Origin of the sequence: Trinickia caryophylli, from assembly GCF_034424545.1 — a bacterium.
In the GTDB taxonomy this organism is placed as follows: Bacteria; Pseudomonadota; Gammaproteobacteria; order Burkholderiales; family Burkholderiaceae; genus Trinickia; species Trinickia caryophylli.
Window position 1 is genome coordinate 2,746,175 of record NZ_CP139970.1, and the last position, 57,472, is coordinate 2,803,646.

Sequence of the window (57,472 nt, forward strand, 5' to 3'; positions counted from 1 at the left end):
CCGGTCTTGTACGCGGCCGGGTTGCCCGGCCCGTAGTCGATATAGGTGGGCAAATTCGCCTGAAGATCGGGCGACACTGCCATATCGACGAACCGTACGGCGTTTGCGAGATTCGGTGCGTTCTTGAGAATGCACAGTTGCGTGTTCTGAAGAATGCCGTCGTTATAGGTGAACGCGATATCCGGATTGTCCTTTGCGACCGCGCTCGCGCGACCGTTCCAGATCATTTCCATATCCACTTCGCCGTCGTGCAGCAACTGCGCGGACTGGCCGCCCGACGTCCACCACACGGCTATGTCAGGCTTTATTTGCGCGAGCTTTCTGAACGCACGATCGACGTCGAGCGGATAGAGCTTGTTGCGCGGCACGCCGTCGGCGAGCAGCGCGGCCTCCAGTACAGTCTGCGGATCGTTGCGCAGCGCGCGCGTGCCCGGGAAGCCCTTTACGTTCCAGAAGTCCGCCCAGCTTTGCGGAACCTTCTTCACGGTCTTCTTGTTGTAGCCGATCACCGTGGAGTAGAACTCGTACGCGACCGAGTAGGGGGTGCGGTACTTTTCGGGGACCGCCGCAGCGTTCGGCATCTTCGAGAAGTCGAGCTTCTCGAGCAGCCCCTCGCGCCCCCCGCGCAGGCAGTTCGACGTAGGGGTGTCGACCACATCCCAAATCGGCTTGCCCGTTGTGCCTTGAGCCTTGATTTGCGGCCATGCGTCGGGAATGCTGTCTTGCTTGATTGCGATGCCGAGTTGTTTGGCGGCCGGGTCGAGAATCGCCTTCGTCTGCGCTTCCTGATACGCCCCGCCTTGCGATACGAACGTTATTTCGCCGGCGGCAAACGCGGGCGCGTAACCGAACGCGAGTGTTATGGCGACCGGGCACAAGCTCTTCAGTTTCATAACGTTGCTTCCTCGACTCGAATGAGAGGTCAATGTTGCCCCAGCGGGAACACGGCCGTATCGGCGCTACCGCGAGGTCGATCGCCCTCGCGGAGTGCTTCGAATATAGTGAGCCAATTTAGCGGGTACAACGCCGAAATTGTTGGAGTCGGCATGACCTGATGTAATGCCGCGTTAACCCCGATGAGGGAGCGGCGATCGGCGGATCTCGCGCCGCCTACTCCATGCGCGACAGGTCTTTGTCCGCGGCAGGCAATGGCTGCGGTGAACGCTTTTCTTCGGGAAGGGCGGGGCGGTCGGCGTCCTGTCTGTACCGGTGCACATCGTGGGTCACGAAGCCCACGTCCCGGCTCGGAATGTCGAACCACTCCGGATGCGCGAACGATCGGCGGATGTCTTCCAGGCCGCTCGCCCAGTGCTCGCGCATCGTCGCTTTGCTGAACTCGTAGTCCTTGTAATGCCCCTCGAACCACTTGTCCTTATAGATCAGGTGTACGACGTTCACCGCGTTGCCGTTGGCCGTTTTCTGAGCCTCTCGCAGCAGCGGGTGCGCAAGCCGCACCTCTTCGGGAATATATTCGAGCAGCGCCTTGATCATCTGGGCGTGCTTCTGGTTTTGCGACATGAAGGCGGTGATGGCGCGCGTACGGCTCGAATACTGGATGTCTTTCATGCGCTCGCTGACATCGAGCAGATCGCTGGGCAGCTTGCCTCGCGCACTCCATAGATCCACCTGAAACACGATCGTGTCTTTGTGCTGGCACTCCCTGATGATTTCCGTCAGTGGCGTATTGGACACCAGTCCGCCATCCCAGTAGAACTCGCCGTCGATCTCGACCGCCGGGAAACCGGGCGGCAATGCGCCGGATGCAATGAAATGTTCCGGAGCGAGCCGCATCGCGGCATTGTCGAAGTAGACGAGATTGCCGGTTCGCACGTTGACCGCGCCCACGGATACGCGGATCCTGCCGTCGTTGATGCGATCGAAGTCGGCGTACTGGAGCAGCGTCTCGCGTAACGCCGCGGTGTCGTAATAGCTCAACTGATCGGGGCGTTTCTTGAGGTGCGCGCCGAACGGCGCATGCAAGCGCGGCAAGAAGAAGCCCGCCTGTCCCTCCAGCAGTGTGCGCGTAGCCGCCCATGCGCCCGACCACTTGCGCCCGAAGTGTTCGAGCCCGGGCCAGGCGGGCATGCGTGCGCCCAGGTGCGCGAGAAAATCCGCCGGCTGGCTGATCGTGTTCCAGAAGCCGCGCAGGGCCGCAACCCGATCCTCCGGCGCGTTGCCGGCGATGATGGCGGTGTTCAGCGCACCGATGGAAATGCCCGAGATCGTGGTCGGCTCGATGCCCGCTTCGGCGAGCCCTTCATATACGCCGGCTTGATACGAGCCGAGCGCACCGCCGCCTTGGAGCACGAGACCGATTTCGTCGTAAGGCGGCAGATTGAGGGGAGGGGCGGCCTGCAGCTTGTTGCGCTGACTAGCGGACATACCGGCCTCCTTGCTGCATGAACCGGCCCGCGAGCGCGGGGATTCCCGCTGGCGGGGCCTCCTCCGGTGCCCGCGAGGCGCTGGGCAGTGTGCGGACGGATCCGGAGCATATGACTTTCGCGCGCACGAGGGCAGCCTTGTCGTTCAGTGTCATGCTTGCTCCGGATTGCTCATTGATTGACTGCGAGTTTGATCGGCGGCGCGGCAGAGAGGTAATCGTACGCCACTTCGCCTATGTCGAGCGTCAGATGTGTCATGAGGTGCCGTGCGCCGATCACTTTGCGCACGGGCAGCCCGGCCACCGGCGCGAGCGCGTGGGGCTTCAATTCGAGGGCTGCGGGACCTTCCCAGGCGCCGATCACTTCGACGTCGCGCAGAAAGAAGCGCACGAGCTCGCAAACGCGCGCGGAGCCGTCGACGTGCGGAATGATCTTGAGCAGGTAGTTCGGTGTTTCGGCGAGCTTGCGGCACTCCGCGGCGGCATCGACCGACTGGTACTTATAGCCCATCGTGCCCGTGGCGATACGCTGGCTGCCGTAATCGAGCGTGCCCAGCAACGTGTCCTTGCCGTCGACGAATAGCCGTGGCGAGGCGAGCTTTTTCGGAAACCCCCAGATCTCGCGGCCGCCGGCAATCGGGCCTTCGTCATCGAGGTACATGGAATGCGTGAAATTCGCGCGGTTGCCGTGCGGATCCAGTACCGAGATGACCTGACCGCTTTCCGTATAGTCGCCGAAGCCCGACGAATCGGGCATGCGAATAAACTCATAATGCACGATGGCGTTATCGACCGTCAGCGGCGCGGGAACGACAGCGCGAATCGCCTCGATATCCGATTCGTAGGAAATGATGAAGTATTCGCGATTGACGAAACGGAAAGGCGGGCGTGGATACGCCGGATTGGCGAAAGGCATCGCGAATGCGTTTTGGCGGATATCGTCTTCGGTCACGGTTCGGTTCTCCGTAGGCGGGCAAAGTAAGGCGCGGCTAAAGCGCGTGCGCAGCGACGCATGACCGGGGTTCGAATCACATTGTGAGACGCGCCGCTTTTCGGGCGGGAACGTTTGCGTGGCCATCGTCGGAACACATCGTAAGCGCGGCGCACGACGATAGTGACGCCAGGAAGCGACTTACTGTGTTGTTGCGTTAGCAACAATCGGGATCGGCGCCGCACGGAGGCGGCGATGGTCGCCGGCTATTCCACTTCGCCGCTATCGGTATCGCCGCTGCTGGCCGCGTGCTCGTGATTCATGGCAGCGGCGGCGAGCGCGGTCGCATTCGCGGGCGCCGCTTCCTTGCGTTCGCTATAACGATCGGTCAGATAATCGCTGCGATCGCGCACGAGCAGCGTGAACTTGTAGAGTTCCTCCATCACGTCGACGAGGCGGTCATAGTAGGACGACGGTTTCATTCGACCGTTGGCGTCGAATTCCTGGTACGCCTTGGCGACCGACGACTGGTTCGGGATGGTGACCATTCGCATCCACCGCCCGAGCACACGCAGCGCGTTGACCGCATTGAACGATTGGGAGCCGCCGCACACTTGCATGACGGCGAGCGTGCGGCCCTGCGTTGGTCGAATCCCGCCTATCTCGAGCGGCAGCCAGTCGATCTGGTTCTTGAACACGGCCGTCAGTGTGCCGTGACGCTCGGGACTGCACCATACCTGGCCTTCCGACCATTGCGAGAGCTGGCGCAGTTCGACGACTTTCGCATGATTCGCGGGAACGCTGTCGCACATGGGCAGGCCATGCGGATCGAACACACGCGTCTCGGCGCCGAAATGCCGCAGGATCCGTTCGGCTTCGAGCACGAGCAGCCGGCTGTACGACGTCTCGCGCAGCGAGCCGTAGAGCAGCGCAATGCGAGGCGGATGCGTGCTGATGCGCGCGGGCTCGAGCTTCCGAATATCGGGCTTATCGAGCACCGCCGGCACGACATGGGGGAGATCCGTGCTCACTTGATCCTCCGCCCTTGTGCGTCGATGACGGCTTCGCCGTCTTCCTTCGCGAACGGGCCCGATTGCGGCGAGGGCAGAATGTCGAGCACGGTCTCGGACGGGCGGCATAGCCGTGCTCCAAGCTCCGTCACGACAAACGGGCGGTTGATGAGGATGGGATGCGCGAGCATGGCGTCGAGCAACTGTGCGTCAGTGAGCGCCGGGTCGCCGAGCCCGAGTTCGGCGAACGGCGTTCCTTTTTCGCGGATGGCCTGCCTGACCGTCAGGCCCGCATCGCGGATCATCTGCTGCAATGCCTGTTTGCTCGGGGGCGTTTTCAGGTACTCGACGACGATCGGCTCGATGCCTGCATTGCGGATCATCGCGAGCGTATTGCGCGACGTACCGCATGCCGGGTTGTGATAGATGGTGACGGACATGACGGTTCCTCAGTGTGATTCGTACCAGCGCCGCGAACGATTGACCACGGCCACGACGAACAGCATCACGGGCACCTCGATCAGCACGCCGACGACGGTGGCCAATGCCGCGCCGGATCGAAAGCCGAAGAGGCTGATGGCGGTGGCCACGGCCAGCTCGAAGAAGTTGCTCGCGCCGATCAGTGCCGAAGGGCCGGCCACGCAATGGGCCACGCCGAGGCGGCGGTTCAGGGCGTAAGCCAGCCCCGCGTTCAGAAGCACCTGGATCAGAATTGGCGTGGCAAGCAGCGCGATGACGAGGGGCTGCTCGACGATTGCTTTGCCCTGGAATCCGAACAGCAGCACGAGCGTGGCGAGCAGTGCCGTGATCGAGCACGGGCCCAACGCGGCCACGGCGCGCCGGTACGTCGCTTCGCCGCGTGCGAGCAGGATCCGCCGGGCGGCCTGCGCAATGGCGACCGGGATGACGATGTAAAGCACGACCGAGGTGACCAGGGTGGCCCACGGCACGGAAATCGAGGACAGCCCGAGAAGCAGACCGACGACCGGCGCGAAGGCCACGACCATGATCGTATCGTTGAGCGCCACCTGCGACAGCGTGAAATACGGATCGCCCTTGCACAACTGCGACCAGACGAAAACCATGGCGGTACACGGCGCGGCGGCCAGCAGAATCAATCCGGCCACGTAGCTGTCGAGTTGATCGGCCGGCAGCCACCTCGCAAAGAGATGGCGCACGAACAGCCAGCCGAGCAGCGCCATCGAGAACGGCTTGATCAGCCAGTTCACGAAGAGGGTGACGCCGATGCCGCGCCACTGAGCGGCCACCTGCCCCATGGCGCCGAAGTCGATCTTGATCAGCATCGGCACGATCATGATCCAGATCAGCACGCCGACGGGAAGGTTCACTTGTGCCACTTCCATGGCGCCGACGGTGAGGAACAGCCCGGGCAGCCATTGGCCGAGCAGGATTCCCGCAACGATGCAAAGGGTTACCCAGACGGTCAGATAGCGCTCGAAGAAGCCGATGGCGCTGTCTTGCGTTTCAGCCGCGCGGTGCTGCATCGAACTCATGGTCGTGCTCCCGCATGAGGGAAGGTTTGGTCGGGCATGTCGAATTCAAAGCGAGCGAGTCATCAGCACGGCGGACGCGGGACACAACGACGAGAACTCGGTCGAGGCCCGAATGGCTGCTGGCGCGGTTTCGCGCGGGATTGCCCGGTAGCCGTGACGGGCGAAGAACGCCGATGCCGTGGTGGTCAGCAGGTAGAGCTGGCTCATACCCGTGCGGCGCGCGTGCGCGTGCAGGGCCTCGAGCAACTGCGCACCGATACCGCGGTTGCGATGGTCGGGCGAGACGACGAAAGAGCGAACGAGGCCGACTTCACCGACATGCTGGAGGCCGATGCATCCGGCCAGCCGGCTTTCGACCGGGTCTTCGGCAACGAAAAAGCGCAACTCGACCGGCGGCTCGGGCAGGCAATCGGCTACGGGAAGGCCATCGCGCTCGAGCAGCGAGACGATTGCTTCGTAATCTCCAGAATGGCCGGGACGGATCGCATTCATCTCGCCTCGCTGAATGGGTGGCTGCGTGGATGAGCAACGTTTTTCACGATGGCTCAGGACGGTGCGGCAACGGAACATCGGGACACGGGCGAACAGGGATTGCCGCCGCAGCAGTTTTCGGTCAAGTAGCCGAGCAATGCGTTCATGGTTTCGAACTGCGCCATGTAAATGATCGAGCGGCCTTGCTGACGGCTGACGAGCAGACCGGCGCGGTGCAGTTCCTTCAAATGGAACGACAGCGACGAGGCCGGCGTCTCCATCAATTCGGCGATGCGGCCGGCGGGCAGGCCTTCCGGGCCCGCCTGCACGAGCAGACGAAACACAGCGAGGCGAATGCCGTGGGCGAGGGCGGCCAGTGCTTCGAGCGCATTTTCTGTTTCCATTATTCAAATATAGTCGAATAATGGAAATCGAGCAACGGGCGGATGCGGGCGGGGGCGCGCAATGGGCGTCGCCCGCCCGCATCGCCTAATGCAGGTGCCGCAGCTTGTCGGGATTGCGCACGACGTAAATGGCGGCGACCTTGCCCTCCTCGATCTCGAGCGCGGTCGTTTGCAATTCGCCGTCCGCCTCCAGCGTGACGAAGCCGGGCAGCCCGTTGATGAATGCCGCCCGCACGAACGTCGAGCCGTTTTGCCTGAGGACGGCCGATAGCCTGGCATGCAGTTTCATCACTTCGTCGAAGCCGAACACCGGCTCGGCAAGCGCCGGCCGCTTGCCGCCGCCATCCGCATGCAGGCTGACGTCGGCGGCGAGCATTGCGCCGAGCCCGCTCATGTCGCCGCTGCGAGACGCCGCAAAAAACGCTTTCGCGAGCTCGAGCCCGCGCGCTTTCTCGATGCGAAAGCGCGGACGCGATTCGCGCACGTGAGTGCGTGCCCGCACCGCCAACTGGCGGCATGCGGCGGGGTCGCGCTGGATCGTTGCGGCCACTTCGTCGAAATCGAGCCCGAATACGTCGTGCAGCAAAAACGCGGCACGCTCGAGCGGAGACAGGCGTTCGAGCGCGAGCATCAGCGGCAGCGTGACGTCTTCCTGCTCGTTGTCCTCGACGACGGGCTCGGGCAGCCAGGGGCCCAGATAGGTTTCGCGCTGATGACGTGCGGACTTGAGTTCGTCGAGGCACATCCGCATGACCATGCGCCGAAGGAACGCTTCGGGCACTCGCACTTCGCCGCGATCGAGGCTCATCCAGCGCAGGAACGCGTCCTGCACGATATCTTCGGCGCTTGCGACCGAGCCGAGCATCCGGTACGCGACGCGGATCAGCTTGGGCCGCAGCGGGCCGAAGCTCGCCGCGGCATCCGCTATTTCCGGCCCCGTCATTACGCGGCCACCGGGGCAGCCGTTGCCTTGGCCTCCTCCGGCTCGACCCAAAGGTGAAAACCGACGGCAAGGCGATTCCAGCCGTTGATGACGTTGATCATCAGCGTGAGCTTCACCTGCTCCTCCTCGGTAAAGTGTTGTCCGAGCGCGGCGCGCGGGCCATCGAGCGGCGCGCCTTCGCACAGCCGCGTGAGCGCGTCGGTCCAACCCAGGGCCGCGCGTTCGCGGTCGGTAAAGCAAGGCGCCTCGCGCCACGCCGAGAGCAGGTAGATCCGCTGCTCGGTCTCGCCGTTCTGGCGAGCTTCGGCCGTGTGCATGTTAATGCAGTTCGCGCACCCGTTGATCTGCGAGGCGCGGATTTTCACGAGCGCAACGAGGCTTGCCTCGAGGCTCGCGGCCGCGGCGAGCGACGTGCTCATCCAGGACTTCATCAGCGAGGGGGCGGTGGCGAACAGGTCGAGTCTGGCAGTCATGGTTCATCTCCTTTCGAATGGATTGCACTGACAAGACGAGTTGCCGACGCCGAGCGTGACATCCGAAACGACAATTTCGATCGGTGCACCGAAAGTGCCCCGGGAGGCGCGGGTTCCGGCAGCGATCGGCTGCCGTATAGACCTCGAAAGTCCGTGTAGCCGTCATCCGGACGCAGGCCGACTTATGCGGGGAAGAAACGAGACCGACGCGATACCTGCAACCCGGCCCTGGCGCACGGCATGCCGCGCCTGGGGCCGACGATGGCGAGGCTCGCTAGCGCGCGGCAGCAGGTGCCCTTTCCTCGAGCGCGATCGCCGCACAGGCGCCGAGCATGCAGCAGAGGATCGCGTTCCACGCCATCGACATGGGCGTCGCGGTCCATTTCATCAGCGCGGTGACGATGAACCCTGCCGTGCTCCCGAACAACGCGCTGCCGAGCGCATAGGCGGCTCCGTAGCCGCAGGCTCGCAACTCGCGTGGCAGCGCCTCGAGTACGAGAACCGTCGCGGCACAACTGCCGAGCGCGCTCAATGCGGTGATGAGGCCGATGCTCGCGAACAACCAGGCGGTTGGGTCCGCGCCCGGCATCCAACGAAAGAGCGCATAAACGCCGAGGGCGGCACCGGCGATCGACGCGAGGAGCAGGGGCTTGCGCCGGGGTAATGCATCGACGGCGAGGCCTGAAAGCGGTCCGAGCACGATCAGCAGCGATCCCGAAAGTGCCGATGCGGCGAGGCTCGTCATCGAGCCGAGCCCTCGAGCCGGCGCGGCAATGTAGGCCGGCATGATATGGACTAACGTGTAAAGCGGCACGGCCGGGAAGCCCATGAGCAGCGCGCCTTTGAATACGGTGCCGCGATGCGCGCGCCACATCGGCGCAAGCGGGTTCGCGACCTGTCCGGGGCTGCCCGGCGTTGGCTGGCGGCGCCCCAGATAGCAGGCCGCGCCGATGAGCGGCAGGCCCGCGGCAAAGGCGGCGCGCCATCCCCATGCGAACAATTGCGCGGGCGTGAGCAGATGGGTCATCAGCAGGCTGAGCGAAGCGCCGAGCAACGGCGCCAGCCCGTTGCCGGCCAGTCGGCAGCCGAGCAGCAGCGCGCGCCGGCGCTGCGGCGCGGCTTCCATCAAGAGCGCGGCGACGGGGCCGCCGACGCCCCCCAGACCGATGCCTTGGAGCAGGCGTGCAACGACGGCGATCGCCGGCGCGGCGAGCCCCACCTGCGCATGGGACGGACTGAGCACGAGCATGGCGGTGCCCGCGGTTGCGAGCCCGCCACCGAGCAGCACGGCGCGTTGTCTGCCGCGACGCTCGGCGTAGGCCCCGACGAAGATGCCGCCGAGCGGCTGGGCGAGCAGACCGGCGCCGAGCGTTGCGGCCACGAGCAGCGGTGCGCTCATTGGGGCGGTAAACGGAAAGAGCCGATCGCCCAGCATGGCGGCGAAGAAGCCGAAGACGATGAAATCGAAGAGCGCAAGACCGTTGACCAGCGAAGCCGCCAGCACGTCCTTCATGAGCGCCGCGTCGAGCCGCCCTTCAGTGGGCGCAGCCGGGGGAGCCTCGAATCGTGTAGCGGAGAGAGGCTGGCCGGCGGCGGTGGAGCGATCGTCGTTCATGGCAATCCAGGGCGCTGACGGGGTTCGATGGTGCGTGAGCGGGCACGATGAATCGGGGGGCGCAAGGAGCAGGGCGCGCGTGATACCCCGGAACGAATGGCGAAACGAATGGCGAAACGTTTCGCGTCGGCCTGTTCCGCGGCTTTCCCTGCTCCAGCGGCGAGTGCGCGTGAGACACACGTGCCGGCCCGGAGTTCGGTATCCTTCGGCTGGCGCCCCCCTGCGACGACTCGCCGCGGGCTGGAGGCGACAGCGGACTACCGCAGACCCCGGCGGACTACAGCGAACGATAGCGAACGATAGCGAACCGTAGCGAACGATAGCGAACCACTTGAAATGACGCTCCTGCAACCCGATGAAGCATTGACCGTAGAGGGCTCGCTGCTTTCCGAGGGCGGGCTCATCGTCGCTTCGTACGACCTCGAGCAGTCGGACGGAGGAGGGGCGGCGGCTGTCGGCTATCGTGGCATCGGTGCTGGCGACGGCGTGCATCGGGGCGTTTTCCCCGCGTTGTCGATCGACTATGCAACGGCGTCCGAGGTGCACGTGATCAATGGCATGGGCGTGACGCTGGGCGATTCGATCATCGGCTTGAGCGCCCTGGCGGCGGTTCGCCGCCGGTATCCGGATCTGCGCATGACGCTGTACCGCCCGGCATGCGCCCCGCGCTACGTCGAAGCGCTCTATGCGCTCGCCGAGGGCCGCATCGCTCACAGGCGTACGTTGCCATGGCCGCTCGCGCGGCTGCGCGCAGGCGATCTTCATATCGACGTCGGCAATCATTTGTTCTGGCCGGCGTTCATGTCGATGCCGATGATCGACTTTTTCCTGGCCGCCCTGGGCGTCGATCCCGCCGGGATCGAGCCGGCCGAGAAGGCCAACCGTTGGCTCGCGGATCTGGCCTTGCCCGCATTGCCGGGCGGCTGGCAGGCACGACCTTATGTACTTTTTTGCCCGACGGCCAGCACGCCGGTGCGCAGCATGCCGCCCGAGCAGCAGAGCGCGTGGGTCGAGCGGCTTGCCGAGCGTTTCTCGCTGCCGGTCCTCGGTTTCGGTCCGCTTGTTCGCGCGCACCCCGCGTACGTCGACGTGCAGGCGCTGTCCCCCGATACCGCGCACTTTCTCGCATGGGTGAAGCATGCGTCCTATCTGCTCACGGTCGACACAGCCGCCGTGCACGTCGCGGCCGGATTCGACGTCCCCACCACGGCGTTCTTCACGACCGTCGCGCCCGAACTTCGAGTGCGCGACTATCCGCACTGCGTGAGCGTGCCGCTGCCGTTGCCGGCGCTGCGCAACGTGCAATCGAGCAGCCGCGCGGCCGACCTCGCGCTCGTGCAGGCGGCCTATCGCGCGCTGACTGTGACCGATGCGATGTTCGGCGACGAGCGAGGTGCCGTGCAACGCGACCCGATCGTTTCCTATCCGGCCTGAGGCGGTACGGTTGGCAGCGCCAGCGCCAGCTTGCGCTTGACGACGAGCGCAAGCGGCACGGTGAAAAAGAAGTGGGACATGAATCCGCCGATGATGACGGCCGGGTCGTAATAGTTCGGGTGATTGTCTCCGGCGATCATGATCGCCCCATGCATGACGATCCACGCGACGACGGCATAAAAGAGCGCGACGAACGTCGCTTCGTAGCCGCGGCGCTGAAAGTAAGGCCAGAGCGCCGCGAAGAGCACGCCCCAGGCGATGGCGAAAAAGAAGTGGATGCCGGTGCCCGCCACATACGCGAAGACCCCGAGCGATTCCTGCGCGTGCTTGCCGAAAACGAGGCCGGTCGCATTGCGGGGGATGCCGGCGAGCGGCAGCAGATGCTGCGCGCCGACCCACACGAGCGCTTCGTAAATCCAGATGACGATGCCGCCTATGAGGCCCGCCTGCGCGCCGATGCGCACGATCGTTCCCGCGCCGGGGGCGGCGGCCGGCATCGATGCGCGCGTGCCGCCGCTGGGCTTGCCGTTCGTGCTGAAATTGCTGTCCACGTTCATTCTCCGCAATCCTTCGATCAAAGGAACCGTTAGCCGATGGGGGCTCGCACGACGACGACGGCAGGCCACCCGGGATACGAAGGTAGGCCCGGCGATCCGGCATGAGAAGGAGCGGGTAAACCAGCGCTACGGCCGGAAGAATGTGCGCGGGGGGCGGGTTCGAGGCCTGGCGGCGCGCCGGATTGGAACGAAGAGCCGCGCGTCGCAAGCATCTACGGGATCCAAAGACGGGTGAGCATGCGTGGCCGGGAGTGTCGATGATACGCCAGTGCGATAAATAAATTAGATCGCTCGACAACGAACCGGAAAGGGCGCACCCGGTGCCAGCCGATGACGCTTGCAGCGCGTTATCACGATCGGTCAAGAGCAAAGCTGAAAACAATCGTTCCATCCGCGGCGCGCGCTTTTTAGACTGATCCCTCCTGTCGCCGCTTCAGGCGGCCCGTTCCGTTCAACCCAGTACGACCTATGTCGAAAGAGTGCGACGCGCATCCCGCGTCGCCGGAGAAGCCATGCCGTTCGATTTCGATTTCCCCCGGCAAGAGCCGGCGCGCCGCCGTTGGTTAAAGACCGCCGTGCTCGGCTCGGCCACGCTCGCGGCCGCAGCCGGCGGCCTGCCGTTCGGCGGCATTGCGCGCGCCGCCGCAGCCGGCGGCAGCGCCCTGCGCATCGGCTATCAGAAGTATGGTTCGCTCGTGCTAGTGAAGGCGCGCGGCACACTCGAGAAACGCCTCGCGGGCGCGGGCGTGACGGTTTCGTGGCTCGAGTTTCCGGCGGGCCCGCAGTTGCTCGAAGGGCTGAACGCGGGCGCAGTCGATTTCGGTACGGTCGGCGAAACGCCGCCGATCTTCGCGCAGGCCGCCGGCGTCGACTTCGTCTATGTCGCCAACGAACCGCCAGCGCCCACGTCCGAGGCGATCGTGGTCGCTCGGGACTCGCCGATCAGGACCGTTGCCGGTCTGCGCGGCAAGCGCGTCGCGCTCAACAAGGGATCGAACGTGCACTACCTGCTCGTGCGGGCGCTGCACCGGGCAGGCCTTGCGTACACCGACATCCGTCCCGTCTATCTTGCCCCCGCCGATGCGAGAGCGGCCTTCACGCAGGGCAGCGTGGACGCATGGGTCATCTGGGATCCGTATTTCGCGGCCATCGAGCGGCAAACCGGGGCGAGGATTCTCGCGGACGGAACGGGGGTGGTCGACAACACGCAGTTCTATCTCGCGTCGCGCCGCTTTGCCGAGACGCAGCCGAAGCTCGTACACGCCGTGATCGACGCGCTGTCCGAGGCGGATGCCTGGGCGCGTGCGTATCCCGCCGAGGTGGCGCGCGAACTCGCGCCGCTCGTCGGGCTCGACGCGGCCACCGTGGAGGTGGCCGCGCGCCGCGCCTCCTACGGCGCGCAGCCCGTCGGCGCGACGGTGCTCGCTTCGCAGCAGGCGATCGCCGACACGTTTGCCGAACTGAAGCTGATCCCGAAGCAGATCGCGGTGAAAGACGCGCAATGGCTCGCTTGAACGGCAAGACGAGCAGGGAATGGAAGAAAAGAGAAAAGGAGCGGCACCATGAAAGTGTTCTGGTTCATCCCGACACACGGCGACACCCGCTATCTCGGCACGTCCGAGGGCGCGCGCGCCGCGACATACGATTACTTCCGGCAGATCGCCGTGGCGGCCGACACGCTCGGCTACGAAGGCGTGCTGCTGCCGACCGGGCGCTCGTGCGAGGACGCCTGGGTCGTGGCCTCGAGCCTCATCGCGGCGACCCGCCAGCTCAAGTTCCTCGTAGCGGTGCGCCCGGGGCTCAGTTCGCCCGCACTCAGCGCACGAATGGCGGCGACGTTCGACCGGCTTTCGGGCGGGCGGCTGTTGATCAACATCGTGACGGGGGGCGATCCGTCGGAGCTGGAAGGTGACGGCATATTCGCCGATCACGATACGCGCTATCGCATCGCCGACGAATTCCTCGCCATCTGGCGGCGCCACTTCACGACGCTCGACGCTGGCGGCACGGTCGACTACGAGGGCGCGCACCTGCGCTCGAAAGGCGGCAAGTTGCTGTTCGGCCCGGTTCAGCGCCCGCATCCGCCGCTGTGGTTCGGCGGATCGTCGCCCGCGGCCCACGCAGTCGCGGCGGAGCACGTCGATACCTATCTGAGCTGGGGCGAGCCGCCCGCCGCCGTCGCGGCGAAGATCGACGACGTGCGTGCGAAGGCACGCGGCAAGGGCCGCGAGCTGAAATTCGGCATCCGCTTGCATGTGATCGTGCGCGAGACGGCCGACGAAGCATGGGCCGACGCCGAGCGGCTCGTGAGCCGCCTCGATGACGAGACGATCGCACGGGCGCAGGCGGCGTTCGGGAGAATGGACTCCGAAGGACAGCGGCGGATGGCGGCGCTGCATGGCGGCCAGCGCCGCTCGCGCGAGGCGCTCGAAATCTATCCGAATCTCTGGGCCGGCGTCGGGCTCGTGCGCGGCGGCGCGGGCACGGCGCTCGTCGGCGATCCGCGTCAAGTGGCCGCGCGCATGACCGAGTATGCGGATCTCGGCATCGACACCTTCATCCTTTCCGGCTATCCGCATCTGGAAGAGGCCTACCGCTTCGCGGAACTCGTTTTTCCGCTGCTGCCCGGGCGGGTGCGCGAGCGCGTCGATGCCTCGCTTTCGGGGCCGTTCGGCGAAATCGTCGGCAACCACTATCTGCCGAACGTTTCGCAAAGCTGATGCGCCGGCTGTACGCCAATCGAAAGGAAAGACGATGACATTGAGAGGACTCCTGATGAAACGCGTCGTGCCATGGATCGTGCCGGTCTCGATGCTGCTGGCGTGGGAGGCCAGTGCGCGAGCGGGCTGGCTCTCCGCGCGCATCCTGCCGGAGCCGCTGGCGGTGGCGCAGGCGGCGTGGGCATTAATGCGCGATGGACAGATGTGGGTCGACGTGAAGATGAGCACGGGGCGGGCGCTGGCCGGTTTCGCTGCGGGGGGCGGCATCGGTTTCGCGCTCGGTCTGGCGACAGGGCTCTTCAGGCCCGTAGAAGCGGCGCTCGATTCGACGGTGCAGATGATCCGCAATATTCCGGCGCTCGCGATGATTCCGCTCGTCATCCTCTGGTTCGGCATCGACGAGGAGGCGAAGCTCTTTCTCGTCGCCTTGGGCGTATTCTTTCCTGTCTACATCAATACCTTTCACGGAATCCGCTCGGTCGACGCGAATCTCGTCGAAATGGCGAAAAGCTATGGCCTTCGCGGCGTCGCGCTCTATCGGCACGTGATCCTGCCCGGCGCCTTGCCGTCGATCCTCGTCGGCGTGCGGTTCGCGCTCGGTTTCATGTGGGTGATGCTGATCGTCGCGGAAACGATTTCGGCGCAATCCGGCATCGGTTACATGACGATGAACGCGCGCGAGTTCATGCAGACGGACGTGGTTGTCGTCGGCATTCTGCTCTACGCGTTGCTCGGCAAGTTTGCGGACCTGTTCGCGCGCTGGCTCGAATGGTGGCTGCTGCCCTGGCATTGCGCCCATGCGCGCGAGGTGCGGCGCGCGGGCGGTGGCCGGCTCGCGCGCTTGCTGCGGCGCGCGGGCGGGCGCCCGCGCACCAGGCTCGGATTGACGGGAGCGAAGGCATGACCACGTTGAACGGCGAGGCAGGGGCGGTGCATCTGCATGCGGTGACCAAGCGCTATGGCGCGCGCGCCGTGCTCGATCGCTTCGAGCTCGGCATCGAGCGGGGCAGCTTCGTGGCCGTGATCGGGCGCAGCGGTTGCGGCAAGTCGACGTTGCTGAGACTCGTGGCTGGGCTCGAGCTGCCCGACGAAGGCGTGCTCGAGGTGGCCGGGCAGGCGGCGGCAGGCGGTGCGCCGCCGCGCACGCGCATCATGTATCAGGAGGCGCGGCTCTTGCCTTGGAAAAACGTACTGGGCAACGTGTTGCTGGGCCTGCCGCGCTCGGCGCGCGCCGATGCCCGGGCGGCATTGGCCGAGGTGGGGCTCGCGGAGCGCGCGCACGACTGGCCGGCGACGCTTTCGGGCGGGCAGCGGCAACGCGTGGCGCTGGCGCGCGCCCTCGTGCACCGGCCCGATTTGCTGCTGCTCGACGAACCGCTCGGGGCCCTCGACGCGTTGACTCGCATCGAGATGCACGCGCTCGTCGAGCGCTTGTGGCGCGAGCACGGCTTCACGGCGATGCTCGTCACTCATGACGTGCACGAAGCCGTCGCGCTCGCGCAGCGGGTCGTGCTCATCGAGAACGGCCACATCGCGCTCGATCGGCGGATCGATCTGCCGAGGCCGCGGGCGCGGGCTACGGCCGCGTTCGCCGAGATCGAGCAAGCCGTGCTCGGGAGGATCCTGCAGCCGGCGGCGCAAGCCGGCTGAGCGGTTTTTCCCCGGACTCAACCCTAATTAATCGAGTACTGAATTAGGACATGATCAGCGATTAATGGCGCCGCTATAATGCCGGTCCGTTGACTCCCTGCTGATCCGATGAGCCGACTCCTTTGCTCGCTGCTGATTTCTTTCGGACTCCTCACGTACGCCGTGGCCGAGGAGAATGATGCAATGGGCGCGCATGCCGGTTCGGCCGCGATCGCGGCGTCCGCTGCGTCGGTGAGCACGGCGGCCGCGAGCCCTATTGCGGCGAGCGACATTGCCGGCGAGCGCGGGGCCGCCCCCGCGCAACGGCACCGGATTTCGGCGCTGCTCGTCGAAAAGTTCGGCCTGGCACGCGCGAAGGCCGAAGAGATCAGCACGGCCGTGATGACCTCGGCCTCGAAGTATTCGCTGCCGCCGGCGCTGGTGCTGGCCATCATCTCGATCGAATCCCGCTTTCACGAAAAAGCACGCGGCGCGAACGGCGCGACGGGCCTCATGCAGGTCGTGCCCGGCGCGCATCGGGGCCTTGTGCGCAATGTCGACTTGACCGAGCCCTCGGCCAACATCGAGGTGGGCTCGGCGATCCTGCGCGGGTATCTCGAATCGGCACGCGGCAACGTGGCCGCGGCGCTGAAGAGTTACGGCGGATCGAGCGCCTATGCGCGCAAGGTGAGCGTGCATGCGCGCGAGTTCGAACTCGGTGTCGGCGCAAGCGATGTAGTCGTTACCCACTGAATTCGCCGGTAGTGTGCTTCCGCTTTTTTTGCAGATCTTGTATCGGAATTGGCCTCTAATACATATGCGGGTGTCGGATGCGGTGGAACGCTCTGCTAGAATGCAACAAGGTTGTATGCCGCGTATCGGCGACACGCCGGTGCCACGGCGCTTTACGCTGATTCCTTCCGCATGCATACGCCTCCAACAAGAAGAAACGATAAGCAAATCGACGTAGGTGGGCCAATTTCGAATACCAGGAACTACGAATGAAATTGCTCCGTCTATTACTGCTTTGTTTCTTGTCGCTCACGCCAGCGGTCTATGCGCAAGCCACGCAATGGACCTATCTGTCGAGCGCGAAGGATCTCTCGTACGCGGTCGATAGCGACAGCATTGCGACGAATCCCGAGGGCTACGTCGAATACGTCGCCAAGACCACCTGGAAGGTGCCCGCGAAGGTTTCGGGGGCGTCCCAGCCGGTTGCCGTTTCCGTCACGCACTACCAGATCGACTGCGACCACAAGCAGTGGCGCGCGCTCGATACGCATTATTTGACCGCGAGCGGCGCATCGGCCGGCGCGGTGCACCCGGCCGATCCCGACTGGAGCGCGATCGGCCCCGGCACGGTCGTCGATCTCATGTTCCGCAAGGTCTGTTGAGCCTGCGCGTATCTCTGCCTGTTCTCGCGGCTTGCACTAATATGTGGGGCGCCGCGTCGCAGTGCGCGTCTTTCCTACGCGGGCGGCATCCACCGACAGGAGAACACGATGCAAGTCATTCGGAAACTCAGCATGGCCGTGCTGTTTTCAGTTATGGCGACCGGTGTGGCCCATGCCGAGCAGGTTGTCTTCAAGGCGAATCTGGAGCCGTCGACCGAGGTGCCGCCGACGACGAGCAAGGGCAGCGGCAAGGTGGACGCCACGCTCGACACCTCGACCAAGCTGTTCAAATGGAAGGTGTCCTATGAAGGGCTGACCGGGCCGGCTACCGCGGCGCACTTCCACGGGCCCGCACCGGTCGGGCAGAACGCCGGGCCGGTCATTCCCGTCAAGGTGCCCGAGGCGCCGTCCGGTTCCGTTTCGGGGGAGCAGACGCTGACCGATGCCCAGGTCAGCGATCTGGAAACGGCCAAGTGGTATTTCAACGTTCATACGGCGAAGAACAAGGGCGGCGAGATTCGCGGCCAACTGATGCCGGGGCACTGACCCGGGCAAGCCCTCCGGCGCGTTGTGCACGCCGGCGGCGCGAACTCGCGCGGCAGCGGCGCGCCGCGCTTTCGAGTCATCCTTCCACTGCCCGAATGGTCGTTGCAGGCGAATCGCACGTACGATCGTGATTCCGTCGCATCGGCACGTCGGAGGGCGTCTGTCATGAGTTGGCAAAGTGCGCTCGTCTGCTGGGTGCTGAAGAGGCAGTTCCGCCCCGAAACGGAAAAACCGCATGTCGACGTAGAGCGCGCGCGCCTGCGCGCCGCCGCACGCGTGTGGGCGCCGAAGGTGCCGGCCGGCTGGCGCCTGCGCGAGTGCTATCGGCCGGAGGATGCGCCGCTGCTCGGAGAATGGCTCGAGCCCATTGGCGAGATGGCAGGTGGGGGGCCGCGCATGACGGTGCTTTATCTGCATGGCGGCGGTTATTACTTCTGCTCGCCGAAATCGCATCGCTCGCTCGTTTTCCAACTGGCCGTGCTCACCGGTGCGCGAACGTTCTCGCTGGCGTACCGGCTTGCGCCGGAACACCCGTTTCCCGCCGCACTCGACGATGCGCTGGCCGCGTACCGGCATCTGATCGCGAGCGGTGCCCCGCCCGGGTCGGTGGTGATTGCGGGCGACTCCGCGGGCGGCGGGCTCGCGCTCGCGACACTCGTCGCGCTGCGCGATGCGGGCGATCCGCTGCCGGCCGCCGCGCTCCTCTTTTCGCCCTGGACCGACCTTGCCGCCACGGGCGCGACGCTCGCCACCAACGACGGCGCCGATCCGATGTTTCGCGGCGCGGCCGTCGCTCGCGCGGCACGGTTTTACGTCGGCGGGGCGGATCCGCGACATCCCTATGTGTCGCCGCTCTACGCCGATTTCACGGGATTGCCCCCGCTCCTGATCGAGGCCGGCGCGAGCGAGGTGCTGCTCGACGATGCGCGGCGCGCAGCCGCGCGGGCGCATGCCGCCGGCGTCGAAGTCGATTTCCGGATCTGGCCGAAGATGCCTCATGTCTGGCAGATCTTCGCGCCGTTCGTGCCGGAGGCGCGCCGCTCGCTCGAACGCGCAGCGGCGTTCGCGCGGCGCCACGCGGGCGCGCGCGGCGCTCGACTCGCTCAATTGCGCAGTGAAAGCTCGATGGCCTCGTAGGCTTGCTTGACGATATCGGAACCGTAGCGACGTTCGAGGCGGCGCACGGTGAAATGCCCGTGCGCGGTTTGCTGGAAATGGTCGATGAACACGGTGTTGACGAGTGCGCCGAGCACCGCGCCGATCGCGGGGATCGATTTCGCTGCCGCCTGCTCGCTGACTTGTGCCGAGAAGCGGGCCGCGATCGCATTCGTCACGCGCAGCAGCGCTGGGGTGCCGTGCGCGGCGGCGCTCTTCGACGCGAATTCGGACGACACCTTCGAGATCGCTTGCGCCAGCGCGCCGCGCGCGACGAAGTAGCCGAAGTCGGCTTCCTCGTCGGTTCGACGCGCGCCGCCGCCGAGCCCGAAGACGGCGAGGCACTGCAGTTGCGTTTCCAGGTCGGACAGGTCTTCGCCCTCGCTGCGCGCGATCTCGCAGATCGAGCGGAACATCAGCGTGGTCGTGACCGGCAGCTCGGCGGGCAAGGCCAGCAGCCCGAATGCGCCGCCGGCGGCCCCGGTCGTGGCGACAGCGAGCTTGTGCCAGACGTCGCGCGACGAGCCGTGCCGCGAAGCCGCCTGGCCGCCCACGCTTGCGAGTGCCGCCTGCAGGCATTTTTCGAGCGCACGCCGCGTAGCGGTCGCGATCGTCTCGTGTGCCACCGCGGGTAGGCGCTCGAGCAGTTTTTCGACCGGTGTTCCGACCGCCCCCGCCAGCTTCATGGCAAGCGGCTCGCGCTCGAGCGATCGCTTGGCCAGCGCGAGTGCGCTCAGGTCGTCGGCGTCCAGGCGGCCGGCGGCAGTGGGAATGGGTTTCATCGTCCGCCTTCGATTCGGTTGCCCGGCATCCGGGTTGACCCTATGCTATCATCCAAAATCATTTGATCAATCAACGATTGCGTTGACAAAAGATGGCCGTTCATCAAACAGTCCATTCGCGTGCTCAGGTGCTGCCGTTCAGGGAGTCGCTGCTGGCCATGATCGGCATCTCGTTCGTGACGATGCTGGTCGCGCTCGATCAGACCGTCGTCGGCACGGCGCTGCCTACGATCGTCGCGGAACTCAAGGGCTTCGAGCTCTACGCCTGGGTGGCCACCTCTTACCTTTTGACCTCCGTGATCACGGTGCCGATCTTCGGGCGCCTGGGCGACTATTACGGTCGCAAGCCGTTCGTCATCGTCTCGATCGCGCTCTTCACGGGCGCCTCCGCACTGTGCGGGGCGGCCCACAGCATGCTGTTTCTGGTTCTCGCGCGGGGGCTGCAGGGTGTCGCTGGCGGCATGCTCGTCGGCACGGCGTTCGCCTGCATCGCCGATCTTTTCCCCGATTCGGTCGTCCGCCTGCGCTGGCAGGTCATGATGAGCTCGGCATTCGGCATCGCCAATGCGATCGGCCCCTCGCTCGGCGGCTTTCTCACGCAGTATTGGGGCTGGCGCTGGGCGTTCTACGTCAATCTGCCGGTCGGGCTCCTGTCGCTGTTCTTCGTCTGGCGGTACCTGCCGCACATCCGGCATATGAAGCACGAGGGCCGTGTGCGGCTCGACTGGCCCGGTGCGCTGCTGATCGCGATCGCCCTCAGTTCGCTGCAGCTCTTCGTCGAAGCGCTCGCGCACGAGGGGTTTTCGCCGGCCGTCGCCGCGCTCGCCGTGACGGGCGTCGCCAGCGCCGCCGCGCTGCTCGCATGGGAACGCCGGTGCGACCATCCGCTGCTGCCGCTCGACATGTTCCGCAACCGCAGCCTCGCCGCGCTCTTTACATTGTCGGTGCTGGCGGGCTTCGCGATGTTCTCGCTGCTCTTTTACGCGCCGCTGCTGCTGCAGGGGGGCTTCGGACTCTCGCCGCGCGACGCGGGGCTCGTGATCACGCCGCTCGTGGTCTTCATCACGATCGGCAGCATCACGAACGGGCGAATCGTCACGCGCGTCCGCCATCCGAATACGATGCTCTACGTCGGGTTCGTGCTCGTCGCGCTTGCCTGTTTTGGCACGGTCCTCGCCAAGCGGACCATGCCGCACCCGCTGTTGATGACGTTCATGATGATGGGCGGGCTCGGCCTCGGGTTCGTGCTGCCGAACCTGACCGTGTTCGCGCAGCAGACGGCGGGCCGCGAGCATCTCGGCATTGCCACTGCCCTGTTGCAGTCCCTGCGCATGATCGGCGGAATGGTGGGCACGGCCATCACCGGCACGCTCGTCACCCGCCTTTACGCGCATGGCGTGCGCGACGCGCTCGAGATGGCGGGCGGCACGCACTGGTTCGAGCCGATGCGCGACCCGCAGATCCTGGTCAACTTGGATGCTCAGCGCGAACTCGTGGCGCAACTCGCGCGCGCCGGGCTCGACGGCCCCGCGCTGATCGAGCTCGCGCGCGAAGCGCTCGTCGGGGCGATCCACGCGGGCATCGCGGTGGCCATGGTGATCGCGCTCGTGTCGCTCTGGCAATGCAAGCGCGTGCCGCACGTCAGAATCGCGCGTGCGGTCGAGCCCGCGCCTGTGGCAGAGTAGCGGCGGGCAGCTCGAAAGCAAAAAGGAAGTGGAAAGGGACGGATCGGATGGAAGACTATGTCGCAATCGTGCAGCAGTTCGGCCGTACCTACCGCAGCTTCATGTCGGTGTTCGAAGCCCGCGTCGGCCATCCGATGCCGCGCTGGCGCATCTTGCGCGCGTTGTTCGCGTCGCCGGACGAATGTTCGCAAAAGCGCCTCGTCGAGCAGTTGCGAATCGATCCCGGCTCGCTGACGCGGCAGCTCAAGGCGCTCGAGGCGCTGGGATGGATTGCGCGCAGCGTCGACGCGCGCGACAACCGCATCACGAACGTGCGGCTCACGGCCGAAGGCTCGGCCGTGGTCGAGGAAAGTCTGCCTCGCCGCGACGCCGTTCTGCGCGAAACGATGGGGGCGCTGCCCGATGCGGCGCTGGCCGCGCTCGCGGGCGGGCTCGAGCAGCTCGAAGCGCGCATTGCCGAGGTGGCCGGGTCCGAAGACATCGGCACCGCGCTCGACGAAGCCGGCGCGCGCTAAGTCAGAAGAAGGTCTCGATGACCTCGTTTACGCGATATCGCGCATCGACGACAAGCAATTGCCGCCATTTGTCGAACGTCAGGCAAGGATGCGAGATGTCGAAGGCAAGCATGTCACCCACTTTCAGGTCCGCGCCGGGGGCGATGCGCAAATAGGCGTGCTGATCCATCATGCCCGTGATCTCCCAGCCCTCGTTTGCGCCGATCTCGCGCGGTGCGGGTGCGGTGCCCGGCCGGTAGTGGCGCGCCGGCACAGGAAAGCCCGCATCGAAGGCGGCATCGCGCTTTCCGAAACCGACGATCGCGCGATCGGGCTCGGGAATCGATTGCACGTAGGCCCACAGTTGTAGAGCGGGCAGCAGTGCCTCGCCCATCTTGCGCGCGATGGGGTTGCGCGCCAGGACGCCGGCTTGCGCTTTCTTGTAGATGCCAACGTCGTGCGTCAGATAGCAGCCGGGGCGCAGCACCACGTCGACGAGCCCGCTCTTCGATTCCTGCGCGAACTCATCGGCTACCACGTCATACCAGGCGGAGCCGGCGCCCGAGAGAATCGCGGGCTGGCGCGCGAAACGGCCTTGCGTCGCGATCGCGCGCGTGGTTTGCACGGCGCGGCGCAGGAACTCGCGCACGCCGGCTTCGTCCTGCAGGATGCCTTCGAACAGTTCGACGCCTGCAAGCGCAAGCGTGCCCGGGTAGCGGTCGAGCGCGGCGAGCACCGCATCGCGCTGGGCATCGTCGCGCACCCCCGTGCGCCCGCCGGGTACGCCCACCTCCAGCAGTACCTGCAGCCGTTTGCCCGCCGCCTTGAAGAAGTTCCCGAGCGCGTCGACGCCATCGGCCGAATCGACGAGGCAGAAGAATTCGAAATCGGGATCGGTCAGCAGCTCGGCGATCATCGCCATGTTGCGGCGTCCCACGAGCTGGTTCGCCATCAGCACGCGTTGCACGCCCCCCGCGTAGGCCACGCGCGTCTGGTGCGCGGTGGCGAGCGTGATCGCCCACGCGCCGGTATCGAGCTGACGGCGAAAGAGCTGCGGCGCCATGGTCGTCTTGCCGTGCGGCGCAAGCTTCACGCCGTATTCGGCAACGAACGCCTGCATCCATTTCAGGTTGTGCTCGATCCGGTCGGCGTAGAGCACAGCGGCCGGCAGGCTCACGTCCTCGTCGAGCACGTTCCATTCGAGATTGCCGGCCTGCTCGAGCGGCACGCTTGCGCTCGGCACCGGACCCAGGCCTTTGCTGGTCGGATCGATCGTCGCGGTCTGATAGGTGATCTTCATGGCGGTCCTGATGAGTGGTGGCGTTCTCTGCCCGTCCCTAGCGCCGGGCGACGCGTTGGCGCGTGCCTGTGAAGATACACGCCATGCGTGCATGGTACAGAACGTACGAGTAGGATCGTTGAACGTTTGCGGGGGCACCGGCACACCGGCACACCGGCACCTCCCCGGCCCCTGGCATTTCCCGATTTCAGCCTCGACAGGAGAGACGTATGCAAGCGCAAGGCGAAGCGGCCGATACGCTCATCATCGGCGCGACGGTGTACGACGGCAGCAGTGGCCCGCCGGTGCAGGCGGACGTGGCCTTGCGCGCGGGCCAGATCGCCGCGATCGGCGAGCTTGCCGCCTGGACGGCGCCCGCTCGCATCGAGGCCCGCGGGCGGGCGCTGGCGCCTGGCTTCATCGACGTCCATACGCACGACGACACGCATGTCATCCGTGCGCCGCAGATGCTGCCGAAACTCTCGCAAGGTGTGACGACGGTGGTGGTCGGCAACTGCGGCATCAGCGCTTCGCCGGTGCGCCTGGTGAGCGACCCGCCGGATCCGATGAACCTGCTCGGCGAGCGCGACGAGTTCCGCTATCCGACGTTTTCGGCTTACGTGCAGGCGGTCGAAGCCGCGCGGCCGGCCGTCAACGTGGCCGCGCTCGTCGGTCACACCGCGCTGCGCAACAATCATATGGATCGGCTGGACCGCGCCGCGACGTCCGAGGAGATCGCGGCGATGCGTGCCGAGCTGGCCGATGCGCTCGCGCACGGCGCGCTCGGCCTGAGTTCGGGGCTGGCCTACGGGTCCGCCAGCGCGGCGCCGACCGAGGAGGTGATGGCGCTTGCCGAGCCGCTCGCCGCAGCCGGTGCGCTTTACACGACCCATATGCGCAGCGAGTTCGACGCGATTCTCGAGGCATTCGACGAAGCCTGCCGGATCGGGCGTCACGCGCGGGTACCGGTTGTCGTCTCGCACCTGAAATGCGCCGGGCCGCGCAACTGGGGCCGCAGCGCGGAGGTGCTCGGCGCGCTCGAGGGCGCACGGCGGCTGCAGCCGATCGGCTGCGACTGCTATCCGTACGACCGTAGTTCGTCCACGCTCGACTTGAAGCAGGTCACGGGCGATATCGAAATCACGGTGACCTGGTCGACACCGCACCCCGAGGCCGCCGGCAAGCGGATTTCGGAGATCGCGTCGGAATGGGGCACGAGCCAGCGCGAGGCCGCCGCGCGGCTGCAGCCGGCCGGCGCCGTTTATCACAACATGTCGGAAGACGACGTACGGCGCATCCTCGCGCACCCGGCAACGATGATCGGCTCGGACGGCCTGCCGAACGATCCGCTGCCGCATCCGCGGCTATGGGGCGCGTTCGCACGCGTGCTGGGGCACTACGCCCGGGACCAGCGCCTGATTCCGCTCGAGGCGGCGGTCCACAAGATGACGGGCCTTTCCGCGCGGCGTTTCGGGCTTGCCGGGCGCGGCCGGCTGCGCGAGGGCTACCGGGCGGATCTCGTGCTTTTCGATCCCGCCCGAATACGCGACGCGGCGACATTCGAGCGTCCGCGGCAAGCGGCGGACGGGATCGAGGCGGTATGGGTGAACGGCGTGCTCAGCTACCGCGACGGCATGCCCACGGGCGCTCGCGCGGGCGGTTTCGTCGCGCGCGGGGCGATTGCGGCCGGCGATGGCCCGGGTGGGTTCTGAGCGCGTGCCCGAGCGCCCTCGCTGCTTGCGCTTCGATTCGATTCGATTCGATCTGATCTACTGCCGTGCCGTGCGCGCGTTGTCGGGCATCGGCAGGTTGTAGTTGGTGCGAAACGGATTGATGTCGAGCCCGCCGCGGCGCGTGTAGCGCGCATAGACGGCAAGCTTCACGGGCCTGCATTCGCGCAGGATGTCGATGAAGATGCGCTCGACGCACTGCTCGTGAAAGCCCGTATGGTTGCGATAGGAAATGATGTAGCGCAGGAGACCCGCATGGTCGATCTGCGGGCCGACGTAGTGAATCTGCACACTGCCCCAGTCGGGCTGGCCCGTCACGGGGCAGTTCGACTTCAGCAGGTTCGAGAACACCGTTTCCTCGATCGGCGCTTCGTCGTGTGCGGCGGTGAGCAGCGCCGGGTCCGGATGATAGACGTCGGCCTCGAGATCGAGCCGGTCGAGCGAGAGGCCGTCGAGCTCGTCGAACTCGAGCGCGTGGAATTCGGAGGGCGCCGCGAGCCGCACGGAAACCGTGGCACCGCATGCGGCCGACACATCGCGCTTGAGCATCTCGCGCAGTGCATCGGCCGACTCGACGCGCGTTTGCGCGAACGAGCCGAGATAGAGCTTGAACGACTTCGATTCGACAATATTCGGCGATTCCGCCGGCACGAAGAACGTGGCGATGGCGATTTGCGGCTTGCCGCGTGCGTTCAGCCAGGACAGCTCGTAAGCGTTCCAGATGTCGGTGCCGAAAAACGGCAACCGGGCACCGATGCCGATCTGCTCGCGCGCGATGCCGCGCGCGATCGGAAAGAGCAGCGTCGGGTCATATTGCTCGGTGTAGCTCGAAGCCTTGCCGAGGGGGGATTGTTCGGGCGTCATCGAAAGCAATGCTCGCAGTATGGGCTCCAGCCGGTCAGGCCAGGAAAAGCCGGTAGACGGGGTTGCCGCTTTCGTCCCAATGCGGGTAGCCGAGCGTCGACAGGAAACGCTCGAACGCCGCATTGTCGGTGGCGGGGACCTGGATGCCGACGAGAATCGAACTGTAGTCGGCCCCCTGATTCCGGTAGTGGAAAAGGCTGATGTTCCAGTCCGGCGCCATGGACGACAGGAACTTCATCAGTGCGCCCGGCCGCTCGGGGAACTCGAAGCGAAAGAGCCGCTCGTCGTGCGCGAGCGGCGAACGGCCGCCCACCATGTAGCGGATGTGCTGCTTGGAGAGTTCGTCGTTCGTGAGGTCGGCCGTGGGAAAACCGTGCGATTCGAACGCCTGGGCGATCGAGGCCGATTCGTCGCGACTCCTGATCTGCACGCCCACGAAAATGTGGGCCGCCGTTGCATCGGCGATGCGGTAGTTGAATTCGGTGACGCTGCGCTCGCCCACGAGCTCGCAAAACCGCTTGAAGCTGCCGCGCTCTTCCGGAATCGTCACGGCAAAAACGGCCTCGCGGGCCTCGCCGACCTCGGCCCGCTCGGCTACAAAGCGCATGCGGTCGAAATTCATGTTCGCGCCCGAGGTGACGGCGACAAGCGTCTGCGCCTGCACCCCCGTGCGCTCGACGTACTGTTTCGCGCCCGCGACGGAGAGCGCGCCAGCGGGTTCGAGCACGCTGCGCGTGTCCTGGAACACGTCCTTGATCGCGGCGCACAGGGCATCGGTATTGACGGTGAGGATGTCGTCGAGGTACTCGCGGCAAAGCCGGAACGTCTCGGCCCCGACGAGCTTGACCGCCGTGCCGTCGGAGAAGAGGCCGACTTCGGAAAGCGTCACGCGCTCGCCGGCCCGGACCGACTGCGCCATGGCGCAGGAATCCTCGGTTTGCACGCCGATCACCTTGATCTCGGGGCGCACGGCCTTCACGTACGCCGCGACGCCAGCCGCCAGCCCGCCGCCGCCGATCGGCACGAAGATCGCATGGATAGGCGCCTGATGCTGGCTCAGGATTTCCATTGCGACGGTGCCTTGTCCGGCAATCACGAGGGCGTCGTCGAACGGGTGCACGAACGTGAGCCCGCGTGCCTCCTGCAGTTGGACCGCGTGCGCGTACGCATCGCTGTACGACTCTCCGACCTGAACGACCTCGACGGTCGGACCGCCATGCGCGCGCACGGCATCGACCTTGACCTGCGGCGTCGTGACCGGCACCACGATGACGGCCTTCACGCCGAGGCGGGCGGCCGAGTAGGCGACGCCCTGGGCATGATTGCCGGCCGAAGCCGTAATGACGCCACGCGCCAGCGCGTCCGCCGGAATATGGACCATCTTGTTGTAGGCGCCGCGCAGCTTGAACGAGAAGACGGGTTGATTGTCTTCGCGCTTCAGATAAACGCTGTTGGCAAGGCGCGCGGAGAGGTTGCGCGCCGGTTCGAGCTCCGTTTCATGCGCCACGTCGTAGACGCGGGCCGTCAGGATCTTCTTCAGATAGTCGTGGGAGGAGGACATGGGACGATGCGCGAGCCTGGGCTCGCTGTTGCCGGCAATGGGGAAACGACAATGATAGCGCCAACGGCGGGCTTTTCGGCGCGGCCGGCGCCCGCTGCCCTCGGGTGGGGCGCCCGGGCGGCGCCGGCGGGAGCCGTAAAGCTGCCGCCCGTCGCCCGTCGCCTTGCACCGGTTCCGGGCGTCAGCGCCGCCCGGCGGCATGCGGTAGAATCCTGTTTTGAAACCAGGACCGGAAAATGTGCTGGCACCCTCGGACCGCCCATCTGCTCCCCGCACCGCGAGAAACGCGCCCCGCGGCGGAGCGGCACGTTCGTCAATCGCGATCGTGCCGGGCTTGAGCCTCTGACCCGCGAAGGCTCGCCGGTGCCGCGCCGTGCGACTCCCCATCGCTCACAAAGCCCAGTTTCCAAAAATTGCGCGTGAAGCGCATCGCCGCTCGTGCCTTCGACCACAGGCGCGGCCGGCCCATCGATCCGTCCGACCATGAACGCACCGCAAGTATTCGATCCGCACGGAGCCGCCGCCGCGACGGCTGCCGATCCCGAGCCGCGCCTGCGCGAGATTCCCTACAACTACACCTCCTTCTCCGATCGCGAAATCGTCATGCGTCTGCTCGGCGAGGAGGCCTGGGCCGTTCTCGACGAACTGCGCAACGAACGCCGTACTGGCCGCTCGGCGCGCATGCTCTACGAGGTGCTGGGCGACATCTGGGTGGTGCGCCGCAATCCTTATTTGCAGGACGACCTGCTCGACAACCCGAAGCGCCGCGCGCTGCTGATCGAGGCGCTCAACCACCGTCTGAACGAAATCGAAAAGCGCCGCCGTGCCGATCTCGTCGAACACGACGACGAGGCGGGCCTCGAGCGCTCGTCGCGCGTCGAGACGCTGGTCGTGGCCGCGCGCCGCGCCGTGGAGGCGTTCGCCGGGGAGTTCTCGGCCACGGCCGATCTGCGCCGCCGCGCGACGAAGGTGCTCGGCCGCTGCACGCAGAAGGACAATATTCGCTTCGACGGTCTCGCGCGCGTCTCGCATGTGACCGATGCGACCGATTGGCGCGTCGAATACCCGTTCGTCGTGCTCACGCCCGATACCGAGGCCGAAATCGCGCGTCTCGTGAAGGCCTGCTTCGAACTGGGGCTGACTGTCATCCCGCGCGGCGGCGGCACGGGCTACACGGGCGGCGCCGTACCGCTCACCCCGTTCTCGGCCGTCATCAACACCGAAAAGCTCGAGCAGCTCGGCGCCGTCGAGCTTACCGAGTTGCCCGGCGTCGCCCGCAAGGTGCCGACGATCTTCTCCGGAGCGGGCGTCGTCACGCGCCGCGTGACCGAGGCCGCCGAGGCGGCCGGCTACGTTTTCGCCGTCGATCCGACCTCGCTCGACGCTTCGTGCATCGGCGGCAACGTCGCCATGAACGCGGGCGGCAAAAAGGCCGTGCTCTGGGGCACGGCGCTCGACAATCTCGCCTGGTGGCGCATGGTCGACCCGGACGGCAACTGGCTCGAAGTCACGCGTCTCGGCCACAATCTCGGCAAGATCCATGATGTCGACGTGGCCCGCTTCGAGCTCAAATGGTTCGACGGCGAGCGCGCGCCTGGCGAGCGGCTGTTGCGCACGCAGACGCTCGACATCGAGGGGCGGCGCTTTCGCAAGGAAGGGCTCGGCAAGGATGTGACCGACAAGTTCCTCGCCGGCTTGCCCGGCGTGCAGAAGGAGGGCTGCGACGGCCTGATCACGTCGGCGCGCTGGGTTCTGCACAAGATGCCGGCGCATACGCGCACAGTCTGCCTCGAATTCTTCGGGCAGGCCCGCGAGGCGATCCCGAGCATCGTCGAGATCAAGGACTACCTGTTCGAGACGTCGCGGCACGGCGGCGCGATCCTGGCGGGCCTCGAGCACCTCGACGAGCGTTATCTGCGCGCGGTGGGCTATGCGACGAAGTCCAAGCGCAACGCGTTTCCGAAGATGGTGCTGATCGGCGATATCGTGGGCGACGATGCCGACGCCGTCGCCAAGGCCACCTCCGACGTGGTGCGCATGGCCAATGGCAAGAGCGGCGAGGGCTTCGTGGCCGTGAGCGCCGAGGCGCGCAAACGCTTCTGGCTCGACCGCAGCCGCACGGCGGCGATCGCCAAGCACACCAACGCGTTCAAGATCAACGAAGACGTCGTGATTCCGCTTGGCCGCATGGGCGAGTACACCGACGGCATCGAGCGCATCAACATCGAGCTGTCGATCAAGAACAAGCTGCAGCTGGTGGACGCGCTCGAGGCGTTTTTCAAGGCGGGCAAGCTGCCGCTCGGCAAGACCGACGACGCCAACGATATCCCGAGTGCGGAGCTGCTCGAAGACCGCGTTCAGCAGGCGCTCGAACTGCTCGACCGCGTGCGCGCGCGCTGGATCTTTCTGCGCGACCACCTCGACATGCCGCTTGCCGAGGCGCAGCACACCCTCGTGCAGCTCGGCTACGAGGCGCTGGCCGAAAAGTTCGCCGATCGCGTCGACGCTCAGGCGGACACGCGCGTGTTCGACGTGACGCAGGACCGCACGGTGCGGGTGTCGTGGAAGCAGGAGATTCGCGCCGAGCTGCGCCAGATTTTCAATGGCGGGGCTTTCAAGCCGATCCTCGACGAGGCGCAGGCGATTCACAAGCGCGTGCTGCGCGGCCGCGTGTTCGTGGCGCTGCACATGCACGCGGGCGACGGCAACGTCCACACGAACATCCCGGTGAACTCGGACAACTACGAGATGCTGCAGGATGCGCATGCGGCGGTGGAGCGCATCATGAAGCTCGCGCGCGCGCTCGACGGCGTGATTTCCGGCGAGCACGGCATCGGGATCACGAAGCTCGAATTCCTGACCGATGCCGAGATCGCCGAATTCCGCGCCTATAAGGAGCGGATCGACCCGCAAGGCCGCTTCAACAAGGGCAAGCTGCTGCCGGGGGCGGACCTGCGCAACGCCTACACGCCGAGCTTCGGCCTGATGGGTTACGAGTCGCTGATCATGCAGCAGTCCGACATCGGCGCGATCGCCGATTCGGTGAAGGACTGCCTGCGCTGCGGCAAATGCAAGCCCGTGTGCGCGACGCACGTGCCGCGCGCGAACCTGCTCTACAGCCCGCGCAACAAGATCCTCGGCACCTCGCTTTTGATCGAGGCGTTCCTTTACGAGGAGCAGACGCGCCGCGGCGTGTCGATCAAGCACTGGGACGAATTCAACGACGTGGCCGATCACTGCACGGTCTGTCACAAGTGCGTGACGCCGTGTCCGGTGAAGATCGATTTCGGCGACGTCTCGATGAACATGCGCAACCTGCTGCGCAAGATGGGCAAGAAGAAGTTCAACCCGGGCTCGGCCGCGGGCATGTTCTTCCTCAATGCGACGAATCCGCAGACCATCAACGTGGCGCGTACCGCGATGATGGGCATCGGCTACAAGGCGCAGCGCCTCGGCAACGACATTCTCAAGCAGTTCGCCAGGAAGCAGACGGCGCACCCCCCGGCGACAACCGGCAAGCCGCCCTTGGTGGAGCAGGTGATCCACTTCGTCAACAAGAAGATGCCGGGGAACCTGCCGAAGAAGACGGCGCGCGCGCTGCTCGACATCGAAGACAACAAGATCGTGCCGATCATCCGCAATCCGAAGGCGACCACGGTCGATTCGGAGGCGGTGTTCTACTTCCCGGGCTGCGGCTCCGAGCGTCTTTTCTCGCAGGTGGGGCTCGCCACGCAGGCCATGCTCTGGGAAGCCGGCGTGCAGACGGTGCTGCCGCCGGGCTACCTTTGCTGCGGCTACCCGCAGCGCGGCGCCGGTCAATACGACAAGGCCGAGAAGATCGTCACGGACAACCGCGTGCTCTTTCACCGCATGGCGAACACGCTCAACTATCTCGACATCAAGACGGTCGTGGTCTCGTGCGGCACGTGCTACGACCAACTGGCCGGCTATGAATTCGAGAAGATCTTCCCGGGCTGCCGCATCATCGACATTCACGAATTCCTGCTCGAAAAGGGCATGAAGCTCGATGGCGTGAAGGGCACGCGGTACATGTACCACGACCCGTGCCATACGCCGATCAAGACGATCGATCCGGTCAAGCTCGTCAACGAGCTGATGGGCTCGGAGAAGGACGGCTACAAGATCGAGAAGAACGAGCGCTGCTGCGGCGAATCGGGCACGTTCGCGGTGGCACGCCCCGACATCTCCACGCAGGTGCGCTTTCGCAAGGAAGAGGAGATCAGAAAGGGTGCGGCAAAACTGCGCGCGCTGCCGATCGTCGACGCGGGCGCGGCCGAGCGTCCGCAAACGGCGGCGAGCCCCGACGTGAAGATCCTGACGAGCTGCCCGTCGTGCCTGCAGGGGCTGTCGCGCTATAACGAAGACGCCGGCATCGAGGCCGATTACATCGTCGTGGAAATGGCGCGCGAGGTGCTCGGCGAGAACTGGATGGCGGACTACGTCCGCAAGGCGAACGATGGCGGGATCGAGCGCGTACTGGTCTAATAGCGCTCATTGAACGATCATCGGTGCCGGGCGCCGGAAAAAGGACGACGATGGACTGTGTATTTTGCCGGGAGGAAGGCGGGGTCGTGCTCTGGCAGGATGATGCGATGCGCGTCGTGCTTGCCGACGAGCACGATTACCCGGGTTTTTGCCGCGTGATATGGCACGCCCACGTTGCCGAATTCTCGGATCTGAGCGACCGCGAGCGCGACCGCCTGATGCGGGCGGTCTATGGCGTCGAGCGAGCCCAGCGCAGCGTGCTGCAGCCGGCCAAGGTCAATCTTGCCAGCCTCGGCAACCAGGTGCCGCACGTGCACTGGCATGTCATCCCGCGGTTCTCGAACGACGCGCATTTTCCGCTGCCGGTATGGGCGCCACGTCAGCGCTCGGTATCCGAGGCGCTGCTGTCGTCGCGGCGCGCGCAGGCGACGCTGCTCGGCGATGCGGTGCGCCGGGAGATCGAGGCGGCGCTCGCTTAAGGGCGTGCCCGAGACCGGGCGCGGCGCGAAATCACTCCCTCAGACAGCGAGACAGCCATGAGCGGACTCACCCACGACACGCCCGTACCCACGGGCGTCGTCGTCCATGCCAAATCGCACGTGCTCGAGCTGCAATATGCCGACGGCGCGAGCTACCGTATTCCTTTCGAGCTGCTGCGCGTCTATTCTCCCTCCGCCGAGGTGCGCGGGCATGGCCCCGGTCAGGAGACGCTGCAAACGGGCAAGCGCGACGTGACGATCGTCTCGCTCGAGGGTGTCGGCAATTACGCGCTGCAGCCGACGTTTTCCGACGGCCACGCAACGGGCATCTATTCGTGGGATTTGCTGTACGACCTTGCCACGCGTCAGGAGACGTTCTGGCGCGAGTATCTGGCGAAGCTCGCGGCGGCCGGGCTCGAGCGCGATGCGCCGATGCCCGCGAGCGGCCCGCCGCACGGCCACCGGCACTGAGGCCGGCACTGAGGCTGGCACGAAAAACACACGCGCCCGCAGGTCGCGCCGGGCAGGAAGCCCGCTGGCGGCCCGGGCGCAAGTCAAATTGAGAATGTGAGAATGAGCGGAGGATATTCGCGATGAGCAAGACGCACTTCGGCTTCGAAACCGTCGACGAACGAGAAAAAGCAAAGCGGGTCGCCGGCGTGTTCCACTCGGTGGCCTCCAACTACGATCTGATGAACGATCTGATGTCGGGCGGGCTGCACCGGATTTGGAAGCAGTTCACGATCGCGCAGGCGAACGTGCGACCCGGCGCGAAAGTGCTGGACATCGCGGGCGGCACCGGCGATCTCGCGAAGGCATTCGCGAAAAAGGCGGGCCCGACGGGCGAGGTCTGGCTGACCGACATCAACGAATCGATGCTGCGCGTGGGGCGCGATCGCCTTCTCGACGATGGTGTAATCACGCCCGCCCTGCTGTGCGACGCCGAGAAAATTCCTTTTCCCGACAACTACTTCGATGTGGTGACGGTGGCTTTCGGGTTGCGCAACATGACGCGCAAGGAGGTCGCGCTGGCCGAAATGCGGCGCGTGCTCAAGCCGGGCGGGCGGCTGATGGTTCTCGAATTCTCGAAAGTGTGGGAGCCGCTCAAGAAAGCTTACGACGTCTATTCGTTCAAGGTTCTGCCGTGGCTGGGCCAGAAATTTGCGAGCGACGCCGATAGCTACCGGTATCTGGCGGAGTCGATCCGCATGCATCCGGATCAGGAAACGCTGAAGACGATGATGGAACAAGCAGGGCTCGACGCCGTCAAATATTACAATTTGTCAGCTGGCGTGGTAGCCTTGCATGTGGCGACGAAGTATTAGCGCCATCAACTCATTGTTTTCATAGGGGATTTTTAAATGACCGACCCGCTTCCCTCAGCTTTCAATAAACTTTCCAAGCCGTTGGCGAGGCGATTTGGGCTCGCCGCCGTCGTCGCCGTCATTGCCGTCGGCACCGTCGGATCGCTCGATGCAGAGGCGAAACGGCTTGGAGGAGGGCGGACGGTCGGGCGCCAGACCCAGACGACGCAGTCCGCGCCCTCGTCTCCGACGCAGCAGTCGACCCAGCAGCCGATGATGCAATCGGCACAGCCCTCCCAGGCGCAGCGCACGCAGTCCACGCCGGGCGCGCAACCCGCGCCCGCCACCCAGCGCTCGCGCTGGCTCGGGCCGATCGCGGGTCTGGCGGCGGGGCTCGGCATCGCGGCGCTGCTGTCGCACTTCGGTCTCGGCGGTGCATTCGCGAGCATGATGGCGAACGTGATCGTGATCGCGCTGCTGGCGATGGCCGGCATCTGGCTCATCCGCAAGCTCACCTCGCGCGGGCGCCGGCAACCGGCTGCGGCCTACGCCGGTGGCACCGGCATGGACGCGCATGATTTCGCGCGGCAACGCATGCAGGCACCGGCCGCTTTCGGCGGCGCATCGCCGGCAGCCGCTCGAACGGCGCCGGAGTTCTCCACGCAGGCAGCGCTGCCTGCCGGCTTCGACGCCGAAGCATTCGTGCGCAACGCCAAGGTCCACTTCGTACGCATGCAAGCCGCGTGGGACGAGGGCAACATGGCCGACATCCGCGAATTTACGACGCCCGAAATGTTCGCCGAGCTGAAGATCGACATCGATGCACGCGGCAAGGTGCGCAACCAGACGGACGTCGTGCAGCTCGATGCCGACGTGCTGGGCGTCGAAGACCGCGGTACCGAGTACTTGGCGAGCGTGCGATTTACCGGGCTCATCCGCGAAACGGAAGGCGGTTCCGCCGAGCCGTTCGAGGAGATCTGGAACCTTTCGAAACAGGCGCGAGGCAACGAGGGCTGGCTTCTGGCCGGCATCAGCCAGACCGCGCATCACTGAACCTAGCGGCGTTTCGCGCTGCGGCGCTCTTGCTCAGCCAGTCGGAGCGCCAACGAACGCTACAATAGAGGCCCGCTCAGGCTACCGCCTGCGCGGGCTTCTTTCGTTCCGAGCCCGATGATCCTCGCTGCCCAGCCTTTTGCCGCCGCCGTCAATCACCTGCTCGCCCGCGAATCGTGGGCTCGAGCGCGCCTTGCGCCCTACGCGGGCAAGACCGCGCGGCTCGTGTTTTCGACCATCGCGATGACGCTCGTCGTTCAGCCGGATGGCCATCTCGCCGCCATAGACGAAGCCGAGGCGCATGAGCCCGACGTCTCGCTGGCCGTGCCCGCCGATGCCGTTGCCGCGTTCATCGAGGGCGGTCAGGCCGCCGTCATGAAGCACGTCAAGATCGAGGGCGACGCCGAATTCGCCACACTGATCGGCAAGCTCGCCGAGCATCTGCGCTGGGAACCCGAGGAGGATCTCGCGAAGCTGATCGGCGACGCGCCCGCCTACCGGCTCGCCGCACTCGTGCGCACGGCCGGCAGCCAGGCGGCGCGCAGTGCGCGCAATCTGCGCGACGCCGCAGCCGAGTACTTGCTCGATGAAAACCCCCAGCTCGTGAGACGCGCATCGCTCGAGGATTTCAACGCCGAACTCGCGCGCTCGCGCGATGCGCTGGCGCGCCTCGAAAAACGCGTCGAGCGTCTGGAGGCGCGCGCCGGTTCGGGCAGCGCCGCGGCTCCCCGCCTCGTGCGCTAGGACGGAATCGCCCATGCGTTTGCTGCGCTTCATAAAGATCGTTTTCACCGTCATCCGCTTCGGTCTCGACGAGATGATGCTCGCCCGCATCAACGACCGTCGCGTGCGCTTTTTGCTGCGCATCGGCACAATCGGCCGCCGCTTCAAGGCACCGCCGGCGGTCCGGCTGCGCCTTGCGCTCGAAAGCCTGGGGCCGATTTTCGTCAAGTTCGGGCAGGTGCTCTCCACGCGGCGCGACCTGCTTTCGGCCGAAGTGGCGATCGAGCTGGCGAAATTGCAGGACCAGGTGCCGCCGTTCGATTCGGCTGTGGCCATCGACCTCATCGAGAAGGCGCTCGGCGCGAAAGTCGACGTCCTGTTCGACGAGTTCGAGCGCGTGCCGGTGGCGAGCGCGTCGATCGCCCAGGTGCACTTCGCGAAGGTGAGGGCCGGGCAGCATGCGGGCAAGCCTGTCGCCATCAAGGTGCTCCGGCCGAACATGCTGCCCGTCATCGATTCCGATCTCGCACTGCTGCGCGACCTGGCCGTCTGGGCGGAGCGGCTCTGGGCCGACGGCAAGCGCCTGAAGCCGCGCGAGGTCGTGGGAGAGTTCGACAAGTATCTTCACGACGAACTCGATCTCATGCGCGAGGCGGCCAACGGCAGCCAGTTGCGGCGCAACTTCGCCGGCCTCGATCTGCTGCTCGTGCCCGAGATGTACTGGGAGTTTTGTACGCCGAACGTGCTCGTGATGGAGCGCATGGTGGGCGTGCCGATCAGCCAGGTGGAGACGCTGCGGGAAGCTGGCGTCGATATTCCGAAGCTTGCGCGCGAAGGCGTCGAGATCTTTTTCACGCAAGTTTTTCGCGACGGCTTCTTCCACGCCGACATGCACCCCGGCAACATCCAGGTGAGCCTCGATCCGGCTCATTTCGGGCGCTATATCGCACTCGATTTCGGCATCATCGGCGCCTTGTCGGATTTCGACAAAAACTATCTGGCGCAAAACTTCCTCGCCTTCTTCAAGCGCGACTACCATCGCGTAGCCACGCTGCATCTGGAGTCGGGCTGGGTGCCGCCGACCACGCGCGTCGAGGAGCTCGAGAGCGCGATCCGCGCGGTGTGCGAGCCCTACTTCGACCGCGCGCTCAAGGACATTTCCCTCGGGCAGGTGCTGTTGCGGCTCTTCTCCACGTCGCGACGGTTCAACGTCGAAATCCAGCCGCAGCTCGTGCTGCTGCAAAAGACGATGCTCAACGTCGAAGGACTGGGTCGCTCGCTCGACCCCGAGCTCGACCTCTGGAAAACGGCGAAGCCCTATCTCGAGCGCTGGATGAACGAGCAGATCGGGCTTCGCGGCTGGTACGAGCGACTCAAGGTGGAGGCGCCGCAGTGGAGCAAGACTCTGCCGCAACTGCCGCGCCTCGTCCATAAAGTACTTGCCGACCACCACGACACGCCCCGGGCTGCCGCGCAGGATCTGGTCATGCAGATGCTGATAGCCGAGCAGAGGCGAACGAACCGGCTCTTGCAGGCGCTGCTGCTCTTCGGCGTGGCGGTGGGCTTCGGTGCGGTGATCGCGCGCGTCTGGCTCGTACTGGCTTATGGCGCGTGAGATCATGGCATCCGGTCGCGCTATGGCATGTGAGCGCGCTATGGCGCCCGATTCCGGCTCCGTTTCGCGGTTGCGGCGTTCCGCATCCGGCCGCGTCGAGGTTTCGCCATGACCGGAAGTAAGACCCCGCCGCCGGCCGGGGCGGCACCGGCGTTCGACACGCGCGACCCTGCCACCGCCGCGTTCTGGGACGAGCGGTTCCGCAAGGGCTTCACTCCCTGGGATCAGGCGGGCGTGCAGCGGGCGTTCGCCGAGTTCGTGACGCGTACGACGCCGGTCCCCGTGCTGATCCCGGGATGCGGCAGCGCGCATGAAGCCCTGTGGCTGGCCAAGGCCGGATGGCTCGTGCGCGCGATCGACTTTTCGGCCGACGCCGTAACCGCGGCCCGCGCGCGGCTCGGTGCTTTCGCCGAGCTTGTCGAGCAGGCCGATTTCTTCGCCTACGAGCCGCCCTTTCAGCCGGGCTGGATCTACGAGCGGGCGTTCTTCTGCGCACTGCCGCTGGCGCGCCGCGTCGAGTACGTGGAACGGATGGCCGCGCTGCTCGCGCCCGGAGGGCTTCTGGCCGGTTTCTTCTTTTTCGGCCAGGAGCCGAAGGGGCCGCCGTTCGGTATTGCGCGCGAGACGCTCGAAACGCTCTTTTTGCCGTACTTCGAGCTGATCGAGGACAAAGCCGTCGACGACTCGCTCCCCGTTTTCGCGGGCCGCGAGCGCTGGCTTACGTGGCGCAGGCGTCAGGCGCGGGCCACTCCGATCGCGGCGGCCGATGCGGCGCGGACTTGAATTCAGGCCGGTTGCCCCCATCTGACGACTCGCGCCGGTCCCGCTCCGACATCCGGGCGATGACCGATTGCGGCTATAATTCAACGCTTTGCTAGCTTTGAACCGTTTTCGTCGGAATTGTCGGGAAGAGAACCATGCCGATCTACGCCTACCGTTGCGAAGCGTGCGGCTTCGAGAAAGATGTGCTCCAGAAGATGAGCGACGCACCGCTCACTCAGTGCCCTGAATGTCAGGGCGAGACATTCCGCAAGCAGGTGACTGCCGCGGGCTTTCAATTGAAGGGCTCCGGCTGGTACGTCACCGATTTCCGCGGCGGCTCCAACGGCTCCGGCAGCTCGAAGAGTACGTCCGGCGGTGCGTCCGGCTCGGACAATGCGGCCGCCGCGGGCGGTGGCGAGTCGGGCGCGGCCAAGCCGGCCGGCGGTGAGTCGAGCACCGCGGCGTCGAGCCCGGCCCCGGCCGCCTCGTCCACGGCGGACGCTTAAGTCCGCCGGGCCGAGTTCGGACGGTCAGCGCGGCGGCGAGCCGGCAGGAACACCGTCCGGGCGCCGTCGCAGGTTTGCCGCCCACGAGTGCGGCGCGCCGCGCCGAACTTTTCTGTCGCGGTTTTCTGGCGGTATACATGAAGAAGACGACGCTCAAATCCGTGTTCCTTACCGGTCTGCTGGTCCTTGTGCCCCTGGCTATCACGCTGTGGGTGCTGGGGCTCATCATCAGCACGATGGACCAGACGTTGCTGCTGCTGCCCGCATCCTGGCAGCCGGAGAAGCTGTTCGGCTTCCATCTGCCTGGCATAGGCGCGCTGCTGACGCTCGCGTTCATCTTCGTCGTCGGCCTGTTCACCCAAAATTTCGTCGGTCAGAAGCTCGTGACGTGGTGGGACGCTATCCTGCGTCACATTCCGATCGTCGGGCCGCTCTATACGAGCGTGAAGCAGGTGTCGGACACGCTGCTTTCGAGCAGCGGCAATGCGTTCCGCAAGGCGCTCCTGATCGAATACCCGCGGCGGGGCTCCTACACGATCGCGTTTTTGACGGGCACGCCCGGCGGCGACGTCGTCAATCACCTGAAAGAGGAGCACGTGAGCGTCTACGTGCCGACCACGCCGAATCCGACCTCCGGCTTTTTCCTGATGGTGCCGAAAAGCGAAGTGGTCGAACTCGACATGACCGTCGACGCGGCGCTCAAGTACATCGTCTCGATGGGCGTCGTCGCCCCCGCGCTCGCTACGCCGGCCGCGCCCGTGCGGCGGCCCGTGGAGCCTCCCCTTTAATGCGAGGCGCACCGGCGTGCCGTGCACCTTGCTCAATCATGCAAACGAAAGCTGAACACCATGTCGATGAGATCTGAATACTGCGGTCTGGTGACCGAACACCTGATGGGCCAAACCGTCTCGCTGTGCGGATGGGTGCATCGCCGGCGCGACCATGGCGGCGTCATCTTCATCGACTTGCGCGATCGCGAGGGCCTCGTCCAGGTGGTCTGCGACCCTGACCGCGCCGACATGTTCAAGGTGGCCGAGGGCGTGCGTAACGAGTTTTGCGTGCGCGTGGTCGGCGTCGTGCGCAGCCGTCCCGAGGGCACGGTGAACGCGGGTCTCAAGAGCGGCAAGGTGGAAGTGCTCTGCCATGAGCTGACGGTGCTGAACGCGTCCGTCACGCCGCCGTTCCAGCTCGATGACGACAACCTCTCGGAAACGACGCGTCTCACGCATCGCGTGCTCGACCTGCGCCGTCCGCAGATGCAGCACAACCTGCGTCTGCGCTATCGCGTCGCGATGGAAGTGCGCAAATACCTCGACGCGCAAGGTTTTCTCGACATCGAAACGCCGATGCTCACGAAGAGCACGCCGGAAGGCGCGCGCGACTATCTCGTGCCGTCGCGCGTGAATGCGGGCCAGTTCTTCGCGTTACCGCAGTCGCCGCAGCTCTTCAAGCAACTGCTGATGGTGGCGAACTTCGATCGCTACTATCAGATCGTCAAGTGCTTCCGCGACGAAGACCTGCGCGCCGATCGCCAGCCGGAATTCACGCAGATCGACTGCGAAACGTCGTTCCTCTCGGAGCAGGAGATCCGCGATCTCTTCGAGCAGATGATTCGCCACGTCTTCAAGGAGACGATCGGCGTCGAGCTCGACGATCAGTTCCCCGTCATGCAGTACAGCGAGGCGATGGCGCGCTTCGGCTCGGACAAGCCCGACCTGCGCGTGAAGCTGGAATTCACCGAACTCACCGACGCGATGAAGGACGTGGAGTTCAAGGTGTTCAGCACGCCGGCCAACACCAAGGACGGCCGTGTGGCGGCGCTGCGCGTGCCGAAGGGCGGGGAGCTCACGCGCGGCGATATCGACGGCTACACGGAATTCGTGCGCATCTACGGTGCGAAGGGCCTCGCCTGGATCAAGGTCAACGAAGTGGCCAAGGGCCGTGACGGCCTCCAGAGCCCGATCGTCAAGAACCTGCACGACGCCGCGATCGCAGCCATTCTCGAGCGCACGGGCGCGCAGGACGGCGATATCGTCTTCTTCGCCGCAGATCGTGCAAAGGTCGTCAACGACAGCCTCGGCGCGTTGCGTCTGAAGATCGGCCATTCCGAGTTCGGCAAGGCGAACGGCCTCGTCGAGCAGGGTTGGAAGCCGCTGTGGGTCGTCGACTTCCCGATGTTCGAGTACGACGAGGAAGAGGCGCGCTACGTTGCTGCCCACCATCCGTTCACGAGCCCGAAGGACGAGCACCTCGAGTATCTCGAGACGGATCCGGGCCGCTGCCTCGCGAAGGCGTACGACATGGTCCTCAACGGCTGGGAGATCGGTGGCGGTTCGGTGCGGATCTATCGCGAGGATGTGCAGAGCAAGGTGTTCCGCGCCCTCAAGATCGGAGCCGAGGAAGCGCGCGCGAAATTCGGCTTCCTGCTCGACGCGCTGCAATACGGCGCGCCCCCGCACGGCGGTATCGCATTCGGGCTCGATCGCATCGTGACGATGATGGCGGGTGCCGATTCGATCCGCGACGTCATCGCCTTCCCGAAGACGCAGCGCGCGCAATGTCTGCTCACGCAGGCACCGAGCGCCGTCGACGAGCGTCAGCTGCGCGAGTTGCACATCCGCCTGCGTCAGCCCGAGCAGCCGAAGGCCTGAGCGCCGCGCGACGCGAGCGTCGCATACGGCATCAAAAAAGGCGCTTCGGCGCCTTTTTTCGTGTGATGGGCGTGTGCGTGACGGGCGGCGTTATATTCGATCGCACCTTCCCACGATCATGCCTGCTCATGCGCCCGGTGCTCTTGTTGCTTCTCCTGCTGTTCGGCTTCCCGGGCGCTTCGACCGACGCCCGCGCGTGCGTCGCCGTCCCTACCGCCCATGCGTCGAGCGCGACGTCAGGTTATCGGTACGCCAGTCCGACCGAACGCAATGTGGTGCGCGCGGCATCGGGCGTCGTGGCAAAAGGTGGCACGGAGGAAGCCGGGGAATGCCTTGCGCTGCGTGCTTCGATGACCGACGCAACGATCCTTCGCGATCAAGAGGATATGGCTGTGCCGGGCGTCCGCGCACAACGCCGGCCGCCGGTTGCTGCCAATCCGTTCGGCAAGCGTGCGCGACTCGAATCCCGTTATCGACAGCTCGGGTGCCGCTGAAGAACGCGGAGCATTGCTAAGATGCGCATTGTCGCGCGCCTGTCGTGTTTCGATGAGGCAACCCTGCCGCGCGTTCCTCGCGTGGGGGGCGGTGTCCGTTTCGTTCTTTTCGTCGCAAGTTCATGCAAAAACCGCCGAAAATACCAGAGTCCGTTCTCGTCGTTATCTACACGCCCGCGCTCGAAGTCCTCATCATCGAGCGCGCCGACCGGCCTGGCTTCTGGCAATCGGTAACGGGTTCGAAGGACCGCATCGACGAGCCGCTCGTCGAGACGGCCGCGCGCGAGGTGGCGGAGGAAACGGGTATCGTCGTAGGTAGCGCGGCCGTGCCGTTCGCCGCCCTCGCCGACTGGGGCGAAAGCATCGAATACGAGATCTATCCGATCTGGCGCCATCGTTATGCCGAGGGCGTTACGCGCAACGTCGAGCATTGGTTCGGACTCGAAGTGCCGGGCCGTGTCGAGGTAACGCTCGCGCCACGCGAACATACGGCCTATCTCTGGCTGCCCCACGAGCAGGCGGCAGCGCGCTGCTTCTCGTCTTCGAACCGCGACGCGATCCTGCAGTTGCCGCATCGCATGCGCCCGCCGCGCGCATGAGCCGGCGCAGCGAGCGGTCGTTCGTCCGGCTCGGTGCCGCGCTCGTTTCGCGGCGACGTTCGGCACGTCTCGCCTTTACCATCAACAACGGCGTTCGCCTCTTCAGCACCGGCGACGACTATTTCGCCGCACTGGTGATCGCGATCGACGCGGCCGAGCGCGATGTGGCGCTCGAGACCTACATCTTTTGCGACGACGATGCGGGCCGGCCTGTGTCCGAGGCCCTCATGCGTGCGGCGGGGCGCGGCGTGCGCGTACGTGTCATCACCGACGGCATCGGCACGGGGCGGCTCGCGCTCTTCGACCCGTGGCGCGAGGCGGGCGTCGAGCATCGGATCTACAACCCTCATCTGTTCGGTCGTTTTGGCTTTTCGCGCACGCACCGCAAGATCGCTGCCGTCGATGGCCGCGTCGCTTTTTGCGGTGGCATCAACATTGTCGATGACTACGATTCGAACGGAACCCTTCTGCCATTCCCTCGCTGGGACTTCGCGCTCGAGTTGACGGGCCCGGTCGTCGCGCAAGTCGGCTCGGCCTTCGACATTCAGTGGCAGCGCATCGAATCCGGTCATCGCCCCCCCTCGCTCGACGCCCTGCACCCGCGCGCGTGGTTGCCGCCTGCCTGGGCGGCGGCGCGCGGCCGCCGAAGTTCCGCCCCAGCGCTGGGCGAGCCGGCCATTGCGTTCATTGCGCGCGACAACATCGTGAACCGGCGCGCCATCGAAAAAGCCTACCTGGTGGCGATCGGCCGCGCGCGCCATGAGATTCTGGTGGCCAATCCTTACTTCATGCCGGGCCGCAAGATGCGCCGCGCGCTCGTACGGGCCGCTCGGCGAGGGGTGGACGTGCGGGTGATCGTCGGACGCAAGGAGTTCGCGGCACTCGACTACGCGGTGCCGCATCTGTACGGCAGACTGCTCGCGGCCGGAGTACGGATCGGCGAGTACGAAAAAACGATGCTGCATGCCAAGGTTGCAGTCGTCGATTCGAACTGGGCGACGGTCGGTTCGTCGAACCTCGATGCGCTGAGTCTTGTCTTGAACCACGAAGCCAATGTCGTTCTGGTCGAGCACCCGGAAATTGCTTCGCTGCGCAGCGCCATTCTGGCGGCGTTCGAGGACGCCCGCCCGATCGACGGCCAGCGCTACGCCGCACGGCCGCTTGCCGAGCGGCTCATGAACTGGCTGGCGTACACGACCTATCGCGCGGTCATGAAGCTGATCACGGTCGGAGGGTACGATTGATGTGCGCGGCGCATAGCCTGCAATCGGCAAAACCCCTCTGTATCGGCCCGGCGGGAAAAGGGACAAGAATGGGGGCAAGAATGAGGACGAGCGCATGCCGGAGAACCGCGGCGAGGGCGGCGAGGGCGGGGAACGGGACCGCCATGCCGGAGGCGTCAGGTTAGACCCGGCTTTCTAATAAAGTCCTTGTTTCGAACGACGGCCGCGCTCAATAATAGTACGGCCGTTCTATTTTTCGATTCGCCCGTGTCGATTGCGGCCAGGTTTCAAGGCTTGGGTGCGGTCTCGGGCAGAGTGACAAGAACGGTATAGGCCATGCGAAAAGGTGAACAGACGCGTGCCGCGATTCTCGAAGCAGCGTTGGATCTGGCGAGCCGCGATGGGCTCGAGGGTTTGACGATCGGTCTGCTGGCCGAGCGCATGCAGATGAGCAAGAGCGGTGTATTTGCGCATTTCGGCTCGCGCGAGGATTTGCAGGTGGAGGTGGTGCGCGAGTACCACCGCCGGTTCGAGGAGGAGGTGTTTTTCCCGAGCCTGCGCGAGCCGCGAGGGTTGCCTCGTTTGCGTGCGATGTGGAGCCGCTGGATCGAGAAGCGCATCCAGGAAGTGATGACGGGATGCATCTACATCAGCGGCGCGGTGGAGTATGACGATCGCGGCGACAACCCGGTGCGCGAGCAACTGGTGGCGAGCGTGACGACCTGGCGTGCCGCGTTGCTGCGCGCCATTTCGCAAGCCGTGGAGGAAGGGCATTTGCGGGCGGATACGGATCCGCACCTGATGCTCTTCGAACTGTATAGCTTCACGCTCGGTCTGCATCACGACGCGCGTTTTCTGCATCTGCCCGATGCGGTGCGTCTGACGTGGGCCGCGGTGGAAAAAACGATTGGTTCATATCAGTGCGAGCCGGGCCGCCCCAAGCGCACTGATGCCCCCTCGGGGGGCAGCGAACGCAGTGAGCGTGGGGGCGGTTCGAATCAGTGCGAGCCGGGCCGCCCCAAGCGCACTGATGCCCCCTCGCGCCCCGAAGGAAGTCCCCTTGGGGGAGGGGGCAGCGAACGCAGTGAGCGTGGGAGCGGTTTATCAGGGGGCGAAAACCGTTAGCGGGCGTCATCGGCACCCGCCCTGCAACGGTCGAATTCGTCGATGCAACCTTTGGGAGGGAGTCATGGGTCAGTACGCCGCGCCGCTGCGCGACATGCAATTCGTCTTGCACGAGCTGCTCAACGTCGAAGCCGAAGTCAAAGGCATGCCGAAGCACGCCGAGCTCGATGCCGAGACGATCAATCAAGTGCTCGAGGAGGCCGGCAAGTTCTGCTCGGAGGTGCTGTTCCCGCTCAACCAGAGCGGCGACCGCGAGGGCTGCACCTACGAAGGCGACGGCGTCGTCCGTACGCCTAAGGGTTTCAAGGAGGCCTATAGCCAGTACGTGGAGGCCGGTTGGCCCGCGCTGGGCTGCGATCCGGAATACGGCGGCCAGGGGCTGCCGGCCTTCGTCAACAACGCGCTCTACGAGATGCTCAACTCGTCGAACCAGGCGTGGACGATGTATCCGGGGCTCTCGCACGGCGCCTACGAATGCCTGCATGCCCATGGCACGCCCGAGCAGCAGCGCGTCTACCTGCCCAAGCTCGTGGCGGGCACGTGGACCGGCACGATGTGTCTGACCGAGCCGCACTGCGGCACCGATCTCGGCATACTTCGCACGAAGGCCGAACCGACGAGCGACGGCGCCTATTCGCTCACCGGCACCAAGATATTCATCTCCAGCGGCGAGCACGACCTTGCCGAAAACATCGTGCACCTCGTGCTCGCGCGCCTGCCCGATGCTCCCCCGGGCACCAAGGGCATCTCGCTCTTCATCGTGCCGAAGTTCATTCCCACGGCAGCGGGCGAGCCCGGCGAGCGCAACGGCATCAAGTGCGGCTCGATCGAGCACAAGATGGGCATTCACGGCAACGCCACCTGCGTGATGAACCTCGACAACGCGAAAGGCTGGCTCGTCGGCGAGCCGAATCGCGGCCTGCAGGCGATGTTCGTGATGATGAACGCGGCGCGCCTCGGCGTGGGCATGCAAGGCCTCGGCCTGACCGAAGTGGCGTACCAGAACTCGCTCGCCTATGCGAAGGAACGGCTGCAGATGCGCTCGCTCACGGGCCCGAAGGCGCCGGACAAGCCCGCGGATCCGATCATCGTGCACCCGGACGTGCGCCGCATTCTGCTCACGCAGAAGGCTTACGCGGAGGGCGCGCGCGCGTTCTCGTATTGGTCCGCGCTGCAGATCGACAAGGAGCTTTCGCACGCCGACGAAACCGTGCGCGCGGAAGCGGCCGAACTCGTTGCGCTGCTCACGCCGATCATCAAGGCCTTCCTGACCGACAATGCATTCGAGTGCACCAATCACGCGCTGCAGGTGTTCGGCGGCCACGGCTTCATCTCCGAGTGGGGCATGGAGCAGTACGTGCGCGATGCGCGCATCAACATGATCTATGAAGGCACGAACGCCGTGCAGGCGCTCGATCTGCTCGGGCGCAAGGTGCTCGGCGACATGGGCGCGAAGCTCAAGAAGTTCGGCCGGATCGTGACCGAATTCGTCGAGGCCGAGGGCATCAAGCCGGAGATGCAGGAGTTCGTCAATCCGCTCGCCGACATCGGCGAGAAGGTGCAGAAGCTGACGATGGAAATCGGCATGAAGGCGATGCAGAACCCCGACGAAGTGGGTGCGGCCGCCGTGCCGTATCTGCGCACGGTGGGCCATCTCGTGTTCTCGTATTTCTGGGCACGGATGGCGCGCATCGCCCTCGACAAGCAGGCGTCGGGCGATCCGTTCTATCAGTCCAAACTGGCGACCGCGCGCTTCTACTTCGCCCGGCTGCTGCCCGAGACGGCCGCAACGATCCGCATGGCGCGCGCCGGTTCGAAGACGCTGATGGAAATCGACGAAGCATTGTTCTGATGGCGTGCGGCGCGACCCGTGCGCGCCAGTTATCGTCCGGCAGGCGCAGCTCGCTCGAAACGCGCGCCGCCGTGCCGGGGAAAGCATGACTCCGAGGGAGAATTGACGTGAGCAATCTGATCGTTCGCAAGGTGGCCGTGCTCGGCGCCGGCGTGATGGGCGCGCAAATCGCGGCGCACCTCATCAATGCCAAGGTGCCTGTGCTGCTGTTCGACCTTCCAGCCAAGGAAGGTCCGAAAAACGGCATCGCACTGAAGGCCATCGAGAATCTGAAAAAGCTGTCGCCCGCGCCGTTCGGCATCAAGGACGACGCGCGCTATGTCGAGCCGGCCAATTACGAGGACGACCTCGGCCTGCTCGCCGGATGCGATCTCGTCATCGAGGCGATCGCCGAGCGCATGGACTGGAAGCACGATCTCTACAAGAAGGTGTCGCCGCATCTGGCCCCGCACGCGATCTTCGCCTCCAATACATCCGGCCTGTCGATCACGCAGCTATCCGATGGTTTTTCGGACGAACTGAAATCGCGCTTTTGCGGCGTGCACTTCTTCAACCCGCCGCGCTACATGCACCTCGTCGAGCTGATTCCGACCGCGCACACGCGCGCCCAGATTCTCGACGACCTCGAAACGTTCCTCACGAGCGTGGTCGGCAAGGGCGTCGTGCGCGCCAAGGATACGCCGAACTTCATCGCGAACCGCGTGGGCGTGTTCTCGATCCTGGCCGTGATGGCCGAGGCGGCGAAGTTCGGGCTGCGCTTCGACGAGGTCGACGACCTGACGGGCTCGCGCCTGGGCCGCGCGAAGTCCGCAACGTTCCGTACGGCGGACGTGGTCGGCCTCGACACGATGGCGCACGTGATCAAGACGATGCAGGACAATCTGCCCGACGATCCTTTCCTGCCCGTGTACGAGACGCCGGCCGTGCTCGCGCAACTGGTGCAGCAAGGCGCGCTGGGGCAGAAGACCGGGGCCGGCTTCTACAAGAAGGAAGGCAAGGTCATCAAGGTGCTCGATCCGAAGGCCGGGCAGTACGTGGAGGGCGGCGCCAAGGCCGACGAGCTCGTCGGCCGCATCCTGAAGCGGCCGCCCGAGGAGCGCCTGAAGCTCTTGCGCGAATCCGGGCATCCGCAGGCGCAGTTCCTCTGGTCGATCTTCCGCGACGTGTTCCACTACATTGCCGTGCATCTCGAATCGATCGCCGACAACGCGCGCGACGTCGATCTCGCGATCCGCTGGGGCTTCGGCTGGAACGACGGTCCGTTCGAGGGCTGGCAGGCTGCGGGCTGGAAGCAGGTGGCCGAATGGGTCGGCGAAGACATCGCCGCGGGCAAGGCACTCGCCAAGGCGCCGCTGCCTGCGTGGGTCTTCGAAGGCGCCGTGGCCGAGAAAGGCGGCGTGCATACGAACGAAGGGTCGTGGTCGCCCGCGGCGAAGGCGTTCGTGCCGCGCTCGAAGCTGGCTGTCTATGACAAGCAGCTTTTCCGCGCACCGCTCGTCGGCGAGACCGCTGCCGATCCCAGGACCTACGGCAAGACGCTCTTCGAGACCGAGACGGTTCGCGCCTGGGTGGACGAGCGAGCCGGCGAGAACGATGTCGTCATCGTTTCGTTCAAGAGCAAGATGAACACCATCGGGCCGAGCGTCATCGACGGCCTCGTGCAGGCGATCGAGCTGGCGGAGAAGGAGTACAAGGCCGTCGTGATCTGGCAGCCGACGTCGCTCAAGCTCGGCACGCCCGGCGGCCCGTTCTCCGCAGGCGCCAACCTCGAGGAGGCGATGCCGGCCTTCATGATGGGCGGCGCGAAGGGAATCGAGCCATTCGTCAAGAAGTTCCAGCAGGGCATGCTGCGTGTCAGATACGCCAACGTGCCCGTCGTGGCGGCCGTGTCCGGCATTGCGCTCGGCGGCGGTTGCGAGTTGCTGCTGCATAGCGCGAAGCGCGTCGCGCACGTCGAAAGCTATATCGGCCTCGTGGAAGTGGGTGTCGGGCTCGTGCCCGCGGGCGGTGGCCTCAAGGAAGCAGCGCTGCGGGCAGCCGACGCGGCAGCCGCTGTCGGCGCTTCCAACGGCGAGCTGCTCAAGTTCCTCTCGAAGTCGTTCGAGAACGCCGCTATGGCCAAGGTCTCGGGCTCCGCGCTCGAGGCTCGCCAGATGGGCTACCTGAAGCCGTCGGACACGATCGTCTTCAATGTCTTCGAACTCTTGCACACGGCGAGGAAGGAAGCCCGCGCGCTTGCCGAAGCGGGCTACCGCCCGCCGCTGCCGGCCAAGCAGATTCCGGTGGCCGGCCGCTCCGCGATCGCGACGATCAAGGCACAGCTCGTCAACATGCGCGACGGCAATTTCATCTCCGCGCACGATTTCCTGATCGCGTCGCGTATTGCCGAGGTGGTCTGCGGCGGCGAAGTCGAGGCGGGCAGCCTCGTCGACGAGGAATGGCTGCTCACGCTCGAGCGGCGCGCCTTCGTCGATCTGCTCGGCACGCAAAAGACGCAGGAGCGGATCATGGGCATGCTGCAGACCGGCAAGCCGGTGCGCAATTAACGAGAGCCGCATTGAGGAGTTGCAAATGAGCAAACAATTGCAAGACGCATACATCGTCGCCGCGAGCCGCACGCCGATCGGCAAGGCGCCACGCGGTGCGTTCAAGAATACGCGGCCTGACGAGCTGCTCGTGCATGCGATCAAGTCGGCCGTCGCACAGGTGCCGGGGCTCGACACGAAGGTGATCGAAGACGCGATCGTCGGCTGCGCCATTCCCGAAGCCGAGCAGGGCCTCAACGTCGCGCGTATCGGCGCGCTGCTTTCGGGGCTGCCTCAGTCGGTCGGTGGCGTGACCGTCAACCGCTTTTGCGCGTCCGGCGTGACGGCGCTGGCGATGGCGGCGGACCGCATCCGCGTCGGCGAGGCCGAGGCGATGATCGCGGGCGGCTGCGAATCGATGAGCATGGTGCCGATGATGGGCAACACGCCGTCGATGTCGCCGCACGTCTTCGAGCGCGACGAGAACTACGGCATCGCCTACGGCATGGGGCTCACGGCCGAGCGCGTGGCCGAGCGCTGGAAGGTGAGCCGCGAGGATCAGGACCGCTTCTCGCTCGAGTCGCATCAAAAGGCCCTGGCTGCGCAAAAGGCCGGCGAGTTCAAGGACGAGATCGCGCCTTATGCGATCGTCGAGCGTTTTCCCGATCTCGCGACGAGCGAAGTCGCGGTGAAAACGCGCGAGATCTCGCTCGACGAAGGCCCGCGCGCCGACACTTCGCTCGAAGGGCTTGCCAAGCTGCGTGCCGTGTTTGCGAACAAGGGCTCGGTAACGGCCGGCAACAGCTCGCAAACGTCGGACGGCGCCGGTGCGCTCATCGTCGTGTCCGAGAAGATTCTGAAGCAGTTCAATCTGACGCCGCTCGCGCGTTTCGTCAGCTTTGCCGTACGTGGGGTGCCGCCCGAGGTGATGGGCATCGGCCCGAAGGAAGCGATTCCGGCCGCGTTGAAGGCGGCGGGGCTGAAGCAGGACGACATCGACTGGATCGAACTCAATGAAGCGTTCGCAGCCCAATCGCTTGCCGTCATTCGCGAACTCGGCCTCGATCCGTCGAAGGTCAACCCGATCGGCGGCGCGATCGCGCTCGGGCACCCGCTCGGCGCGACGGGCGCGATTCGCGCGGCAACCGTCGTGCACGGGCTGCGCCGCCGCAACCTCAAGTACGGGATGGTGACGATGTGCGTCGGCACCGGGATGGGTGCCGCGGGCATCATCGAGCGGCTCTGAGCGGGCGCACGCCGCCGGCTGCCACGCAACGGTTCGCGGACGGTGTCTGCGAACCGTTTTTATTTTGGACCATGGAGGAGGCATCGATGACAACGGACGTTATGGTCGAGCGCGCGGCGAGCGTGATGACGATCGCGCTGAGTCGGCCCGAAAAGAAAAACGCCATTACGAGCGCGATGTATACGGCAATGAGCGATGCGCTCGATGCCGCGCGCGATGACGCCGCGATTCGCTCGATCGTGATCCGCGGCACCCCGGGCGCCTTCAGCGCGGGCAACGACCTCGAAGATTTCATGAAGGCGCCGCCCACGAACGAGGATGCGCCCGTCATGCGCTTTTTGCGCACGATCAGCACGGCACCCAAGCCGATCGTCGCTTCGGTGTCCGGCGTGGCCGTAGGGATCGGCACGACGTTGCTGCTGCATTGCGATCTGGTTTATGCGGCAGATTCGGCCGTGTTTTCGCTGCCGTTCACGCAACTGGCGCTTTGCCCCGAAGCGGCGTCGAGCCTGCTCCTGCCGCGCTTGGCCGGCTATCAGCTCGCCGCGGAGAAACTGTTGCTCGGCGAACCGTTCGACGCCCAGGAGGCCTTTCGCTCGGGCATCGTCAATCGCGTGCTGCCCGCGGCGGAGGTGGACGCTTTCGCGCTTGCGCAGGCGGAAAAGCTCGCGGCGCTGCCGGCGTCGTCGCTGCGCGTGACGAAAGCGCTCATGAAGCGCGCAAGCGAAGTGGACGTTGCCGAGCGCATTCGCGAGGAGGTGGTGCACTTCGGCAAGATGCTGCTCGCGCCCGAGGCGCGCGAAGCCATGACGGCATTCTTCCAAAAGCGCAAGCCGGATTTCAGGCAGTTCGATTGAGCATCGGGCGATTGCCGCGGCGTCGGGCTTCGACGCCGCGAACTCGCGCTGTCGCCGTGCGGGCGGCGTGCCGGTTATGCGGTGTCGTAATCGACATAGCTCCCCTCGCGGCAAAAACTGAAGAGCCGGATGCCGGCTTGCCGCGCGATTGTGACGGCCAGCGACGACGGGGCCGAGATCGTCGCCACCATCGGGATGCCTACGCGCGCGGCCTTGCGCACGAGTTCGTAGCTGGCCCTGCTCGAAAGAAAGACGAAACCGTCATGCGTGTTTGCACGCTCGAGCACGAGCCGGCCGATCAGTTTGTCGAGCGCGTTGTGCCGGCCGACGTCCTCGAACGCATGGATGATCGCGCCCGTCGCGTCGCACCAGGCAGCCGCATGCAGGCCGCCCGTCATGCGCGTGAGGGCCTGATGCTCCGGCAGCGCGGCCGCCGCGCGGGCGATGGCATCGGCGGCGAGCCGTGCCGTGAAGCCAGTGTCGGGTACGCGCTCGGGCGTCAGATCGAGCAGATCGATGCTCTCGATGCCGCACACGCCACAGCCGGTTCGGCCGGCCAGCGCGCGGCGCTTCTCCTTCAGTGCCATGAACGACTGCTGGACGACCGTGATTTCCACTTCCGCATATGGAACGGGCTGGGCTTCGACGTGGGTACGGACTTCGATGTCGCGAATATCGCTCCCCCCCTCCACGATGCCTTCGGAAATCGAAAACCCGACGGCGAACGCCTCGAGATCGCGGGGCGTGCACATCATGACTGCGTGCGATATCCCGTTGAACACGAGCGCGACCGGCCATTCCTGGCCGACGCTGTCGGTGGCGGCTTCCACGGCTGCGCCGCGGTGCCGCCGCACGGGCAGCTCGATGATGCCGTCCTGCTCGGTGTAGTCGTCGTTCAGCGGGTCATTCAAGATCGTTCCTCTTCCTCGCGAGGGGCGGCCGGCATGGCGTGCGGCCGGTGGCCCACATCGCTCGCACGATGATCGTGCCGCGTCATGGAGCGCCGAATAAGGTTCTAAAATACCCGAAGCCGGCCGCGTCTGCCGGATCCGTCACCATTCGAAGCGCAAGGGGATACCGCCATGGGATTGCACGAAGCGCCGCTCATGTTCGATTTCGAAGTCGTTTCGTCCGAGGACCTGAAGTTCATGCCGATGTCGGTACGCTTCAACCTCGATCGCTTCGGGCTGCGCATTTCGCTCGCGCAATGGCAGATGCTGCCGCACGCGGATCGCGTCCTGCTCGCGCGTTTTCCCGTGGAGGACGACAAGGCGATCGAGCCGAATTTCGATCATGCCCTTTTCGAGATGATGCGCATGCACGCCAACGTCGAACCCGAGTGGTTCGCCCCTGACGCGCAGCCGGCCTGGAAGGACGTTTCGGCTGTCCCCGAGGGCGTGCACAATCAGTGCCGCATCGCCGGCCTCCCCGAGCCGACGGTCGGCCAATGGGCTCAGCTTGAGCCGTTCAAGCGCTACATCCTCACGAAGCTCTCGCGCAAACCGGAGGGTAACCACGATTTCGTCCCGGCGATGCGTGAATTCGGGTTCGCATCCTGACGCCGAGGTGCCTGCTGGCTGCTGCTGCGGCTGGCTGAGCGGACCGGCGCCCGTGTTTCGTCGTGGCTTGGCCTTTTGATCGGTTGACTGCGCGGACTTTCGTCATACGAAAGTCCGTGGGATTTTTTTGCCGGCCACCCTCAATTTCCCTTCAGCGCTGCCGATATTCAACGGTTGGCGCGTAATAACCGATTCGGACTCCTGAACAAAACGAGGGGACGAGACACCCGGGGCGACCGTGCGCGGTTTCGCCCGAATCGCGTTCGTAATCCATGACCTCCTTTTTCTCGAAACGGCTCTTCATCAATCTGGCCGTGGTTGCAGCCGCTGTCGGCGCCAACGCGTTCGTGGCCTATACGCAGATTCGCAGCGAGCGGGCGACGAACGAGCGCATCTTGCGCTCGATGAACGTGAAGCACGACCTCGATACTTATCGGTCGCTGCTCGGCATCGAACTGGCGGCGCTTGGCCGCTTCGAGGCGTCGGGCACGCCCGTGCCCGGCGAGCTCGGCATGCACCATCAAGCCACACTCGCTCAGGCAAAAGCGCGTCTGCGGGCGGAGATCGGGCGCGATGCCGGGGGCGTGCAGATGCTCGAGAGCGTGTTGGCGGCCACGAGCGGAATCGAGGTCGACGCCCGGACGGCGCTCGAACGTGCGTCGAGTTCGGCTCAGGACGGTTCGCGGGCGTGGGCCGCGTCGGCCTATGCGCAGCTCGGCTCCCGGCTCAACCGTGTCGATGAAATGCTCGCCGCGATGCGGGTGCGGGAAGACGAGGCACTCGAGGCGTCGCTCGCCGCTTCGTCCCGTTCGACCCGTTTCGCCACGCTGCTGCTCGTCGTCACGATGGTGGCCGGTTGCGCGCTGCTCATCTACACGTTTGGCGCTCGCGAGAGCGCCGCGCGCGCCAAGCTGCGGGTCGCGCGTGCGATGCGCCGCAGCGACGAGCGTTTCCGCGAGTTGTTCGATGCGCACCCGGTGCCGATGTGGATCTACGATCGGGAGACGCTGCGTTTTCTGGCGGTCAATGCCGCCGCGGTCGAGCAGTACGGTTACAGCGAGGCCGAACTGCTGGCGATGACGATTCGCGAAATCCATCCGCCCGACGAGCTTGCGCGGCTCGATTCGTATCTGGGCCGCAGCCCGGCGGTGCCGCGCCGTGGGCGCGTCATGGCCGGCGTCTGGCGCCATCAGCGGCGCGACGGCTCGCAGCTGAGCGCCGACATCTCGAACCACGCGCTGAGCTTCATGGGCCGCCCGGCCATGTTCGTGCTGGCCGACGACGTGACCGATCAGATCAACGCGGAAGCCGAAGCGCAGCGCTCGAACCAGATGCTCGAGACGGTCATAGACAACATTCCCCAGCGCATTTTCTGGAAGGATCGCGAGTCGCGCTATCTGGGCTGCAACATGGCCTTCGCGCGAGACGCGGGGCTTTCCTATACCGAGCAGGTCATCGGGAAGTCGGACGACGAGATGCCCTGGAAAGCCGTGGCCGATGACTTGCGACGTGCCGACCGCGAAGTGATTGCGACCGGCGTGCCGAAGATGAACTACGAATTCGACGTACTCATCGATGGTATGCACCGCGCCGGCGTGACGAGCAAGATCCCGCTTACCGATGGCGACGGCACCGTCATAGGCGTGCTCGGCTCGTATATGGACATTACCGAGCGCAAGCGTTCGGACCTCGCGCTACGCCTGCAGAGTCGGGCGCTCGACGCCAGCGTCAACGCAATCCTCATCACGGGCAAAGGGGAGGCCGGTGACGTCATCGAATACGTCAATCCCGCTTTCAAGCGGATCACCGGCTACGATCCAGCCGAAGTGATCGGGCGCGATTGCCGGTTTCTGCAGCGTGACGATCGCGACCAGGAGGGGCTCGCCGCGATCCGCGAGGCGCTTGCCGCCGACCGCGAAGTCAGCGCTGTATTGCGCAACTACCGCAAGGACGGCGCGCTCTTCTGGAACCAGCTTTACATCGCACCGGTACCGGATCCCGATGGCAAGACCACCCATCATATCGGCGTCATCAACGATGTGACGGAGTTGATCCGCTACCAGGAGCAGCTCGAGTACCAGGCGAACTACGATGCGCTGACTCGGCTGCCGAATCGCCTGCTGCTGCGCGAGCGCCTGCAGCAGGCGATCATGCGCGACGCGAACCTCGCCGTGGTGTTCCTCGATCTCGACGGCTTCAAGAACGTGAACGACAGCCTCGGCCACAGTGTCGGCGACCGGCTGCTTGCGGTCATCGCCGAGCGTCTTGCCCGCTGCGCCCGCGCGGGCGATACCGTGGCCCGCCACGGCGGCGACGAGTTCGTGATCGTGCTCACCGACGTCGTGGAGAAAGAGGCGCTGACCGCCTGGATGGAGCGTGCCCGCGTCGCGATTTCCGAGCCCGTGATGCTCGACGGCACCGAGCTCTACGTGGGCTGCAGCATGGGCGCAAGCCTTTATCCCCAGGACGGGGACGACGTCGAAACGCTGCTCAAGAAGGCCGACCTCGCCATGTATCGCGCGAAGGACATGGGCCGCAACACGTACCAGTTCTATCAGCCCGAGATGAACACGAGCGTCGGCGCGCGGCTGAGCCTCGAGCAGCGGCTGCGCCGCGCACTGCGCGACGGCGAGTTTTTGCTGCACTATCAGCCGCAAGTCGAGATCGGGACCGGCCGCATCGTCGGCATGGAGGCGCTCGTGCGCTGGCACGACCCCGACGTGGGGCTCGTGCCTCCTTCGGCGTTCATTCCGGTGGCGGAGGAAAGCGGACTCATCGGCCCGCTCTCGGAGTGGGTGCTGCGCGAGGCCTGCCGCCAGAACAAGGCGTGGCAGGACGACGGCCTGCCGTGCGCCCGCGTGTCGGTGAACCTCTCGGCGCGCCAGTTCCAGCAGCGCGACATCGCCAAGCTCGTGATGTCGATTCTCGAGGAGACGGGGCTCGAGCCCCGGTATCTCGAGCTCGAGCTCACCGAGAGCGCGATCATGCGCAATGCCGAGGAGGCCGTCATCATGCTCAACGAACTGCACGCACTCGGCATCGGGCTCGCAATCGACGATTTCGGCACCGGCTATTCGAGCCTGAGCTATCTGAAACGCTTCCCCGTCGACCGGCTCAAGATCGACCGCTCGTTCGTCTCCGACATCGGGGCGTCGAACGACGACGAGACCATCACCTCGGCGATCATCGCGCTTGCGCATTCGCTCGAGCTGCAGGTGATCGCCGAAGGCGTCGAAACGGCCGCGCAGCTCGCTTTTCTGAGGGAGCGCGCCTGCCATGAGATGCAGGGCTATTTCTTTGCGCGGCCGCTGCCTCAGGAAGCGATTCCCCATCTGCTGCAGCGCCCCGCCGAGGGCATCCGGCTCGACGCCTGACGAATCGCCCCCGCGCGGCGCGCGTGGGCCGCTCAGGCGACGTCGGGCAGCTTGCGCGGGCGGCGATCGTGATCGGTGGCAACGTACGTGAGCGTTGCCTCGGTCACCTTCACGACCTCCTCCGAGAGACTCATGCGCTGCGCGTAAACCTCGACGTCGACCGTGACCGACGTATTGCCGGTCTTGATGATCGTGGCGTAGAAGCTCAGCAGATCGCCAACGAACACCGGCTGCTTGAACACGAACGAGTTGACGGCGATGGTCGCGACCCGGCCGTTCGCGCGGCGGCTTGCCGGGATCGAGCCGGCGATGTCGACCTGCGCCATGATCCAGCCGCCGAAGACGTCGCCATGGACATTCGCGTCCCTGGGCTGGGGAACGACGCGCAGCGTGCAGGGTTTTTGGGGGAGCAGCGGGGAGGTCATAAGGAGTCCTTAGCGTGGGCAGCGGAAGCGGGCTATGCAATGCCGGCCTCGGCGAGGGCCGGCCGGTTCTGCGACAATATCGGAGCGTTGAAATTGTACGGGTAAAGCCCGAGCGGTGCGCGGCGCTACGGGGGGCATTGCGCCACCCCGTTCGAGCCGTGGCATCGCCCGCGTTGTGCCTGCTCCCCACAGCCTGCCCGATCTGCTCCATGCGCCGCTACAGTGCCTCGAGCGAGCCTGCTCCGCCGTCGAACGGCCCGCGCCGCGACTGGCGGACCATCCGCTCGCTGCTGCCTTATCTCGCCAGCTACAAGGGGCGCGTTGCCCTCGCGCTGACCTGCCTCATCGGCGCCAAGGTCGCGAACCTCGGCGTGCCCGTGATCTTGAAGCGCATCGTCGATGGGCTCGCGCCGATGCATCAGCTCACCGCGCTCGGGCGTGCCGAGCACGCGCCGGCGATCGTGCTCGCGAGCGGCATGGGCCTGCTCGTCGTCGCCTATGCGCTCGTGCGGCTTTCCACGTCGCTTTTCACCGAACTGCGCGAAATCTTCTTCTCCAAGGTGACGGAAAGCGCGGTGCGCGAGCTGGCGCTGAAGGTGTTCCGCCATCTGCACGCGCTCTCGCTGCGGTTTCACCTCGAACGCCAGACGGGCGGCATGTCCCGCGATATCGAGCGCGGCACGCGCGGCATTCAGCAGTTGATTTCGTATTCGCTCTACAGCATCTTGCCGACGCTCGTCGAGGTGGGGCTCGTGCTCGGCTTTTTCGTGGTCCGCTACGAGGCGTACTACGCGCTCGTGGCGCTGATCGCGCTCGTCGTCTACATCGTCTTCACGGTCAAGGTAACCGAATGGCGCACGCATTTGCGCCGGACGATGAACGAACTCGATTCGAGGGCGAATTCCCGGGCGATCGACTCGCTGCTCAACTACGAGACGGTCAAGTATTTCGGCAACGAAGCCTGGGAGACCGAGCGATACGACGAGAATCTGAAGCGCTTTCGCGCCGCCGCGATCAAGTCGC

General features: G+C 65.5%; 51 protein-coding genes and 1 pseudogene (2 of these 52 cut by a window edge). 34 read left to right on the forward strand and 18 right to left on the reverse strand.

The genetic code is table 11. The features are described from left to right. The 11 genes from U0034_RS12365 to U0034_RS12415 all read right to left on the reverse strand — a co-directional run. Positions 1-893: the 5' portion of an ABC transporter substrate-binding protein gene (locus U0034_RS12365; RefSeq protein ID WP_085227894.1), read on the reverse strand. It extends 142 nt beyond the left edge of the window; the window shows 893 of its 1,035 coding nt (coding positions 1-893); it begins with the start codon at positions 891-893; its stop codon lies beyond the left edge, outside the window. Between the two features lie 217 nt (positions 894-1,110). Beyond that, positions 1,111-2,382: a DUF3734 domain-containing protein gene (locus tag U0034_RS12370; RefSeq protein ID WP_085227895.1), complete on the reverse strand. Its 1,272-nt coding sequence runs from the start codon at positions 2,380-2,382 to the stop codon at positions 1,111-1,113. Positions 2,383-2,552: 170 nt separating this feature from the next. Then, complete coding sequence (locus tag U0034_RS12375; protein ID WP_176072591.1) at positions 2,553-3,332, reverse strand: acetoacetate decarboxylase; 780 nt, start codon at positions 3,330-3,332, stop codon at positions 2,553-2,555. A 245-nt stretch (positions 3,333-3,577) separates the two neighbouring features. Then, positions 3,578-4,342 (reverse strand): arsenical resistance protein ArsH, encoded by a 765-nt coding sequence (gene arsH / locus U0034_RS12380; RefSeq protein ID WP_085227897.1) that lies wholly within the window; start codon positions 4,340-4,342, stop codon positions 3,578-3,580. Next, positions 4,339-4,761, reverse strand: a complete 423-nt coding sequence (gene arsC / locus U0034_RS12385; RefSeq protein WP_085227898.1) for an arsenate reductase (glutaredoxin) — start codon at positions 4,759-4,761, stop codon at positions 4,339-4,341. The genes arsH and arsC overlap by 4 nt, the downstream gene beginning before the upstream one ends. Before the next feature lie 9 nt (positions 4,762-4,770). Then, positions 4,771-5,835, reverse strand: a complete 1,065-nt coding sequence (gene arsB / locus U0034_RS12390) for an ACR3 family arsenite efflux transporter (protein WP_085227899.1) — start codon at positions 5,833-5,835, stop codon at positions 4,771-4,773. A gap of 45 nt (positions 5,836-5,880) precedes the next feature. Then, positions 5,881-6,327, reverse strand: a complete 447-nt coding sequence (gene arsN2 / locus U0034_RS12395; protein WP_158243525.1) for an arsenic resistance N-acetyltransferase ArsN2 — start codon at positions 6,325-6,327, stop codon at positions 5,881-5,883. Positions 6,328-6,380: 53 nt separating this feature from the next. Further along, positions 6,381-6,710 (reverse strand): ArsR/SmtB family transcription factor, encoded by a 330-nt coding sequence (locus U0034_RS12400; RefSeq protein ID WP_085227901.1) that lies wholly within the window; start codon positions 6,708-6,710, stop codon positions 6,381-6,383. Positions 6,711-6,795: 85 nt separating this feature from the next. After that, a complete protein-coding gene (locus U0034_RS12405; protein ID WP_085227902.1) occupies positions 6,796-7,653 on the reverse strand; it encodes a sigma-70 family RNA polymerase sigma factor in 858 nt (285 codons plus the stop codon). Further along, a complete protein-coding gene (locus U0034_RS12410) occupies positions 7,653-8,126 on the reverse strand; it encodes a carboxymuconolactone decarboxylase family protein (protein WP_085227903.1) in 474 nt (157 codons plus the stop codon). The genes U0034_RS12405 and U0034_RS12410 overlap by 1 nt, the downstream gene beginning before the upstream one ends. A 274-nt stretch (positions 8,127-8,400) precedes the next feature. After that, on the reverse strand, positions 8,401-9,741 hold the full coding sequence (locus tag U0034_RS12415) for an MFS transporter (RefSeq protein WP_085227904.1): 1,341 nt from the start codon (positions 9,739-9,741) through the stop codon (positions 8,401-8,403). A gap of 336 nt (positions 9,742-10,077) precedes the next feature. On the opposite strand from U0034_RS12415, the gene U0034_RS12420 reads away from it, so the two are divergent. Beyond that, positions 10,078-11,175, forward strand: a complete 1,098-nt coding sequence (locus U0034_RS12420; protein ID WP_085227905.1) for a glycosyltransferase family 9 protein — start codon at positions 10,078-10,080, stop codon at positions 11,173-11,175. Here the strand turns inward: U0034_RS12420 and U0034_RS12425 are convergent. After that, positions 11,163-11,672, reverse strand: a complete 510-nt coding sequence (locus U0034_RS12425) for a hypothetical protein (protein WP_085228109.1) — start codon at positions 11,670-11,672, stop codon at positions 11,163-11,165. The genes U0034_RS12420 and U0034_RS12425 overlap by 13 nt on opposite strands. Positions 11,673-12,244: 572 nt before the next feature. Between U0034_RS12425 and U0034_RS12430 the strand changes: the two genes are divergently transcribed. From U0034_RS12430 to U0034_RS12465, 8 genes are all read left to right on the forward strand, one after another. Then, on the forward strand, positions 12,245-13,246 hold the full coding sequence (locus U0034_RS12430) for a sulfonate ABC transporter substrate-binding protein (protein WP_085227906.1): 1,002 nt from the start codon (positions 12,245-12,247) through the stop codon (positions 13,244-13,246). 48 nt (positions 13,247-13,294) lie between these two features. Further along, the gene (gene ssuD / locus U0034_RS12435; RefSeq protein ID WP_085227907.1) at positions 13,295-14,452 is read left to right on the forward strand and encodes an FMNH2-dependent alkanesulfonate monooxygenase; all 1,158 of its coding nucleotides are present in this window, start codon (positions 13,295-13,297) and stop codon (positions 14,450-14,452) included. A 34-nt stretch (positions 14,453-14,486) separates the two neighbouring features. After that, complete coding sequence (ssuC, locus tag U0034_RS12440; RefSeq protein ID WP_085227908.1) at positions 14,487-15,356, forward strand: aliphatic sulfonate ABC transporter permease SsuC; 870 nt, start codon at positions 14,487-14,489, stop codon at positions 15,354-15,356. After that, complete coding sequence (locus U0034_RS12445) at positions 15,242-16,102, forward strand: ATP-binding cassette domain-containing protein (RefSeq protein WP_386092275.1); 861 nt, start codon at positions 15,242-15,244, stop codon at positions 16,100-16,102. The genes ssuC and U0034_RS12445 overlap by 115 nt, the downstream gene beginning before the upstream one ends. Before the next feature lie 255 nt (positions 16,103-16,357). Continuing rightward, on the forward strand, positions 16,358-16,834 hold the full coding sequence (locus U0034_RS12450; protein WP_386092272.1) for a transglycosylase SLT domain-containing protein: 477 nt from the start codon (positions 16,358-16,360) through the stop codon (positions 16,832-16,834). Between the two features lie 248 nt (positions 16,835-17,082). Beyond that, positions 17,083-17,475: a surface-adhesin E family protein gene (locus U0034_RS12455; protein ID WP_085227911.1), complete on the forward strand. Its 393-nt coding sequence runs from the start codon at positions 17,083-17,085 to the stop codon at positions 17,473-17,475. A 108-nt stretch (positions 17,476-17,583) separates the two neighbouring features. Next, positions 17,584-18,021, forward strand: a complete 438-nt coding sequence (locus U0034_RS12460) for a CHRD domain-containing protein (protein WP_085227912.1) — start codon at positions 17,584-17,586, stop codon at positions 18,019-18,021. Between the two features lie 165 nt (positions 18,022-18,186). After that, positions 18,187-19,158 carry an alpha/beta hydrolase gene (locus tag U0034_RS12465; RefSeq protein ID WP_085227913.1) on the forward strand — a complete coding sequence of 324 codons (972 nt, stop codon included), beginning with the start codon at positions 18,187-18,189 and terminating at the stop codon, positions 19,156-19,158. Here the strand turns inward: U0034_RS12465 and U0034_RS12470 are convergent. Continuing rightward, positions 19,125-19,958 carry an EcsC family protein gene (locus U0034_RS12470; RefSeq protein ID WP_085227914.1) on the reverse strand — a complete coding sequence of 278 codons (834 nt, stop codon included), beginning with the start codon at positions 19,956-19,958 and terminating at the stop codon, positions 19,125-19,127. The two genes, U0034_RS12465 and U0034_RS12470, sit on opposite strands and share 34 nt — an antisense overlap. Before the next feature lie 92 nt (positions 19,959-20,050). Between U0034_RS12470 and U0034_RS12475 the strand changes: the two genes are divergently transcribed. Further along, positions 20,051-21,643: an MDR family MFS transporter gene (locus U0034_RS12475; RefSeq protein WP_085227915.1), complete on the forward strand. Its 1,593-nt coding sequence runs from the start codon at positions 20,051-20,053 to the stop codon at positions 21,641-21,643. Positions 21,644-21,690: 47 nt separating this feature from the next. Next, positions 21,691-22,158 (forward strand): MarR family winged helix-turn-helix transcriptional regulator, encoded by a 468-nt coding sequence (locus U0034_RS12480; RefSeq protein WP_085227916.1) that lies wholly within the window; start codon positions 21,691-21,693, stop codon positions 22,156-22,158. 1 nt (position 22,159) lies between these two features. Here the strand turns inward: U0034_RS12480 and U0034_RS12485 are convergent, their stop codons facing one another. Beyond that, the gene (locus tag U0034_RS12485) at positions 22,160-23,437 is read right to left on the reverse strand and encodes an amino acid deaminase (RefSeq protein ID WP_085227917.1); all 1,278 of its coding nucleotides are present in this window, start codon (positions 23,435-23,437) and stop codon (positions 22,160-22,162) included. Positions 23,438-23,646: 209 nt separating this feature from the next. Here U0034_RS12485 and U0034_RS12490 point away from each other — a divergent pair, with 209 nt between their 5' ends. Then, positions 23,647-25,128, forward strand: coding sequence for an N-acyl-D-amino-acid deacylase family protein (locus tag U0034_RS12490; protein ID WP_085227918.1), 1,482 nt, complete (start codon positions 23,647-23,649; stop codon positions 25,126-25,128). 57 nt (positions 25,129-25,185) lie between these two features. On the opposite strand, the gene queF is transcribed toward U0034_RS12490, so the two are convergent. Both queF and ilvA read right to left on the reverse strand, forming a co-directional pair. Further along, the gene (gene queF, locus U0034_RS12495; protein ID WP_085227919.1) at positions 25,186-26,010 is read right to left on the reverse strand and encodes an NADPH-dependent 7-cyano-7-deazaguanine reductase QueF; all 825 of its coding nucleotides are present in this window, start codon (positions 26,008-26,010) and stop codon (positions 25,186-25,188) included. A 34-nt stretch (positions 26,011-26,044) separates the two neighbouring features. Then, complete coding sequence (ilvA, locus tag U0034_RS12500; RefSeq protein WP_085227920.1) at positions 26,045-27,571, reverse strand: threonine ammonia-lyase, biosynthetic; 1,527 nt, start codon at positions 27,569-27,571, stop codon at positions 26,045-26,047. 483 nt (positions 27,572-28,054) lie between these two features. On the opposite strand from ilvA, the gene U0034_RS12505 reads away from it, so the two are divergent. The 19 genes and pseudogenes from U0034_RS12505 (at position 28,055) to U0034_RS12595 (ending at position 51,091) form a co-directional block, all read left to right on the forward strand. Beyond that, positions 28,055-32,077, forward strand: coding sequence for a DUF3683 domain-containing protein (locus tag U0034_RS12505; protein WP_085227921.1), 4,023 nt, complete (start codon positions 28,055-28,057; stop codon positions 32,075-32,077). A 50-nt stretch (positions 32,078-32,127) separates the two neighbouring features. Further along, the gene (locus U0034_RS12510) at positions 32,128-32,556 is read left to right on the forward strand and encodes an HIT family protein (protein WP_085227922.1); all 429 of its coding nucleotides are present in this window, start codon (positions 32,128-32,130) and stop codon (positions 32,554-32,556) included. A 57-nt stretch (positions 32,557-32,613) separates the two neighbouring features. Further along, entirely contained in the window at positions 32,614-33,027 is a 414-nt protein-coding gene (locus U0034_RS12515; protein WP_085227923.1) for a gamma-butyrobetaine hydroxylase-like domain-containing protein, read from the forward strand. 122 nt (positions 33,028-33,149) lie between these two features. Then, positions 33,150-33,881, forward strand: a complete 732-nt coding sequence (ubiE, locus tag U0034_RS12520; RefSeq protein WP_085227924.1) for a bifunctional demethylmenaquinone methyltransferase/2-methoxy-6-polyprenyl-1,4-benzoquinol methylase UbiE — start codon at positions 33,150-33,152, stop codon at positions 33,879-33,881. A gap of 81 nt (positions 33,882-33,962) precedes the next feature. Further along, on the forward strand, positions 33,963-34,913 hold the full coding sequence (locus U0034_RS12525; protein ID WP_085227925.1) for a Tim44 domain-containing protein: 951 nt from the start codon (positions 33,963-33,965) through the stop codon (positions 34,911-34,913). A 117-nt stretch (positions 34,914-35,030) separates the two neighbouring features. Continuing rightward, positions 35,031-35,657, forward strand: coding sequence for a ubiquinone biosynthesis accessory factor UbiJ (locus U0034_RS12530; protein WP_085227926.1), 627 nt, complete (start codon positions 35,031-35,033; stop codon positions 35,655-35,657). 13 nt (positions 35,658-35,670) lie between these two features. Then, positions 35,671-37,251, forward strand: a complete 1,581-nt coding sequence (ubiB, locus tag U0034_RS12535) for a ubiquinone biosynthesis regulatory protein kinase UbiB (RefSeq protein ID WP_085227927.1) — start codon at positions 35,671-35,673, stop codon at positions 37,249-37,251. Between the two features lie 108 nt (positions 37,252-37,359). Then, a complete protein-coding gene (locus U0034_RS12540; protein ID WP_085227928.1) occupies positions 37,360-38,034 on the forward strand; it encodes a methyltransferase domain-containing protein in 675 nt (224 codons plus the stop codon). Between the two features lie 134 nt (positions 38,035-38,168). Continuing rightward, the gene (locus U0034_RS12545) at positions 38,169-38,519 is read left to right on the forward strand and encodes an FmdB family zinc ribbon protein (protein WP_085227929.1); all 351 of its coding nucleotides are present in this window, start codon (positions 38,169-38,171) and stop codon (positions 38,517-38,519) included. 137 nt (positions 38,520-38,656) lie between these two features. After that, positions 38,657-39,307: a DUF502 domain-containing protein gene (locus U0034_RS12550; RefSeq protein WP_085227930.1), complete on the forward strand. Its 651-nt coding sequence runs from the start codon at positions 38,657-38,659 to the stop codon at positions 39,305-39,307. A 60-nt stretch (positions 39,308-39,367) separates the two neighbouring features. Beyond that, positions 39,368-41,170, forward strand: coding sequence for an aspartate--tRNA ligase (gene aspS / locus U0034_RS12555; protein ID WP_085227931.1), 1,803 nt, complete (start codon positions 39,368-39,370; stop codon positions 41,168-41,170). 128 nt (positions 41,171-41,298) lie between these two features. Then, positions 41,299-41,664, forward strand: coding sequence for a hypothetical protein (locus U0034_RS12560; protein WP_085227932.1), 366 nt, complete (start codon positions 41,299-41,301; stop codon positions 41,662-41,664). A gap of 122 nt (positions 41,665-41,786) precedes the next feature. After that, the gene (gene nudB, locus U0034_RS12565; RefSeq protein WP_085227933.1) at positions 41,787-42,263 is read left to right on the forward strand and encodes a dihydroneopterin triphosphate diphosphatase; all 477 of its coding nucleotides are present in this window, start codon (positions 41,787-41,789) and stop codon (positions 42,261-42,263) included. Then, positions 42,260-43,507, forward strand: a complete 1,248-nt coding sequence (locus U0034_RS12570; protein WP_085227934.1) for a phospholipase D-like domain-containing protein — start codon at positions 42,260-42,262, stop codon at positions 43,505-43,507. The genes nudB and U0034_RS12570 overlap by 4 nt, the downstream gene beginning before the upstream one ends. A 315-nt stretch (positions 43,508-43,822) precedes the next feature. Further along, positions 43,823-44,413 (forward strand): annotated as a pseudogene (locus U0034_RS12575) (TetR/AcrR family transcriptional regulator); the annotation flags it as partial. Positions 44,414-44,675: 262 nt separating this feature from the next. Continuing rightward, a complete protein-coding gene (locus U0034_RS12580; protein ID WP_085227935.1) occupies positions 44,676-46,463 on the forward strand; it encodes an acyl-CoA dehydrogenase C-terminal domain-containing protein in 1,788 nt (595 codons plus the stop codon). Between the two features lie 107 nt (positions 46,464-46,570). Then, a complete protein-coding gene (locus U0034_RS12585; RefSeq protein ID WP_085227936.1) occupies positions 46,571-49,009 on the forward strand; it encodes a 3-hydroxyacyl-CoA dehydrogenase/enoyl-CoA hydratase family protein in 2,439 nt (812 codons plus the stop codon). 25 nt (positions 49,010-49,034) lie between these two features. Continuing rightward, positions 49,035-50,234 (forward strand): acetyl-CoA C-acyltransferase, encoded by a 1,200-nt coding sequence (locus tag U0034_RS12590; RefSeq protein ID WP_085227937.1) that lies wholly within the window; start codon positions 49,035-49,037, stop codon positions 50,232-50,234. 86 nt (positions 50,235-50,320) lie between these two features. After that, complete coding sequence (locus U0034_RS12595) at positions 50,321-51,091, forward strand: enoyl-CoA hydratase (protein WP_085228110.1); 771 nt, start codon at positions 50,321-50,323, stop codon at positions 51,089-51,091. A 74-nt stretch (positions 51,092-51,165) separates the two neighbouring features. Here U0034_RS12595 and fdhD read toward each other — a convergent pair whose 3' ends face one another. After that, positions 51,166-52,005: a formate dehydrogenase accessory sulfurtransferase FdhD gene (gene fdhD / locus U0034_RS12600; protein ID WP_386092269.1), complete on the reverse strand. Its 840-nt coding sequence runs from the start codon at positions 52,003-52,005 to the stop codon at positions 51,166-51,168. Between the two features lie 168 nt (positions 52,006-52,173). Between fdhD and U0034_RS12605 the strand changes: the two genes are divergently transcribed. After that, positions 52,174-52,650: a nitrate reductase associated protein gene (locus U0034_RS12605; RefSeq protein WP_085227938.1), complete on the forward strand. Its 477-nt coding sequence runs from the start codon at positions 52,174-52,176 to the stop codon at positions 52,648-52,650. A 272-nt stretch (positions 52,651-52,922) separates the two neighbouring features. Next, positions 52,923-56,024 carry a sensor domain-containing protein gene (locus U0034_RS12610; RefSeq protein ID WP_085227939.1) on the forward strand — a complete coding sequence of 1,034 codons (3,102 nt, stop codon included), beginning with the start codon at positions 52,923-52,925 and terminating at the stop codon, positions 56,022-56,024. Positions 56,025-56,056: 32 nt separating this feature from the next. Here the strand turns inward: U0034_RS12610 and U0034_RS12615 are convergent, their stop codons facing one another. Then, positions 56,057-56,449 (reverse strand): acyl-CoA thioesterase, encoded by a 393-nt coding sequence (locus tag U0034_RS12615; RefSeq protein WP_085227940.1) that lies wholly within the window; start codon positions 56,447-56,449, stop codon positions 56,057-56,059. Between the two features lie 209 nt (positions 56,450-56,658). Here U0034_RS12615 and U0034_RS12620 point away from each other — a divergent pair, with 209 nt between their 5' ends. Beyond that, positions 56,659-57,472, forward strand: the 5' end (the start) of a protein-coding gene (locus U0034_RS12620) for an ABCB family ABC transporter ATP-binding protein/permease (protein WP_085227941.1). Its footprint extends 1,073 nt past the window's final position; only the first 814 of its 1,887 coding nucleotides appear in the window; the start codon lies at positions 56,659-56,661; its stop codon lies beyond the right edge, outside the window.

Excerpts from the sequence above, each read along its gene's own strand:
- U0034_RS12475 (WP_085227915.1), top strand. The coding sequence starts at position 20,051 with ATGGCCGTTCATCAAACAGTCCATTCGCGTGCTCAGGTGCTGCCGTTC.
- U0034_RS12490 (WP_085227918.1), top strand. The coding sequence starts at position 23,647 with ATGCAAGCGCAAGGCGAAGCGGCCGATACGCTCATCATCGGCGCGACG.
- U0034_RS12370 (WP_085227895.1), bottom strand. The coding sequence starts at position 2,382 with ATGTCCGCTAGTCAGCGCAACAAGCTGCAGGCCGCCCCTCCCCTCAAT.
- queF (WP_085227919.1), bottom strand. The coding sequence starts at position 26,010 with ATGACGCCCGAACAATCCCCCCTCGGCAAGGCTTCGAGCTACACCGAG.
- U0034_RS12485 (WP_085227917.1), bottom strand. The coding sequence starts at position 23,437 with ATGAAGATCACCTATCAGACCGCGACGATCGATCCGACCAGCAAAGGC.
- ubiB (WP_085227927.1), top strand. The coding sequence starts at position 35,671 with ATGCGTTTGCTGCGCTTCATAAAGATCGTTTTCACCGTCATCCGCTTC.
- U0034_RS12605 (WP_085227938.1), top strand. The coding sequence starts at position 52,174 with ATGGGATTGCACGAAGCGCCGCTCATGTTCGATTTCGAAGTCGTTTCG.
- U0034_RS12420 (WP_085227905.1), top strand. The coding sequence starts at position 10,078 with ATGACGCTCCTGCAACCCGATGAAGCATTGACCGTAGAGGGCTCGCTG.
- U0034_RS12410 (WP_085227903.1), bottom strand. The coding sequence starts at position 8,126 with ATGACTGCCAGACTCGACCTGTTCGCCACCGCCCCCTCGCTGATGAAG.
- U0034_RS12545 (WP_085227929.1), top strand. The coding sequence starts at position 38,169 with ATGCCGATCTACGCCTACCGTTGCGAAGCGTGCGGCTTCGAGAAAGAT.
- U0034_RS12550 (WP_085227930.1), top strand. The coding sequence starts at position 38,657 with ATGAAGAAGACGACGCTCAAATCCGTGTTCCTTACCGGTCTGCTGGTC.
- U0034_RS12610 (WP_085227939.1), top strand. The coding sequence starts at position 52,923 with ATGACCTCCTTTTTCTCGAAACGGCTCTTCATCAATCTGGCCGTGGTT.
- U0034_RS12615 (WP_085227940.1), bottom strand. The coding sequence starts at position 56,449 with ATGACCTCCCCGCTGCTCCCCCAAAAACCCTGCACGCTGCGCGTCGTT.
- U0034_RS12510 (WP_085227922.1), top strand. The coding sequence starts at position 32,128 with ATGGACTGTGTATTTTGCCGGGAGGAAGGCGGGGTCGTGCTCTGGCAG.
- ssuC (WP_085227908.1), top strand. The coding sequence starts at position 14,487 with ATGACATTGAGAGGACTCCTGATGAAACGCGTCGTGCCATGGATCGTG.
- U0034_RS12590 (WP_085227937.1), top strand. The coding sequence starts at position 49,035 with ATGAGCAAACAATTGCAAGACGCATACATCGTCGCCGCGAGCCGCACG.
- nudB (WP_085227933.1), top strand. The coding sequence starts at position 41,787 with ATGCAAAAACCGCCGAAAATACCAGAGTCCGTTCTCGTCGTTATCTAC.
- U0034_RS12540 (WP_085227928.1), top strand. The coding sequence starts at position 37,360 with ATGACCGGAAGTAAGACCCCGCCGCCGGCCGGGGCGGCACCGGCGTTC.
- U0034_RS12415 (WP_085227904.1), bottom strand. The coding sequence starts at position 9,741 with ATGAACGACGATCGCTCCACCGCCGCCGGCCAGCCTCTCTCCGCTACA.
- arsB (WP_085227899.1), bottom strand. The coding sequence starts at position 5,835 with ATGAGTTCGATGCAGCACCGCGCGGCTGAAACGCAAGACAGCGCCATC.
- U0034_RS12460 (WP_085227912.1), top strand. The coding sequence starts at position 17,584 with ATGCAAGTCATTCGGAAACTCAGCATGGCCGTGCTGTTTTCAGTTATG.
- U0034_RS12530 (WP_085227926.1), top strand. The coding sequence starts at position 35,031 with ATGATCCTCGCTGCCCAGCCTTTTGCCGCCGCCGTCAATCACCTGCTC.
- U0034_RS12470 (WP_085227914.1), bottom strand. The coding sequence starts at position 19,958 with ATGAAACCCATTCCCACTGCCGCCGGCCGCCTGGACGCCGACGACCTG.
- ubiE (WP_085227924.1), top strand. The coding sequence starts at position 33,150 with ATGAGCAAGACGCACTTCGGCTTCGAAACCGTCGACGAACGAGAAAAA.
- ssuD (WP_085227907.1), top strand. The coding sequence starts at position 13,295 with ATGAAAGTGTTCTGGTTCATCCCGACACACGGCGACACCCGCTATCTC.
- U0034_RS12480 (WP_085227916.1), top strand. The coding sequence starts at position 21,691 with ATGGAAGACTATGTCGCAATCGTGCAGCAGTTCGGCCGTACCTACCGC.
- U0034_RS12595 (WP_085228110.1), top strand. The coding sequence starts at position 50,321 with ATGACAACGGACGTTATGGTCGAGCGCGCGGCGAGCGTGATGACGATC.
- ilvA (WP_085227920.1), bottom strand. The coding sequence starts at position 27,571 with ATGTCCTCCTCCCACGACTATCTGAAGAAGATCCTGACGGCCCGCGTC.
- U0034_RS12515 (WP_085227923.1), top strand. The coding sequence starts at position 32,614 with ATGAGCGGACTCACCCACGACACGCCCGTACCCACGGGCGTCGTCGTC.
- U0034_RS12465 (WP_085227913.1), top strand. The coding sequence starts at position 18,187 with ATGAGTTGGCAAAGTGCGCTCGTCTGCTGGGTGCTGAAGAGGCAGTTC.
- arsC (WP_085227898.1), bottom strand. The coding sequence starts at position 4,761 with ATGTCCGTCACCATCTATCACAACCCGGCATGCGGTACGTCGCGCAAT.
- U0034_RS12400 (WP_085227901.1), bottom strand. The coding sequence starts at position 6,710 with ATGGAAACAGAAAATGCGCTCGAAGCACTGGCCGCCCTCGCCCACGGC.
- aspS (WP_085227931.1), top strand. The coding sequence starts at position 39,368 with ATGTCGATGAGATCTGAATACTGCGGTCTGGTGACCGAACACCTGATG.
- U0034_RS12455 (WP_085227911.1), top strand. The coding sequence starts at position 17,083 with ATGAAATTGCTCCGTCTATTACTGCTTTGTTTCTTGTCGCTCACGCCA.
- U0034_RS12560 (WP_085227932.1), top strand. The coding sequence starts at position 41,299 with ATGCGCCCGGTGCTCTTGTTGCTTCTCCTGCTGTTCGGCTTCCCGGGC.
- U0034_RS12505 (WP_085227921.1), top strand. The coding sequence starts at position 28,055 with ATGAACGCACCGCAAGTATTCGATCCGCACGGAGCCGCCGCCGCGACG.
- arsN2 (WP_158243525.1), bottom strand. The coding sequence starts at position 6,327 with ATGAATGCGATCCGTCCCGGCCATTCTGGAGATTACGAAGCAATCGTC.
- U0034_RS12425 (WP_085228109.1), bottom strand. The coding sequence starts at position 11,672 with ATGCCGGCCGCCGCCCCCGGCGCGGGAACGATCGTGCGCATCGGCGCG.
- U0034_RS12580 (WP_085227935.1), top strand. The coding sequence starts at position 44,676 with ATGGGTCAGTACGCCGCGCCGCTGCGCGACATGCAATTCGTCTTGCAC.
- U0034_RS12570 (WP_085227934.1), top strand. The coding sequence starts at position 42,260 with ATGAGCCGGCGCAGCGAGCGGTCGTTCGTCCGGCTCGGTGCCGCGCTC.
- U0034_RS12405 (WP_085227902.1), bottom strand. The coding sequence starts at position 7,653 with ATGACGGGGCCGGAAATAGCGGATGCCGCGGCGAGCTTCGGCCCGCTG.
- U0034_RS12430 (WP_085227906.1), top strand. The coding sequence starts at position 12,245 with ATGCCGTTCGATTTCGATTTCCCCCGGCAAGAGCCGGCGCGCCGCCGT.